The 57,671-nt window shown below is 47.4% G+C and carries 49 protein-coding genes and 1 tRNA gene (2 of these 50 only partly in view); 6 read left to right on the top strand and 44 right to left on the bottom strand.

Features of this window, described 5'->3' with window-relative positions:
• From rnr to gap, 8 genes are all read right to left on the bottom strand, one after another.
• Nucleotides 1-1,533, bottom strand: partial view of a ribonuclease R gene (rnr, locus tag C1710_RS05870; protein ID WP_102281017.1) — the 5' portion only. Its footprint begins 879 nt before the window's first position; the window shows 1,533 of its 2,412 coding nt (coding positions 1-1,533); the start codon lies at nucleotides 1,531-1,533; its stop codon lies off the left edge, out of view.
• A gap of 112 nt (nucleotides 1,534-1,645) precedes the next feature.
• Nucleotides 1,646-1,885: a preprotein translocase subunit SecG gene (gene secG / locus C1710_RS05865; RefSeq protein ID WP_180961316.1), complete on the bottom strand. Its 240-nt coding sequence runs from the start codon at nucleotides 1,883-1,885 to the stop codon at nucleotides 1,646-1,648.
• A gap of 51 nt (nucleotides 1,886-1,936) precedes the next feature.
• Nucleotides 1,937-3,502 carry a ClC family H(+)/Cl(-) exchange transporter gene (locus C1710_RS05860; RefSeq protein ID WP_102281016.1) on the bottom strand — a complete coding sequence of 522 codons (1,566 nt, stop codon included), beginning with the start codon at nucleotides 3,500-3,502 and terminating at the stop codon, nucleotides 1,937-1,939.
• A gap of 106 nt (nucleotides 3,503-3,608) precedes the next feature.
• Nucleotides 3,609-4,985 (bottom strand): NAD-dependent succinate-semialdehyde dehydrogenase, encoded by a 1,377-nt coding sequence (locus tag C1710_RS05855; RefSeq protein WP_102281014.1) that lies wholly within the window; start codon nucleotides 4,983-4,985, stop codon nucleotides 3,609-3,611.
• A 411-nt stretch (nucleotides 4,986-5,396) separates the two neighbouring features.
• Nucleotides 5,397-6,722, bottom strand: a complete 1,326-nt coding sequence (gene eno, locus C1710_RS05850; protein ID WP_102281013.1) for a phosphopyruvate hydratase — start codon at nucleotides 6,720-6,722, stop codon at nucleotides 5,397-5,399.
• Between the two features lie 83 nt (nucleotides 6,723-6,805).
• On the bottom strand, nucleotides 6,806-7,558 hold the full coding sequence (tpiA, locus tag C1710_RS05845) for a triose-phosphate isomerase (protein ID WP_268874824.1): 753 nt from the start codon (nucleotides 7,556-7,558) through the stop codon (nucleotides 6,806-6,808).
• An 81-nt stretch (nucleotides 7,559-7,639) separates the two neighbouring features.
• Nucleotides 7,640-8,845, bottom strand: a complete 1,206-nt coding sequence (locus C1710_RS05840) for a phosphoglycerate kinase (protein WP_102281010.1) — start codon at nucleotides 8,843-8,845, stop codon at nucleotides 7,640-7,642.
• A 91-nt stretch (nucleotides 8,846-8,936) separates the two neighbouring features.
• Nucleotides 8,937-9,950, bottom strand: a complete 1,014-nt coding sequence (gene gap, locus C1710_RS05835; RefSeq protein WP_102281008.1) for a type I glyceraldehyde-3-phosphate dehydrogenase — start codon at nucleotides 9,948-9,950, stop codon at nucleotides 8,937-8,939.
• Between the two features lie 262 nt (nucleotides 9,951-10,212).
• On the opposite strand from gap, the gene C1710_RS05830 reads away from it, so the two are divergent.
• Nucleotides 10,213-10,284: transfer RNA gene (locus tag C1710_RS05830), tRNA-Arg, on the top strand.
• 140 nt (nucleotides 10,285-10,424) lie between these two features.
• Here C1710_RS05830 and C1710_RS08450 read toward each other — a convergent pair.
• The gene (locus C1710_RS08450) at nucleotides 10,425-10,556 is read right to left on the bottom strand and encodes a hypothetical protein (RefSeq protein ID WP_268874823.1); all 132 of its coding nucleotides are present in this window, start codon (nucleotides 10,554-10,556) and stop codon (nucleotides 10,425-10,427) included.
• A gap of 285 nt (nucleotides 10,557-10,841) precedes the next feature.
• On the opposite strand from C1710_RS08450, the gene C1710_RS08445 reads away from it, so the two are divergent.
• The 3 genes from C1710_RS08445 to C1710_RS05820 all read left to right on the top strand — a co-directional run bounded on the left by C1710_RS08445 (nucleotide 10,842) and on the right by C1710_RS05820 (nucleotide 13,264).
• Complete coding sequence (locus tag C1710_RS08445) at nucleotides 10,842-10,973, top strand: hypothetical protein (protein ID WP_268874822.1); 132 nt, start codon at nucleotides 10,842-10,844, stop codon at nucleotides 10,971-10,973.
• A gap of 94 nt (nucleotides 10,974-11,067) precedes the next feature.
• On the top strand, nucleotides 11,068-11,658 hold the full coding sequence (gene clpP / locus C1710_RS05825; RefSeq protein ID WP_102281006.1) for an ATP-dependent Clp endopeptidase proteolytic subunit ClpP: 591 nt from the start codon (nucleotides 11,068-11,070) through the stop codon (nucleotides 11,656-11,658).
• Nucleotides 11,659-11,938: 280 nt separating this feature from the next.
• A complete protein-coding gene (locus C1710_RS05820; RefSeq protein WP_102279250.1) occupies nucleotides 11,939-13,264 on the top strand; it encodes an ISL3 family transposase in 1,326 nt (441 codons plus the stop codon).
• A gap of 91 nt (nucleotides 13,265-13,355) precedes the next feature.
• On the opposite strand, the gene C1710_RS05815 is transcribed toward C1710_RS05820, so the two are convergent.
• From C1710_RS05815 to C1710_RS05720, 20 genes are all read right to left on the bottom strand, one after another.
• Complete coding sequence (locus C1710_RS05815; protein WP_180961315.1) at nucleotides 13,356-16,253, bottom strand: LTA synthase family protein; 2,898 nt, start codon at nucleotides 16,251-16,253, stop codon at nucleotides 13,356-13,358.
• A gap of 153 nt (nucleotides 16,254-16,406) precedes the next feature.
• Nucleotides 16,407-17,345: a DNA-binding protein WhiA gene (whiA, locus tag C1710_RS05810; RefSeq protein ID WP_102281003.1), complete on the bottom strand. Its 939-nt coding sequence runs from the start codon at nucleotides 17,343-17,345 to the stop codon at nucleotides 16,407-16,409.
• A 23-nt stretch (nucleotides 17,346-17,368) separates the two neighbouring features.
• Nucleotides 17,369-18,355: a gluconeogenesis factor YvcK family protein gene (locus C1710_RS05805; protein WP_102281001.1), complete on the bottom strand. Its 987-nt coding sequence runs from the start codon at nucleotides 18,353-18,355 to the stop codon at nucleotides 17,369-17,371.
• Nucleotides 18,356-18,367: 12 nt separating this feature from the next.
• Nucleotides 18,368-19,237 carry an RNase adapter RapZ gene (gene rapZ / locus C1710_RS05800; RefSeq protein WP_102281000.1) on the bottom strand — a complete coding sequence of 290 codons (870 nt, stop codon included), beginning with the start codon at nucleotides 19,235-19,237 and terminating at the stop codon, nucleotides 18,368-18,370.
• A gap of 151 nt (nucleotides 19,238-19,388) precedes the next feature.
• Nucleotides 19,389-22,259, bottom strand: coding sequence for an excinuclease ABC subunit UvrA (gene uvrA / locus C1710_RS05795; RefSeq protein WP_102280998.1), 2,871 nt, complete (start codon nucleotides 22,257-22,259; stop codon nucleotides 19,389-19,391).
• Nucleotides 22,259-24,292, bottom strand: a complete 2,034-nt coding sequence (gene uvrB / locus C1710_RS05790; protein WP_102280997.1) for an excinuclease ABC subunit UvrB — start codon at nucleotides 24,290-24,292, stop codon at nucleotides 22,259-22,261. The genes uvrA and uvrB overlap by 1 nt, the downstream gene beginning before the upstream one ends.
• A 141-nt stretch (nucleotides 24,293-24,433) precedes the next feature.
• The gene (locus C1710_RS05785) at nucleotides 24,434-26,161 is read right to left on the bottom strand and encodes a phospho-sugar mutase (protein ID WP_102280995.1); all 1,728 of its coding nucleotides are present in this window, start codon (nucleotides 26,159-26,161) and stop codon (nucleotides 24,434-24,436) included.
• A 122-nt stretch (nucleotides 26,162-26,283) separates the two neighbouring features.
• Nucleotides 26,284-27,039 (bottom strand): HAD-IIB family hydrolase, encoded by a 756-nt coding sequence (locus C1710_RS05780; protein ID WP_180961314.1) that lies wholly within the window; start codon nucleotides 27,037-27,039, stop codon nucleotides 26,284-26,286.
• A complete protein-coding gene (trxB, locus tag C1710_RS05775; RefSeq protein ID WP_102280992.1) occupies nucleotides 27,032-27,982 on the bottom strand; it encodes a thioredoxin-disulfide reductase in 951 nt (316 codons plus the stop codon). Before trxB ends, C1710_RS05780 begins: the two co-directional genes overlap by 8 nt.
• A gap of 174 nt (nucleotides 27,983-28,156) precedes the next feature.
• On the bottom strand, nucleotides 28,157-29,068 hold the full coding sequence (galU, locus tag C1710_RS05770) for a UTP--glucose-1-phosphate uridylyltransferase GalU (RefSeq protein WP_102280990.1): 912 nt from the start codon (nucleotides 29,066-29,068) through the stop codon (nucleotides 28,157-28,159).
• A 55-nt stretch (nucleotides 29,069-29,123) separates the two neighbouring features.
• Nucleotides 29,124-30,140, bottom strand: coding sequence for an NAD(P)H-dependent glycerol-3-phosphate dehydrogenase (locus tag C1710_RS05765; protein ID WP_102280989.1), 1,017 nt, complete (start codon nucleotides 30,138-30,140; stop codon nucleotides 29,124-29,126).
• 4 nt (nucleotides 30,141-30,144) lie between these two features.
• Nucleotides 30,145-30,978 (bottom strand): prolipoprotein diacylglyceryl transferase, encoded by an 834-nt coding sequence (gene lgt, locus C1710_RS05760; protein WP_102280988.1) that lies wholly within the window; start codon nucleotides 30,976-30,978, stop codon nucleotides 30,145-30,147.
• Complete coding sequence (hprK, locus tag C1710_RS05755; protein WP_102280986.1) at nucleotides 30,968-31,924, bottom strand: HPr(Ser) kinase/phosphatase; 957 nt, start codon at nucleotides 31,922-31,924, stop codon at nucleotides 30,968-30,970. The genes lgt and hprK overlap by 11 nt, the downstream gene beginning before the upstream one ends.
• A 13-nt stretch (nucleotides 31,925-31,937) precedes the next feature.
• Nucleotides 31,938-32,285, bottom strand: coding sequence for a phage holin family protein (locus tag C1710_RS05750; protein ID WP_102280985.1), 348 nt, complete (start codon nucleotides 32,283-32,285; stop codon nucleotides 31,938-31,940).
• Nucleotides 32,282-32,626 (bottom strand): PspC domain-containing protein, encoded by a 345-nt coding sequence (locus C1710_RS05745; RefSeq protein WP_102280983.1) that lies wholly within the window; start codon nucleotides 32,624-32,626, stop codon nucleotides 32,282-32,284. Before C1710_RS05745 ends, C1710_RS05750 begins: the two co-directional genes overlap by 4 nt.
• A gap of 51 nt (nucleotides 32,627-32,677) precedes the next feature.
• Nucleotides 32,678-33,794 (bottom strand): peptide chain release factor 2 gene (gene prfB / locus C1710_RS05740; protein WP_102280982.1). Its coding sequence is split into 2 segments (ribosomal slippage): nucleotides 32,678-33,721 and nucleotides 33,723-33,794, totalling 1,116 coding nucleotides; the frame shifts between segments, so codons are not numbered across the junction.
• A gap of 71 nt (nucleotides 33,795-33,865) precedes the next feature.
• A complete protein-coding gene (gene secA / locus C1710_RS05735) occupies nucleotides 33,866-36,229 on the bottom strand; it encodes a preprotein translocase subunit SecA (RefSeq protein ID WP_102280981.1) in 2,364 nt (787 codons plus the stop codon).
• A gap of 221 nt (nucleotides 36,230-36,450) precedes the next feature.
• Nucleotides 36,451-36,993, bottom strand: a complete 543-nt coding sequence (gene hpf, locus C1710_RS05730; protein ID WP_102280979.1) for a ribosome hibernation-promoting factor, HPF/YfiA family — start codon at nucleotides 36,991-36,993, stop codon at nucleotides 36,451-36,453.
• A 134-nt stretch (nucleotides 36,994-37,127) separates the two neighbouring features.
• Nucleotides 37,128-37,775: a ComF family protein gene (locus C1710_RS05725; protein WP_235857977.1), complete on the bottom strand. Its 648-nt coding sequence runs from the start codon at nucleotides 37,773-37,775 to the stop codon at nucleotides 37,128-37,130.
• Nucleotides 37,776-37,788: 13 nt separating this feature from the next.
• On the bottom strand, nucleotides 37,789-39,123 hold the full coding sequence (locus C1710_RS05720) for a DEAD/DEAH box helicase (RefSeq protein ID WP_102280977.1): 1,335 nt from the start codon (nucleotides 39,121-39,123) through the stop codon (nucleotides 37,789-37,791).
• A 50-nt stretch (nucleotides 39,124-39,173) separates the two neighbouring features.
• On the opposite strand from C1710_RS05720, the gene C1710_RS05715 reads away from it, so the two are divergent.
• On the top strand, nucleotides 39,174-39,803 hold the full coding sequence (locus tag C1710_RS05715; RefSeq protein WP_102280975.1) for a YigZ family protein: 630 nt from the start codon (nucleotides 39,174-39,176) through the stop codon (nucleotides 39,801-39,803).
• Between the two features lie 96 nt (nucleotides 39,804-39,899).
• Here C1710_RS05715 and C1710_RS05710 read toward each other — a convergent pair whose 3' ends face one another.
• The 4 genes from C1710_RS05710 to C1710_RS05695 form a co-directional block, all read right to left on the bottom strand.
• Nucleotides 39,900-41,738: an APC family permease gene (locus tag C1710_RS05710; protein WP_102280974.1), complete on the bottom strand. Its 1,839-nt coding sequence runs from the start codon at nucleotides 41,736-41,738 to the stop codon at nucleotides 39,900-39,902.
• A 245-nt stretch (nucleotides 41,739-41,983) separates the two neighbouring features.
• Nucleotides 41,984-43,624, bottom strand: a complete 1,641-nt coding sequence (groL, locus tag C1710_RS05705) for a chaperonin GroEL (protein WP_102280973.1) — start codon at nucleotides 43,622-43,624, stop codon at nucleotides 41,984-41,986.
• A gap of 51 nt (nucleotides 43,625-43,675) precedes the next feature.
• Nucleotides 43,676-43,960, bottom strand: a complete 285-nt coding sequence (groES, locus tag C1710_RS05700; RefSeq protein WP_102280971.1) for a co-chaperone GroES — start codon at nucleotides 43,958-43,960, stop codon at nucleotides 43,676-43,678.
• 199 nt (nucleotides 43,961-44,159) lie between these two features.
• Nucleotides 44,160-44,795, bottom strand: coding sequence for a redox-sensing transcriptional repressor Rex (locus C1710_RS05695; RefSeq protein ID WP_102280970.1), 636 nt, complete (start codon nucleotides 44,793-44,795; stop codon nucleotides 44,160-44,162).
• Nucleotides 44,796-44,965: 170 nt separating this feature from the next.
• On the opposite strand from C1710_RS05695, the gene C1710_RS05690 reads away from it, so the two are divergent.
• Nucleotides 44,966-46,903 (top strand): ABC-F family ATP-binding cassette domain-containing protein, encoded by a 1,938-nt coding sequence (locus C1710_RS05690; protein ID WP_102280968.1) that lies wholly within the window; start codon nucleotides 44,966-44,968, stop codon nucleotides 46,901-46,903.
• A 29-nt stretch (nucleotides 46,904-46,932) separates the two neighbouring features.
• Here the strand turns inward: C1710_RS05690 and tsaD are convergent, their stop codons facing one another.
• The 11 genes from tsaD to holB form a co-directional block, all read right to left on the bottom strand.
• Complete coding sequence (gene tsaD / locus C1710_RS05685; RefSeq protein ID WP_102280967.1) at nucleotides 46,933-47,970, bottom strand: tRNA (adenosine(37)-N6)-threonylcarbamoyltransferase complex transferase subunit TsaD; 1,038 nt, start codon at nucleotides 47,968-47,970, stop codon at nucleotides 46,933-46,935.
• Nucleotides 47,963-48,532 carry a ribosomal protein S18-alanine N-acetyltransferase gene (gene rimI / locus C1710_RS05680; protein WP_102280966.1) on the bottom strand — a complete coding sequence of 190 codons (570 nt, stop codon included), beginning with the start codon at nucleotides 48,530-48,532 and terminating at the stop codon, nucleotides 47,963-47,965. The genes tsaD and rimI overlap by 8 nt, the downstream gene beginning before the upstream one ends.
• The gene (gene tsaB, locus C1710_RS05675) at nucleotides 48,516-49,244 is read right to left on the bottom strand and encodes a tRNA (adenosine(37)-N6)-threonylcarbamoyltransferase complex dimerization subunit type 1 TsaB (protein ID WP_102280964.1); all 729 of its coding nucleotides are present in this window, start codon (nucleotides 49,242-49,244) and stop codon (nucleotides 48,516-48,518) included. Before tsaB ends, rimI begins: the two co-directional genes overlap by 17 nt.
• 144 nt (nucleotides 49,245-49,388) lie before the next feature.
• The gene (gene galE, locus C1710_RS05670) at nucleotides 49,389-50,381 is read right to left on the bottom strand and encodes a UDP-glucose 4-epimerase GalE (RefSeq protein ID WP_102280963.1); all 993 of its coding nucleotides are present in this window, start codon (nucleotides 50,379-50,381) and stop codon (nucleotides 49,389-49,391) included.
• Nucleotides 50,382-50,431: 50 nt separating this feature from the next.
• Nucleotides 50,432-51,403, bottom strand: a complete 972-nt coding sequence (locus tag C1710_RS05665; protein WP_180961340.1) for a Ppx/GppA family phosphatase — start codon at nucleotides 51,401-51,403, stop codon at nucleotides 50,432-50,434.
• Complete coding sequence (locus C1710_RS05660; protein ID WP_102280959.1) at nucleotides 51,387-53,639, bottom strand: RNA degradosome polyphosphate kinase; 2,253 nt, start codon at nucleotides 53,637-53,639, stop codon at nucleotides 51,387-51,389. Before C1710_RS05660 ends, C1710_RS05665 begins: the two co-directional genes overlap by 17 nt.
• Nucleotides 53,640-53,642: 3 nt before the next feature.
• Nucleotides 53,643-55,139, bottom strand: a complete 1,497-nt coding sequence (locus C1710_RS05655; protein WP_408065697.1) for an exopolyphosphatase — start codon at nucleotides 55,137-55,139, stop codon at nucleotides 53,643-53,645.
• A gap of 166 nt (nucleotides 55,140-55,305) precedes the next feature.
• Nucleotides 55,306-56,070 (bottom strand): acyl-[acyl-carrier-protein] thioesterase, encoded by a 765-nt coding sequence (locus C1710_RS05650; protein ID WP_102280957.1) that lies wholly within the window; start codon nucleotides 56,068-56,070, stop codon nucleotides 55,306-55,308.
• Nucleotides 56,067-56,948: a 16S rRNA (cytidine(1402)-2'-O)-methyltransferase gene (rsmI, locus tag C1710_RS05645; protein ID WP_102280956.1), complete on the bottom strand. Its 882-nt coding sequence runs from the start codon at nucleotides 56,946-56,948 to the stop codon at nucleotides 56,067-56,069. Before rsmI ends, C1710_RS05650 begins: the two co-directional genes overlap by 4 nt.
• Before the next feature lie 20 nt (nucleotides 56,949-56,968).
• A complete protein-coding gene (locus C1710_RS05640) occupies nucleotides 56,969-57,319 on the bottom strand; it encodes a DNA replication initiation control protein YabA (RefSeq protein ID WP_102280953.1) in 351 nt (116 codons plus the stop codon).
• Between the two features lie 13 nt (nucleotides 57,320-57,332).
• Nucleotides 57,333-57,671: the final stretch of a DNA polymerase III subunit delta' gene (gene holB, locus C1710_RS05635; RefSeq protein ID WP_102280951.1), read on the bottom strand. 660 nt of this gene lie beyond the right edge of the window; the window shows 339 of its 999 coding nt (coding positions 661-999); the start codon falls outside the window, past its right edge — the gene reads right to left on this strand; its stop codon occupies nucleotides 57,333-57,335.

Raw genomic sequence — 57,671 nt, 5'->3', positions numbered from 1 at the left:
GTTGATGTCACCAGGCACTTGAATACCAAAGACACCGAGGAAGTCGAAGAAGTCACGCATCCGGTCATGGTCAGGTGTCTCGTGGACCCGGTAGAGGAACGGAACGTGGAGGTGGTAGAAGTGGTCAGCGACCGTTTCGTTTGCTGCCAGCATAAAGGACTCAATCAACTTTTCAGCTGTCCGCCGTTCACGAAGTTGGATATCGGTGGGGTGTCCCTGAGCATCGACAATAATTTTAGCTTCTGGCGCCTCAAAATCAATGGCTCCTCGCCGGTGACGAGCGTTTAACAGGATGTGATGAAGTTCATTCATCGTTTCAAACATTGGCACCAGGTCGTGGTACTGGGCCATTACCTGGGGATCGTGGTCTTCAATAATGGCATTGACGGCCTTATAAGTCATCCGTGCATGAGACTTCATCACACTAGGACCAATCCAGTGCTTGACGACCTTTCCCTGGGGGTTAATCTCCATTTCACAACTCATCGACAGCCGTTCTTCCCCGGGGTTCAAGGAGCAAATACCGTTTGACAATCGTTTAGGAAGCATCGGAATGACCCGGTCTGTTAAGTAGACGGACGTCCCCCGTTCATAAGCGTCACGATCCAGTGGCGTTCCTGGCTGGACATAGTGGCTGACGTCGGCGATATGGACACCCAGGTGGAAGTTCCCATTGGACAGCTTCCAGGCAACTACCGCGTCGTCCAGGTCCTTGGATTCAATACTGTCGATCGTCACTAGTGGCTGGTCGGTGATATCCTTGCGGCCGCGCTTTTCGTCCGCACTAATCTGCTTTTCCACTTCGTTGGCTTGGGCCATTGCCTCATCAGAAAACTGGTGCGGAACATCGTGGGCATAAACAGCCGACATAATGTCCACACCGGGTTGGTCTGCATCACCGATTACTTCCAATACTGCACCAGTCAGTACATTTGGTGACTCCTTTGTCGGGTATGTCTCAACCGTGGCGTTAACAATTTCATTGTCTGACGGATGGAGCCCCTTATCAGTCACGTAGAACTTATACTGACTGAGTTTCTGATCCTTAAGAACGATTTCCCCAATAAAGTGGTCTAATGAGACCGTCTTAAATTCACCAACCATGTGAGTAAAGTGGTGTTCGACCACCTCAGTCACCTTTCCAACCGGGCCCCGCCCACGAGTTGGGTCACCAGGTTGAAGAATCTTCACGGCCACCTGGTCACCGTTTAAAGCGTTAAGTGTGTCATCAGAATTGATGTAGATGTCAGGCATTTCAGGGTCGTAATGAACAAAGCCAAAGCCACGTTCATTTGCCCGGAAAATACCGGTCAGTGGCTTATCCTCGATCACCAATCGAAATTCACCCTGGTCAGTTACGGAAACTTTTCCATCACGTTCTAGCTGGGCCAGTGTTTGAACGATAGGCGTAAATTGGTCAGCATCTGGCATCCCCAAAAGTCGGGCGATTTTTTCTGCTGACAAGCTAATCTTCACGTTGTCAGCAAGACACTGCAAAATCTGTTCTGCTAATTGCTTCTGTTTTTCAGTCATAATACTCCTTCATCGGCAGCCTATCCTAAAAAGAACAAGGGGTGCCAAGCATTCACTTTCTCGAATACCAGGCACCACCGGAGACTGCGTTTTTTGTTAACTATTTAATCAACTAGTGTGACGAGACAAAAACCAGGGCTAGTGCCAAGATGAAAAACAGGGCACCAAAAATAACCGTAACAATTTGCATGACCGCTTCAAAGCCCCGCGGTTTCCGCCGGGAAAAGAGGTCGCCAGCACCACCTGTCAGCGCTGACATTGCATCATTATCATTCTTGGCTGGCTGCATCATCACGCACGCAATCAATACGACACAGTCAATCAGGAAGAGTGTCATTAAAATCTTCTCCACAGGGGTTCCTCCTCTTTTCTACTCACTTTAACTTATTTATATTAACACATTTCACCGTTCTTGACCATCTGCAGCGTCATGAGCAGCACTGTTGATTTGCCGCTCCTTTGTCAGCTGGTTTTTCCCTGTAAGTTCTACCACCAATGTATCGCCAGCACGCAGGATCGTGCTACCGTTTGGAGTAATGTGCTCGTCTCCACGATAAATACTAGTAACAAGACAACCCGTTGGCCACGGATAATCCTTGACCGCTACGCCATCCAACCGGGAACCAGCAAAGACTGCAACAGTAACCTTGGTGAACCCGACGAATGGCTTTACTGGCTGCTGGTGCATAAAGTTGCGAAACATCGCCATGTACACCGGTGCACCACCCAGACTATCAACAACTAAGTAAGCGATCACAGCCACAATGGCAAGCGGCATCAAAAAGGCCAGCGACCCCACCATCTCAGTAATCAAGAGAATTGCTGTAAATGGCGCCTTGCTAATACAAGCAAAGTAGCCCGCCATCGCGTAAATAATCATATTATCCATGTAACGAACCGGCATCAGTCCCAAATTAGCTGCTGCCGCCGCGTAGAGTCCGCCAATTAAAGCTCCCAACGTGAGAATCGGTAGAAAAATCCCTCCCGGAAGCTCAGATCCATAACTAATCATTGAAAAGATGAATCTTAGAAGAAACAATCCAGCGAATAGCTTTACGGAAACGGGGAGCTGATCAATCGTTACGATCAACTGGTTCCCGCCACCAAGAGTCAGTGGGAAAAACCAAGCGACTGGAACCAACAGCAGGAATGGAATTACCGGATAACATGCAGGTTTAACCCACTTTACCCGGCGTGACCATTGTGGCAAACGAAGAATAACGTACTGGTATAGTCGTCCTAAGAGGCCAAGCAAGATACCCAAAATTAGTAAATGCCAGTACTGGTTGAGCGGTAATGGCTGTTGGTAACTGATGCCAAGGTCAGGTTTTAAGCTGAAAAATTGGACAGAGACCATGTTTGAACTGAGGGCACTAACAAAAACAGAGAGCCACACTAGCGGTGAAAAATTGTGGTAAACCTCTTCAATAACAAACATGGTACTGGCAATGGGCGCGTTAAAAGCTGCTGACAATCCGGCGGCGGCACCACTTGCAATGCCAACCCGCCGTTCAATTCCTTTTTTGTGACGAAATTCGCTCCAGCCCTGACCAATGGTTGCGCCAAGCTGGATTGACGGGCCTTCCCGGCCAAGGAAAAGCCCCGAACCAATCCCGATAATCCCGCCGATAAATTTGCGCCACAACACTGGCCACCACGGTTCGTCAAATTGACCGGTCAATTGACCTTCAACTTGGGGAATCCCAGAACCCTTAATATCAGGATGCCGCTGCGACATTATCCCGAGGGCAAGAGCAATAATGACTGAGCCAGCCACCCACGGAATCAACATTACCGGCTGATGATGAAAGTACTGAAAACAACGCATCACCCAGGCAAGGACGTGCTGGATGCATAGGCGGAAGATACTGACAACTAATCCCGTCAAAATGCCGATAACAACCGCTCTGCTCAGTTGGCGAAGACTACCATAGTTTAAAGTTTCAATTTTTACTTCTCTATTTTTCACGATGTTCCTCCAGCTAGTATCCCAATTAGTCTAGCACGCCTGATCCAGCAAAAAAAGAGCGCTGGCTGCCATCACTAGGGCAGTCAACGCTTGAAAAATCAATTTTTTACTTGAGCGGTTCGTAAACCAGGTGCTCATTAATAAATTCACCAAAGCCAAGATCAGCTAACTCGCGGCCATAACCAGAGTGCTTGACCCCACCAAATGGCAGTTCGGGCAATGATGCCCAACCAGAATTAATCCAGGTCATCCCCGCTTCGATTTGTGAAGCCACCTGACGAGCTTGAGCGACGTCTTCACCAAAGACGGTACTTCCTAGCCCATAACTGGAATTGTTTGCTAAAGCGATTCCCTCAGGAAGCTCATGATAGCGATAAACTGATAAAACTGGGCCGAACATTTCCTGGTCAAAAATGGGATTATCCTGGTCAATATCAGTCAAGATGGTTGGCATAAAGAATTGCCCTTCTTGGTCATCAACCGGCTTGTTTCCATAGTAAACCTTTGCGCCATGGGCCACCGCCATATCCACTTGCTTTTGCAGCTTTTCCTTTGCCCGTTGAGAATTCATCGGCGCGAGAGTAGTTGACCGGTCTAGTGGGTCACCCATCTTAACACTGCTAAATACTTTGCGTGCTCGCTTCAAAAGTTCATCGTACAGGTTGTCTGGCACGATAAAGCGCTTGGAAGATGTGCAAACCTGTCCAGCATTGTAAAGGCGCGCAGAGAAAATCACTTGTTCTAGCTTATCAATGTCTGCATCTGGCAGAACTAGAAAGGCATCGTTGCCGCCTAGTTCCATCGTGTTCTTCTTCAGGTGAGCAGCAGCCTCAGTTGCTACCGCCTGTCCACCACGCTCAGACCCCGTTAAGCAGACTCCCTGTACCCGCGGATCAGCAATAATTTTGCCAACTTGGTCGTAGTCAATAAAGAGGTTAGTCAAGCTGCCAGCAGGCGCTCCAGCTTGTGCCACAGCGTCAGCAAAAGCCTGCGCTGACGTGGGGCAATTAGAAGCATCCTTGAGGATCATCGGATTGCCTACCAAAAAGTTAGGAATAAAGACCCGCGCAATTTGGTAAAATGGGAAGTTCCATGGCTCCACCGCCATCAATACCCCGCTAGCCTGGCGCAGAAGATAGGCACTGCCAGCTTCCGTGTATAGCGGACGTGGTGCCAAAAATTCATCAGCTTTTTTGACGTAGTAGTCACAAAAAGAGGCACACAGCTCCACTTCACCTTCTGCTTCACCAATCAGCTTCCCCATATCATGGGTCATGATCGTGGCATACTTAGTCTTATTTTGCCGCAACAGCGACCCGAGTTTAGTAATTATTTGCTTGCGTTCATCTAGCTCTGCCCCGCTTCGCCAACGAAGGTAAAGCTGGTGCGCACTGCCCAGTGCCGCTTCGACTTCTTGATCGGTTGAATTATCGTATTTCTTTTCAATTTCATTCGTATAAGGGTTAACAGTCTGATAAGCCATTTAACAATCATCCTTTCATAACTTTGTGAACATTATAATCCGCTCATAGTTATTTCACAAGCTGAAAATTCCCTTGTTCTGGCATGAACAAGGGCCAACAGCGTTGGCCATAGCATTTATTGTGAAATAAAATTTTGCTGGCCAAACATTTCACAAGCGATGAAAAAAGGAGCGTGACAAACCGTGAAACAGAAATCAGAATGATTTCGTTTTTGAACGGTTCTAACGCGGAAGTCATTTATGACTTCGTCGTCACGACGCGCAGCTAGGCTATCCGCCGCCCCCACGAGCAACAATAGGCTCCTAGCGTTCGGCTTTGCCAGAACGTTAGGAGCCATTGTTGTACCGACTGTTAACTTTTAGCATAGGACAAGGGAATTATGTCCCAGCCCCGACTAGTTAAATTGCAGACTAGTTCTTGTCCAGAATTGCCTGACGAGCCTGTTCACTCAGGTTGTAGAATGAGTGAACACCCTTGAATTCAGCTGAAGAACCTAATTGGTCTTCAATCCGCATTAACTGATTGTACTTGGCCAAACGGTCAGTCCGGTTCATTGAACCAGTCTTAATTTGGCCGGCATTTGTACCAACAACCAGGTCGGCAATCGTCGTATCTTCGGTTTCACCAGAACGGTGTGAAACAACAGCCGTATAACCAGCTTCCTTGGCCATTTCAATGGCTTCAAGAGTTTCAGTAACCGTCCCAATTTGGTTCATCTTAATCAAGATAGAGTTAGCAGCGCCCATCTTAATCCCCTTAGCCAGGTACTTCGTGTTAGTAACGAAGAAGTCGTCACCAACCAGTTGAACCTTCTTGCCAAGCTTGTTAGTAATCTTTACCCAGTCGTCCCAGTTGTTTTCGTCAATTGGGTCTTCGACAGAAATGATTGGGTACTTTTCAACCAGTCCGGAGATATAATCGATGAATTCATCAGTAGTGAATTCTTCACCAGTCGACCAACGCAGCTTGTACTTCTTAGCTTCGTCGTCCCACAATTCTGAGGCAGCGGCATCAAAGCCCAGGGCAATGTCCTTGCCTGGAACATAGCCGGCACCTTTGATGGCGTTCATCAAGAATTCGAATGGTTCTTCGTTGTTGGCAAAGTCAGGAGCAAACCCACCTTCGTCACCAAGGCCGGTGTTCTTACCAGCAGCTTCCAGCTCACGCTTCAGTTCGTGGAAAGTCTCTGAACCCATCCGGATTGACTCACGGATGTTCTTCGCACCAATTGGGAAGATCATGAATTCCTGGAAGTCAACCTTGTTATCAGAGTGAGCACCACCATTGATAACGTTCATCATTGGTGTTGGCAAAACGTGACCATTAGTCCCGCCAATGTAGTTGTACAGTGGAACTTGCAGTTCGTCAGCAGCAGCACGAGCAGTCGCAATGGAAACAGCCAGGATAGCGTTAGCACCCAGCTTACCCTTGTTTGGCGTGCCATCCAGGTCGATCATCGCCTGGTCAATTGAACGCTGGTCAGTAACATCGTAGCCAACAATTTCCTTGGCAATAACGTTATTAACGTTGGCAACGGCCTTTAAAACACCCTTGCCATCGTAACGGTTCTTGTCACCGTCACGAAGTTCAACAGCTTCGTGTTCACCCGTTGAAGCGCCTGACGGAACAATTCCGCGGCCAAAGCCGCCAGCTTCAGTATAAACTTCAGCTTCTACGGTCGGGTTACCACGTGAGTCCAGAACTTCGCGTGCGTAAATATCTGTAATAAGTGACATTGATGAATCTCTCCTCTTTTTCTTATTTGGAAAGCAGTTCCAAGTTAATTGTATTATTTTACGGGACCTAAAACAAGCTTTTCTTAGCTGTTAACAAGCTGCATAAACGTTTCTGGTTTAAGACTGTTACCACCGATCAGACAACCGTCAATATCTTCTGACGCCATTAATTTGCTGGCGTTTTCGGCGTTAACACTACCTCCGTAAAGGACACTCATCTGCTGAGCAGCCTCATCATCATACATATCGGCAATGGTCTGACGAATGAGATAGCAGCCTTCTTCCGCTTGAACCGGATCGGCGCTTTGCCCAGAGCCAATTGCCCAGCTGGGTTCATAGGCAATCGTAATCTTTGACAAGTCTTCACGTGGCACGTCTCGCAAGTCAGTTAAGATCCGGGAAACCACCCAGTGAACTTCATTGCCAGCAACTTTTCTGCCCATTGTTTCATCACAGCAGAGCAAAGGCGACAAATTGTTGCGTAATGCTGCTAGCACTTTCTTGTTAATCAGCTCATCGCTTTCGTGGAAGATTTTACGCCGCTCCGAATGGCCCAGGATCGTCCCGTCAACACCCATGTCTGCGAGGGACAAAGGAGAAACTTCGCCGGTAAACGCTCCAAAGTCATGGTAGTAGCAGTTTTCAGCAAAGATCTGCAGCGGGCTGTTAGCCGCCGCCCGGATCATATCCGCCAAGAAAAGCGGTTGTGCCGCAATCATCACCCGGCACTGGTCTGGGGACGGTAACTGGTCCTTAATGACGTTAACAAACTCGACCGCCTTATCCAGTGTCTTGTTCATCTTCCAATTTCCAGCAATAATCGGTACCCTCTTCACTTTTGGGTCCTCCTTTAAAAGCTTGTTGCGTAAACAGAGAAAAGCGGATGACGGGGTCCCCATCACCACGCTTTTGAATAGTTACTTTTCTGAGATTGCAGCGATTCCCGGAAGAGTTTTTCCTTCGAGGTAGGTCAACGATGCCCCACCACCAGTGGAAATATGAGTCAGTTGGTCGGCAACACCCAGTTGCTTAACAGCAGCGGTTGAATCACCACCACCAACGATAGTCGTTGCATTACTCAATGTTCCCAAGAAACGGCCAATTGCCAGGGTTCCCTTGGCAAAGTTTGGCATTTCAAAGACCCCCATCGGTCCATTCCAAACAACTGTCTTAGCATCCTTCAGGACACTCTCAAACAATTTGATTGACTTAGGACCAATGTCGAGCCCTTCCCAGCCATCTTCTATATTGCCTTCAGCAATCTTGGTGTTGGCATCGTTATCGAACTTGTCAGCCACAACGTTGTCAACCGGCAAAACCAGCTTATCGCCGGCCTTATCCATAATCTGTTTGGCAACATCGATCTTATCCTTTTCTAGCAGTGAGTTACCAACCTTCTTGCCTTGGGCAGCAAAGAAAGTGTAAGCCATCCCACCGCCGATAATAATCTTGTCGGCCTTTTCCAGAAGGTGGTCAATAACCCCGATCTTATCAGAAACCTTGGCACCACCAAGAATAGCAACAAATGGACGTTGCGGGTTGTCAACAGCATCCCCCAGGAACTTAATTTCTTTTTCCATCAGGAAACCAGCAGCGGCCTTGCCCGGCATGTTGGTAGCAATACCGACATTTGATGCGTGCTTACGGTGAGCCGTCCCAAACGCATCGTTAATAAAGACGTCACCAAGGGATGCCCAGTACTTGCCTAATTCAGGATCATTGCCTGATTCGCGCTTGACATATTCGCCATCCTTAACGTCTTCGTAACGGGTGTTTTGAACCAGCAGCACTTCGCCATCCTTCATGTTGGCAATGGCGTCTTCTAACTGCTTGCCTTCCGTAACGGGCACAAAGGTAACGGGCTTTTGCAGCAAATTGGACAGGCGCTCAGCAACAGGCCGTAGTGACAGACCTGGCTTGTCTTCTTCCTTCTTTACCCGGCCAAGGTGTGAGAAGAGGATTGCCTTGCCGTCATGTTCAATCACATACTTGATTGTTGGCAATGCTGCCACGATCCGGTTATCATCGCCAACCTTACCGTCCTTAACAGGAACGTTAAAGTCGACACGCATCAAAACCTTTTTGCCTTTCAAGTCTAAGTCTTCTACTGTTAACTTTGCCATTTCTCATTCCTCCTAAAAAAGGGCTGTGACAAAACATAGTTTCGCCCACAGTCCTTATTGCTTAGAGCTTTGCTCCTTCTAATCCACTTGATTAGAGCGTTGCAAAGTGGAGCAGCGTCCGAATCATGTTGCAAGTGAAGCCGTATTCGTTGTCGTACCAAGCAACGGTCTTAACCAGTTGAGTACCGTCATCGGCTTCCATGATGTCAGTTTGTGACGGGTCAAAAACAGAACCGTAAGTTGAACCGATAATGTCAGTCGAAACGATTGGGTCTTCAGTGTAACCAAAGGCTGGGTTGTTTTCAGTAGCCTTCTTCATAGCTGCATTAACTTCGTCAGCAGTAACCTTCTTGTTGAAGACAGAAACCAGTTCAGTCAGGGAACCGTCAACAACCCCAACACGTTGTGCGTGGCCAGAAAGCTTGCCGTTCAGTTCAGGAATTACCAGGCCAATTGCCTTAGCAGCACCTGATGAGTGCGGAATAGTGTTAACACTTGCAGTACGGTTGTTACGCATCTTCTTTCCACGAGGACCATCCAGGATAGCCTGAGTAGAAGTGAATGCGTGAATAGTAGTCATGGTACCAACCTTCATCCCGAAGTTCTTGTTCAGGAAATAAGCCATTGGTGCCAGGCAGCTAGTCGTGCATGAACCAGCTGAAACGATCTTGTCATCAGCCTTCAGAGTGTCCAAGTTAACACCAGGAACAACAGTTGGAATGTTACCAGCTGGTGCAGAAATCAGAACACGCTTTGCGCCAGCATCCAGGTGTGCCTGGGACTTTTCAGCAGAAGTGTAGAAACCAGTACATTCAAGAACGAAGTCAACACCATCGTTCTTAACCCACGGAATATTCCGTGCATCCCGTTCTGCGTATACTGGGTACTTCTTACCGTCCACAATAATACCCTTGTCGTATGATTCAACAGTGCCAGGGAAAGCACCATGAGTTGAGTCATACTTCAGCAGGTAAGCCAGCATTTCAGGAGTGGTCAAGTCGTTGATAGCAACAACTTCAATATCCTTTGAGCCTAACTGGTGAATCCGACGAAATGCAAGACGACCAATCCGGCCGAAACCATTAATACCAATCTTGACAGTCATACTGCAAGTTCCTCCTTTAGGAAAATAATCAATGTACGTTCTTAGTTTAGCACTCTCACCCGTTTTGTGTTAATAAAATCACGCAAATAAAACGTAATAATTTGTGCTTCACTAACAGACATCCCTGTCCGTCTCTATAATACTCAAAAATCATCGGTAAGTCCAACTTAAAATAATGGAGCGGTCCAATTATAAAGTTTTGTTCCTTTGTTAAAATGTCCTTGCTTTTATCACCAAGTTAAGATAATATAATGATTGTTGCGCGCCCTTAGTGTAATGGATCGCACGTGAGATTCCGGTTCTCGAGATCAGGGTTCGACTCCCTGGGGGCGCATAATCTTAAACAAACAGATAGATAAATTTACAAAAACAGCTCAAGCCTCAGTTCTTAAGTGCTTGAGCTATTTTTTATTGTTCTGAAAAAGCCAAAGAACAAAAAGAAAAGGAACCGGCAAAACGGTTCCTGATCATCAATTACTTTTCGTCGGCAGGCTTTTCCTTAGCCCACTTGCGAATTTCTTCAATCTTCTTTTCCTTAAGCGCCCGCTTGTAACGTGGAGCAACTGGACGCCGGCCTTGTACGCCATGTGGATGTGCTTTACGCATTGGGATATGCCTCCTTTACTTTGTACGTAAAATTCAACGTTCTCAATTATACCGGGGTCACCAACAAAAAGCAACCTCTTTCGCTGCTTCCACCACTTTCAATAGGGATCCCGCCATGAGAGGTTCGAAATCGGTTGCAGCACGGTGACTAGACCAATATTTATAACGCGCTTCCTTAAGCTTTTCATAAGCTCACTTGCCAATTAGACCAATTTGGGGTAGCATGAGAATTGTTAAATTATATGAAAGCTGACTAGGTCATTAGTCAGTCACTGGAGGATTAAAATGAGTAAAGAAAGTCAAACCATGATGAAGTTGGCAGTAGCCGTCAAACACAATCAGGTTACCGATCAGTTAGCTCAGCAGTGTGCTGCGACTGAAATTGAACTTCTTTCAAACGACCTTAATAAAAAATAGTTTTAATTTGACCTTTTTTGACCTATCGAGTATAGTATTAGTATCAAGTTAGCAGTAACTGCTAACGAGTGCTAATTTAAAGGGGGTTCATATTTTGAACTTAGTGCCAACTGTGATTGAACAGTCCTCACGTGGTGAACGTGCCTACGACATTTACTCACGTCTGTTGAAGGACCGCATCATCATGCTGTCAGGGCCGATCAACGATGACGTCGCTAATTCCATCGTTGCTCAGCTGCTGTTCCTTGATGCTCAAGATTCAAGCAAAGATATTTACATGTATATCAACTCTCCTGGTGGTGTTGTTACTGCCGGAATGGCCATCTACGACACGATGAACTACATCAAGTCAGATGTTCAAACAATTGTCATCGGGATGGCCGCTTCAATGGCCAGTGTCCTTGCATCATCTGGTGCCAAGGGTAAGCGGTTTGGTTTGCCACACTCTGAGGTATTGATTCACCAACCTTCTGGCGGTGCTCAGGGTCAGCAAACTGAGATTGAAATCGCCGCAACTGAAATTCTGAAGACTCGTAAGATGCTCAATGGCATCCTGGCAAAGAATTCTGGTCAAGATTTGGAAACCATTCAACGTGACACTGAACGCGACCACTATTTCACAGCTCAAGAAGCAGTGGATTATGGTCTGCTCGATGCCGTGATGGACAAAAACGAAACTAAGTAACATTTAAAGGTTCTACACTATTCGGTACTGATGGAATTTTCCATCGGTACCGTTTTTCGTTTATGATGACAATAAAAAAAACGGACAATCACCCCAAAGCCTAAATCGTGGTGATTGTCCTCCAGAAAGGAAATTAATCCTCATGACTAATGATATCAACTTTTTAACCGGAATCCAAGACCCAGGGCTTCAGCTGGATAAANATGACAAAAAAAAAAACGGACAATCACCCCAAAGCCTAAATCGTGGTGATTGTCCTCCAGAAAGGAAATTAATCCTCATGACTAATGATATCAACTTTTTAACCGGAATCCAAGACCCAGGGCTTCAGCTGGATAAAGAAGGGGCTGAGACTATTGATGACCAAACCAAAATCATTCATTTGGTCAAGACTGGTGAATGTCGTTGTCCTGTTTGTGGACGCCCGATGTTGAAGAATGGTTTTCGTCATCGCCCAGTAGTCATTACCGCCCTGTCGGTCGCTGGTGTAAAGACCATTCTCATGATTAAAAAACAGCAGTATATCTGTAAGCCGTCCACTAAATGTCCGCAAACCGTGACGAAAATCGCCACGATTAAAGGCATTAGCCGCGGCTGTCGGATTGCTAATAACGTGAAGCAATTCATTATCAAAGACCTTCACCGTAATATTTCACAGAAAGAGTTAGCCCATAACTATTACGTGTCTGCTAGTACCGTTGCCAGAACCATCGATACGCTAGAAAACACCTTTGTTCCTGAGAAAGATTGGCTGCCGGCAACGATTGCTTTTGATGACTTCAAGTCAGGCCAATTCGCTGATAGTGGGATGAGCATGCTCTTAATGAATCCGACTAATCATCGCACCATCGATATTATTAAATCCCGGAACTCGCGTTATTTAAAGCAATACTTTTATCGTCACTTTACCCGGCGGGCCCGATGTGCTGTCCGTTTGATTGTCGTCGACCTTTATCAACCTTACCGGAGCTTAATCAAGGAACTCTTTCCTCATGCCCGAATTATTGCCGATCATTTTCATATCGTTGCCCAGGCGTATCGGGCACTTCAAGCGGTGCGGATTAAAGTAATGAATCGTTATGGTCATGGCACCCACGAGTATCGCGTTTTAAAGCGTTTCTGGAAGTTACTTTTACAAAAAATCGCTCATTTAGATAATATTCACCACTATCCACGGCGCAACTTTCGTGGCGCCTGGTTGTCTGATAGTGAGGTCATTGATCGGCTTTTGTCCATGTCACCCGAATTGCAAATAGCTTATGACTACTACCAAACTTTGATAGAGGCAGTGGATCAAGGTCAAGCAGCAGAGTTAACGGCACTCTTACAACGCAAACTCACTAATCTGCCTAAACAATTACAAAAAGTCCAGCGGACTTTACGGCAACACCAGGAAGAAATCATCAGGAGCTTTCAATACCAGTTAACTAATGGTCCCATTGAGGGTACTAATAACAAAATCAAAGTAATCAAACGGACGGCTTATGGTTTTCGCAACTTTTTCCGGTTCCGGATTCGCATACTAATAGCATTAAAAAATTCGCACATCATGGTTCAGGCACCCATAATCACAAGAAAAACCAGCCCAAGCAAACTAGTTGCTTGAACTGGTCAAAATTAGCTATCAGTACCGATTGACAAAGAGCCCATTTAAACAATTGAAAGAGCCGGTGCTGAGGTGCGCCGGCTCTTTTGTTTTACTTAGCAGGATTCTTCAAGAAAGGCTTCTTGAAGAGGTACTGGTGACCAGCAGTCAAATCATACTGAACCAGTTGGTAATCATGCAACAATCGCTGTTGTCGCTTGTTCAAACTAACTTGCTTCCCCTTCGAATTAACAAACGATGTACCACCAGTATGTACCGTGTTGTTATGATCAGTTCCGTTTAGCGACAGACTCATGGCTGGCATCTGGGTATAAACACGCGTTAACAAGGCATAATACGGCGATACCTTCACCCCCATCTGGGCTAGTGCCATAGCTGGAAAATCGTTTGGACTCACTAGTTCACTATGGGTCAGTCGCTTGCCATGCCCAGCCGCAGCCTTATTGCTATAAATCCAGTAGTCGGTCTCGTGTAGTTTCACCCCGTAACGGTTCATCGAAACATGACCATAGATACCAGGCAAGTGATCACCATACCAAACAACCGTCACTGGTTTATCTACCTTATCCAGTGATTCCAGGAAATTTTTCGTTGCCTCATCAGTATAAGAAGCCCCCTGGGTGTAAGTTTCAATCTTCTGTTTACTACTGCCGGTCGCTGCTTCACCGCTAACTTGGAACCGATTATGACGGTAGTAATTCTCCAAATATGGCATGTGATTCTGCATTGTTGCTACCTGAATAAATTGGCCATCCTGGTGATTGGCCAAAACTTTCAGCGTCTGCCGATAAGTAGAACTATCAGCAACCCGGGGGTTATTTTCGATAGTTCGGGTATACGTTAGCCCCGGGTGACTACCAAAGCAGTAAAAACGGTTAAACTTAAACTTCGGATAAACCCGGTTACGGCTGTAAAGTTGTCCAGAAAACGGGTGGACCGCCTGGGAATAATTAAACAGCTGGTTAATTGACCACGCTCGCCGTTGGTAGGGGACCAGTTGTGAGTACGGCGTTGGTAACGTTGCTGAAAAATTAGCTTCTGACAGACCCGTGAGTGCCATGTATTCCATATTGGCGGTTCCCCCACCATAACCAGAACTCAGCATTAACCCGCCTGTTGTCTGTTTTTTCAACTGACTAATGAACGGAAGCGGATTTCCACCCTGAACGGTTAAAGTCGGAACGCGCCGCGGGTCCGCGAAGCTCTCGCTGAGGATAAAAATTAACGACTGCTGATTAGCAGTTCCCCGACGATCACGATTTATTTGCGCACCAACCCGCTGATACTTTTGCGCCAGTTTATTCATCGTCGCCGCAGAATATCCCTTCGGCTTATCCATCACAGTGACGTCGACATTGTTGGCAAATTGTAAGAGGGTCCCGTTAATTTTTGCTCCCCGAATTTGTTTATAAAAATACGGGACATCCTGCGCGCTTTCCAGGTATGACTTGACCGGGCTGTGCGGGTGGTTGGCAACTTTAAAACAACCGAGAAAAGCCAGTGAGACAATCAATAATCCTACTCGTCCTCGCCAGGTCATCCCCTGATGATGGTCACGCCACTGGAGAAAGACGGCAGCAACGATTAATCCTGCCAACGTTGCCACAGCAACCAGCAAAATGTTGCGGTTCACCATTCCTAATATTTCACGCGGGGCTGTTATCATTGAAAGGTCGGAAGGCAAGATTGGCTCATCACGGCTAGCGATTTTCAACTGAGATGCCGTTGTCCATCCGAGTGAGAAAACAATCATCAAGAGTAGCGATGGCCAGTACCAGTTAGTGATCGCCATTGCTATGCCAAAAATAGCGAGAAGGATGGCAATATTTAACCACACAAGGGCGGTTCGTTCCTTCATAATCCAGGACAGCATATTAAAGCTGCCATCCCACAGGAGAAGGTAAGAAAAAAGTACTAGCAACCAGGCGGAAAAAATTGCCAACCAGGAACGCCAATGATCAATAGCCCAATGTCCAATTTTCTGTAAAACCGCAAGCAACGCGACAGGTTTGTTATGGCGTTGCCACCAGGAGAGTGTCAGTCGGCCACCGATGGCCACTAAGGGCGTGACGATTACAATCTCCACCAGGTCAAGTGACCAGGCTGGCCACCCTGTCCGGAAAAATGGCGCCGCGAGTGTCTGGGCTGCGATCATCATTCCCAAAACCCAGGTATAGTAAATAATTTTCCCATCTGACACGGTCGCGTGCTGGTGATTTTTGATGTACCAAGCCGCCAGCACCACCACCAGTACTAACATAAACGACTGAGTACTGCTGAGACCTACCAGATAGTGGGTAGAAGCTGTGAGTCCGTCATGAGGACTATACTGAACAATATTGGTACGGTGCCACATTTCTAGTCCCGCTAGAAGCCAGGATCCAAGTGCTACCCAGGCAAATTGCCAATTAGAAAAGTGACGCCATGACTGGTCACTGTCCAGGACATCACCCACCAGAAACAAAAAGAGCAGCCAGGTAATGGTATTACCAGTCCGGAAACCAAAGAAATCCCGGTGCCACACTAAGTTGGTAACAAAGAAAACCAGTCCCACCGCAATGACGACTCGCCGGCGAAAACGTAATGGCAGCCTGCTCAAAACGGCCTTTAGGCGGGGTGCCATGATAACTAACGCCGCCATCATTAACCAGAAAGCAAAAACATTCGCCATCAGGTAAAGTTCTCGTGGGTCGCTAGGTGGCTGGGGGAAAAAACGGTCAACCACGGAAAAGACTGCCCCAATGACGACCATCACCCCACCTAACATGGTTGTGTGGTCACTACTTTTACTTTGTGCTCCTAAGAGAACGGGTGCAGTTACGGTTAACGCAACCGCTAACGTCTTGAGAAGCCACATCACCACAAAAATGAGGGTTCCTCCATTATTGGTTAAAGTCTGTCCCGCCGTCAGAACAATCCCCAGTAGTATTAATAAAAGGGCCACCATGCTTGACCAATCGAGCCTGTTTCTTCCCTTCTCGTCTCTCATGAAATCCTTCCTTTTTCCGATTATGAACATTCTGTCTCATTATCAGTGTTTCGCTTTACTTTGACAATGGTCAATCTTAAACAATTGTCGCCCACCTGTGCAAGTCAAAAAATAATAATAAAACCCGGTATTCCTGTGAGATACCGGGCATATTTACTTAGTGACAGTTGATCGCAGTTTTTCAGCATATTGGTTAATCTTTCGCAACCGGTGGTTAACCCCTGACTTAGAAATCGGGCCATCAGGTACCAGTTCACCTAACTCTTTGAGGCTGACTTCCTGATGAGCTAGTCGCGTTTTTGCAATCATCTGCAATTTGGGTGGCAGCTGATTGAGGCCAACTCGCTCATCAATAAACCGAATGTTTTCAATCTGGCGGTTAGAGGCGTTAGCCACCTTATCCATATTTGCGTTTTCACAATTTACCAGGCGGTTAACAGAATTACGCATATCTCGGACAATCCGGATGTTTTCGAACTTCAGCATCGCAGACGTGGCCCCGATTAACTGCAGAAAATTGGCAATTTTTTCTGCTTCTTTGAGGTAGACAATGTAGCCGCTCCGCCGACTAGTGGTACGGGCATTAAGGTGGTAACGGTTAATCAACTTGGCGATTGTTTCATTATGCTCCTCGTATAGCGAATAAATTTCAAGGTGGTAACGAGAAGTTTCAGGATTATTGACTGAGCCCCCCGCCAAAAATGCGCCACGGAGATATGAACGAATCATCAAGTCGTTTTTCAGCAACTCTAGCGGGACGTCTTCGCGAATCGATAGCCCATCAATAATTCCCAAATCAGTCAGCAATTCCCGCGCATGGTAGCGAAGGCGGACGACATAGGTATTGTTCTTCTTTAACCTCATTTTTCGCCGTACCAGAATGTCACTTTCGATCTGATAAAAATCCTTAATCAGTTTATAAATACGGCGAGCAATGGCCGGACTTTCGGTGGCTACGTTCAGCACCAACTGGTGGTTAGACAAACCAACTGAGCCATTCATCCGGATCAGTGCCATCAGCTCCGCCTTCGCATTTCCACGGTGGACTTCAAGTCCCGTCAATTCTTTCTTTACTTCACTAGCGTAAGACATCACCCAGCCTCCTTTCTATCACGTCAATCGTGGACGTCGTGTAGTCGGTTCATTAATTCATTGACCACTGATCCTTGGTCGTGGAATGCACCATTATTCCGAAGACGAACAAAGTTAGCCGAAATCACACGGCATCCTTGTTCCCGCAAACCAGCAAAGTCGTGGCTGACCGGCTGAGAAATCTCGTTCCACTGTTGGAAATTGATGTAATCTTCTGGTACTGGCTGAATGTTAACCAGGACTGTATCGATAAAGTGACAGCCCAAGTGGTCGTTCAGAACGCGAACGTGGTCAGCATCGGTAAAGTGGTCCGTTTCGCCCTTCTGGGTCATAATGTTGCAAATGTAAATCACTTCAGCCTTGGTTTTTGTGACTGCTTTTCCAACGTTTTTAATCATCAGGTTGGGCAAGATACTGGTAAAGAGACTGCCGGGACCGAGAACGATTTGGTCGGCCTCCATAATGGCATCAATTACCTGGTGCATGGCAGCCACTTGGTGTCCATCATCATCGTGGGTTGCGCTCACCCAAACCCGCTTAATCTGGTTATGGGCAGCCGTGATCTCTGATTCCCCGCTTAGCATTTGGCCGTTCATAAACTCTGCATTGAGCGTTAGCGGCTCGTTAGCCACCGGAAAAATATGACCATGGATTTTCATCATGGCTGATAGCTCTTGAACCGCCGAAAAGATATCACCCTTCATTTCATTAAGTGCCGAAATAATTAGGTTACCGATCGCGTGCCCCGCCAGAAAACTATCTTTGGATTCGAAACGGTACTGAAAGATTTGTTGTTCCAACGGTGGCAAATCGCAGAGTGCCACTAAGGCGTTACGAATATCACCAGGCGGGACGACGTTCACGTAGTTCCGCAAAATTCCCGAAGATCCTCCGTCGTCGGCTACCGTCACAATCGCCGTAATATCAACGTCCTTGTCCCGTAATCCCCGCAAGATAATCGGAAGTCCGGTTCCCCCGCCAATCACCACAATTTTTGGCTTGTGATACATTTTACAGTCCTCCTATTGTGCTTTGCCAATGTCACGATGATGAACGTTAACGGTATAGTGATTCTTTTTCAAGGCTGTCGCTACCCGGTTAGCAATAGTCACTGAGCGGTGTTGACCACCCGTACAGCCAATGGCAATTGTCAGACTACTCTTCCCCTCGTGAATGTATCCGGGCAAAGTCGATTTCAACAGTTGGAGGAAATGCCGGTAAAAGTTTTGCGCAGTAGGGTTGTTCATCACATATTCCTGGACAGCGGTATCATTACCGGTCAAGTGTTTTAATGCTGGCACATAGAACGGATTGGGCAAGAAACGTACATCCATTACGACGTCTGCGTCTAGCGGCAAGCCATACTTAAAGCCAAACGACATTACTTCAATGTAGAAGTTACTACCCGCACCTTCGCCAAAATAATCAGCAATCCGTACTTTCAGGTTGTGCGGCGTGAGGGTGGTCGTGTCAATAACGACGTCTGACCTACTCTTCAACCCGTTCATCAGCTGACGTTCCTTCCTGATTCCTTGAAGGACTGTACCATGCAGTGACAGGGGGTGGCTGCGCCTTGTTTCCTTGTAACGTGACACAAGGCGTTCATCAGTTGCATCCAGGAAAATAACGTTAACGTGTAAATCATGACGTTCTCGCAAGTCAGCAATGGTCCCGCCTAGCTGGTCATAAAACCCACGTGCCCGCGAATCGATGACCATCGCCACCTTGTTGTACTGGTGAGATTCTTCCATCACGTTGATGAATTTACTGACAAGAGACGGGATCATATTATCAATCACAAAATAGCCAAGATCCTCCACACTATGGACGGCTACCGTCTTACCAGCACCGCTCATCCCGGTAATAATCAAGACTTCCATTTTGGCAGACATTACATTTCCTCCTTTAAACACATTCAACAGTATAACATACCGGGCGTGTCATCACATTTCAGACCTACTGGAGGCACCCTGACTAATCAAAAAGCCGCGGCGTAGGTTCAACCTTACTGTCGCGACTTTTCTACTGCTTATTCCACTCTACTTATTCCTGCTTTTTCATCAGCTCGGGATGGGCTTGTGCCCAGTCAGGATCGCGTTGAAGCATCGGTAATAAGTAGTGGCCAGTGTAGCTTGCTTTAACCTGAGAAACTTTTTCTGGTGTTCCAGTGGCAACCACCCGGCCGCCGGCTTCCCCACCTTCTGGGCCAAGATCGATCAACCAGTCAGCAGCCTTCACCACGTCTAATTCGTGTTCAATCACCAACACGGTGTTGCCCGCATCGACCAGTCGTTGGATGACTCCCAGCAGACGCTTAATATCATCCATGTGCAACCCCGTTGTTGGTTCATCAAGAACGTAAAAACTCTTCCCGTGGCTCTGCTTATGCAGTTCAGCAGCCAGTTTCATTCGCTGTGCCTCACCACCCGAGAGCGTTGTAGCGGGCTGCCCCAGGTGAACGTAACCAAGTCCAACATCTTCAATTGTCTGCAACTTTCGCTTGATCTTCGGAATGGCGCTGAAGAACTTCAAAGCTTCACTCACAGTCATGTTGAGCACGTCAGCAATATTTTTACCCTTATATTCAACTTCCAGCGTTTCGGAATTATAACGGGTCCCATGGCACACCTCGCAGGGAACGTAAACATCCGGCAAAAAGTTCATTTCAATCTTTAAAATTCCGTCACCATGGCAGGCTTCACAACGCCCACCCTTAATGTTGAAGCTAAAGCGTCCCTTGCTATAACCACGAATTTTCGCGTCGTTGGTCTGAGCAAACAGTTCACGAATATCATCAAAGACTCCCGTATAGGTGGCCGGGTTACTCCGCGGCGTCCGCCCAATCGGTGACTGGTCAATATCAATGATCTTTTCAACCTGGTCCAACCCGCTAACTGATTGATATTTTCCTGGTTTGGCAGAATTGTGATTCAGCTTCTGAGCCAAAAGCCGCTTTAAAATCAAGTTAACCAGGGTGGACTTGCCGGAACCGGAGACGCCTGTGACACAGATAAATTTGCCCAGTGGGAACTTCACCGTAATGTTCTTCAGGTTGTTCGCCGCTGCTCCCTTCAGGACAATCTGGTGTCCGTTACCAGCCCGCCTGGTCAGCGGTACTGAAATTCGCTTTTTCCCTGACAAGTATTGACCCGTTAACGACTTCCGGCTACGCATAATCTGCTTTGGTGTTCCCGCAGCCATTACTTGACCACCATGCTCACCAGCGCCAGGGCCGATATCGATAATGTAGTCAGCTGCCCGCATCGTATCCTCATCGTGCTCGACGACAATTAAGGTGTTCCCTAGATCACGCATTTTTTTTAGCGAAGAGATCAAACGGTTATTGTCTCGCTGATGAAGACCAATCGATGGTTCGTCAAGAACATAAATAACCCCGGAAAGATTTGAGCCAATCTGGGTGGCAAGCCTAATCCGCTGGGCTTCCCCACCAGAAAGGGTATTAGCTGACCGGCTTAGTGTGAGGTAATCCACGCCCACATTCTTCATAAATGTTAGTCGATCAAGAATTTCCTTCAAAATTGGCCGCGCAATTTTTTCATCCTGGTCAGACAGGGTCACCGCTTTAAAGAACTCAATTGCTTTACTAATCGGCAGTTCTGAGACTTGCCCGATATTTTCTCCATTGATCTGCACACACAGGGCGCGTTGGTTTAGACGGTAGCCATGGCAAACTGGACATGGTAATTCTGTCATGTACTTACGCATCTGTTCTCGAGTAAAGTCCGAATTAGTTTCGTGGTAACGACGCTTAACGTTATTTACTACCCCTTCAAACTTCACATCAACATCCCGGATGCCCCCGTAGTCATTCTCGTAGTGGAAGTGAAATTCCTTCTCACCGTTGCCATATAAAATTTGCCGTTGTTGCTTTTTCGTCAGCTGATTAAAAGGCACATTCATCGGAATACCAGCGGACTGACAAAATTGCTCCAAAAGCGACGGGTAATACTTTGACGAGATCGGGTTCCATGGCACCATTGCTCCTTCGCGCAGGGTTTTACTCCGGTCAGGAACCACCAGGTCCACGTCAACTGCCAATTTCATGCCCAATCCCTCACATTCCGGGCAAGCTCCCATCGGGGCATTAAAGGAAAACAGTCGTGGCTCTAATTCGCCAACCGTAAACCCACAAATCGGGCAGGCATAGTGTTCAGAAAAAGGAATGGGGTCCCCGCCAATGACGTCAGCAATTGCGTAACCGTCGCTCAACCGCAATGCCGCTTCAAACGAGTCAAATAAGCGCGAACGGATCCCGTTCTTGACGATAATCCGGTCCACGACCACGTTGACATCGTGATTCTTGTTCTTATTTAACTCTGGAACCTCGTCTAAATCGTAAGTTTCGCCATCAACCTGTACCCGAACAAAACCATCACGTTTGATTTTGGCCAGGACCTTCTTCTGCGTCCCCTTCTTGTGACGAACAACTGGTGAAAGAATCTGCAGCCGGGTCTTTACCGGCAATTGCAAAATACGGTCCACCATCTGTTCAGGCGACTGGCTAGTAATTGGAATGTGGTCGTTCGGGCAGATTGGCGTTCCGACCCGCGCCCACAGCAAACGCAAAAAATCGTTAATTTCCGTGACCGTCCCGACCGTCGAGCGCGGGTTATGGCTGGTCGTTTTCTGATCGATTGAAATTGCTGGTGACAACCCTTCGATGCTGTCAACGTCGGGTTTATCCATCTGCCCCAAGAATTGCCGCGCATAGGCGGACAAGCTTTCAACATACCGCCGCTGTCCTTCGGCGTAAAGAGTATCAAAAGCCAGCGAGCTCTTACCAGATCCAGATAACCCGGTAATAACTACCAGTTTATCTTTGGGAATAGTCACGTTAATGTTTTTGAGGTTGTGGGCCCGCGCTCCACGAATAATAATCTTGTTATTGGCCACTACTTCTTACCTCGCTTTCCTGATGATTTCTTTACTGACCCCTTTAATTCAAGGACCGTATCACGCAGTGTTGCAGCCTGTTCAAAGTCAAGCCGTTTAGCAGCATCTCGCATTTGCTCTGTCAAATCATCAATCATCTGCCGTTGGGCATTACCGTCCAACTTGGCGAAATCTTTGTTGGTGAACTCAGTATCTGTCTTTTCATCATCCTCCACTGGCGTTCCTGCAGTAATTGCAGCCGCAATGGGCTTGATAATGGTTTTCGGCGTAATGCCATGATCATGGTTATATTTTTCTTGAATTTGCCGGCGGCGGTGAGTTTCATCAATCGCCTTTTGCATGGATTCGGTCACACTATCAGCATACATGATAACTGCACCGTGTTCGTTACGGGCGGCACGACCGATAGTTTGGATCAACGACCGCTCATTACGCAAAAAGCCTTCCTTATCGGCATCCAAAATGGCTACGAGAGAAACTTCTGGAACGTCAAGACCTTCACGCAACAGGTTAATTCCTACCAGAACGTCAAATTTACCCAGTCTCAAATCCCTAATAATCTGCGTCCGCTCCAGCGTCTTGATGTCGCTGTGAAGGTATTTACACTTGATGCCCAAATCCTTCAGGTAGTCACTCAAGTCTTCAGCCATCTTTTTGGTCAAGGTTGTCACAAAGACCCGTTCATGGTGGTCAATCCGCTGGTGAATCTCACCAACTAAATTATCAATCTGCCCCATTACTGGACGGACCTCAATCGTCGGGTCCAATAACCCAGTTGGCCGGATCACTTGTTGAATAACGTGGTCCGTTTGGTTTAGTTCGTATGGTCCCGGGGTAGCAGACATGTAAACGACCTGATTAACCCGTTGCTCAAATTCCTTTAGCTTGAGCGGACGGTTATCCAGCGCACTTGGCAAACGGAAGCCGTAATTGATCAACATCTGTTTACGTGCCCGGTCACCGTTATACATTCCGCGAACCTGCGGCATTGTTTGGTGGGATTCATCGACCACCAGTAAAAAATCTTTCGGAAAGAAATCCAAGAGGGTGAACGGCGGCTCTCCTGCCTGTCGGCCATCCATGTAACGTGAATAATTTTCAATCCCGTTAGTGTAACCCATTTCACGCATCATCTCGATGTCAAAGGTGGTACGCTGCTGAATCCGCTCGGCTTCAAGCAGCTTTCCTTCCTTGGTAAACTTAGCAACCTGTTCTTCCATTTCCTGCTTGATCTGTGGCAGTGCCCGGTTCATAACGTCCTCGTTGGTCATAAAGTGGGTTGCCGGGAAGATCGACACGTGCTGATAGTCGTCTAATACTTCACCTGTCAGAGCATCAACTTCGCGGATGCGGTCAATCTCGTCACCAAAAAATTCAATCCGCAACGCCTTTTCATCCCGTGACGCCGGGAAAACTTCGACGACATCACCATGAACACGGAATCGGCCACGTTCAAAGTCAATATCGTTACGGTCAAACTGGATTTCGACTAGGTCTTTGAGGAGGGTGTTACGTTCAATTTCTTGCCCAACGTGGAGTGATAACACCGCCTTTTGGTATTCACGCGGGTCACCTAGACCAAAAATACTGGAAACGGATGCCACAACAATGACGTCATTGCGCTCCAGGAGGGAACTTGTGGCCCCGTGACGGAGTTTATCGATCTCGTCATTGATGGAAGCATCCTTTTCAATATAGGTATCAGAGCTGGGAACATATGCTTCCGGTTGGTAGTAATCGTAGTAGGAAACAAAATACTCTACCGCATTGTGGGGAAAAAACTTCTTCATTTCACTGTAAAGCTGTCCGGCTAGAGTTTTATTATGGCTGAGGATTAAGGTCGGCTTATTAACGTTGGCAATTACGTTAGAAATGGTAAAGGTCTTGCCCGTCCCGGTCGCCCCTTCCAGGATTTGTGCTTTCTCGCCCTTTTTCAAACCCGTTGTAAGCTGCTGGATTGCCTCAGGCTGGTCACCAGTTGGCTGGTAGTCGGACACTAATTCAAACTTACGGTCTGGTTGCCGGTAAATCATGATATCCTCCCTTTTTTCCGTGTTAAAAAGGGGAAAGCAACTGCCATCCCCTTCAAAATCTTCCATTATTTTACCACACGAACATATATTCGTCGAAAAATATGCAAAACAAAAAGGACGCAAGTGCCGCGTCCCTCAAGCTTATTCCTTTGTTAATTCTTCAATGGCAGCTTCAAACTGATCAAGCTTCTGGTTAGCTTCCTCCAGTGTCGTTGCAGCCGTCCCAACGTAAAATTTCAGCTTTGGTTCGGTTCCAGACGGCCGGATAGCAATCCAGGTCTCGTCATCTAAAATGTACTTCAAGACATTTGACGTTGGCATTCCCATCTTGGTCGTCTTACCATCCGTCGTGGTTGTGTCGTTGCTGAAGTCTTCAGTCGTCACTACTGAATGACCAGCGAAGTCAGTAATTCCTTCGTCACGGAACTTCTTCATCATTCCGCTCATCTTTTGTGGGCCATCAACACCAGGATACATCTTCGCAATGGTCTTCTCACGGAAGTAACCATATTTCTGGAACAGTTCCTGAACACCATCATACATCGTCATATGCCGACTGCGGTAGTAGGCTGCAATTTCTGCTAAGAGAGTTAGTGACTGGATGGCATCCTTGTCGCGCACAAACGGCTTAATCAGGTAACCATAACTTTCTTCGAATCCAAACATGAAGGTGTGGTCGGCCTTGCCAGTTTCGTACTGGTGGATCTGATCAGCAATCCACTTGAACCCTGTCAAAACATTGATCATCCCAACGCCATATGATTCAGCAATCTTGCTTGGCAGAGTTGATGAAACGATAGACTTGACTGCCACCGCGTTGTTAGGCAAAGTTCCCGCCTGCTTGTGTGCTTCCAATAAATAATGCAGCATGATAGCAGCAATTTGATTACCAGTCAGGAGTTGGTAGTCGCCATCTGGTTGACGGACCGCACAGCCAAGCCGGTCAGCGTCCGGGTCAGTTGCGATCAGAACGTCAGCATCGACTTTCTTACCCAGGGCAATCGACCGTACGAATGCTTCTGGAAATTCTGGGTTCGGATGTACCAATCCCGGAAAGTCGCCATTCGGTTGAGCTTCTGTTGGCTCAATGACGAAGTTGGTAAAGCCAGCTTGACGTAAAGCCCGTTCGCCAAGCATCCGCCCAGTCCCACATAGTGGTGAGAAGACAAACTTCATATCTTTGCCAAATTGATGGGCCAAGTCTTTGTTAACCGTGACGTCCTTAGCGTGTTGCAGGTAAGCGTGATCAACATCCTCACCCATTTCAATTTCTAGGCCACGGTTTTTCATTTCTTGTTCATCGGCCAATGGAATGTGGAACAGGTCATCAATTTGGCGAATATAGCCGGTCATCATGTCCGACTCTTTTGGCGGCATTTGACCACCATCTTCACCGTAAATCTTGTATCCGTTGTACTCCTTTGGGTTATGACTCGCTGTAATCATAATTCCGGCATAGCAGTGGTTGTAACGAACGGCGAACGATAACTCTGGTGTTGGGCGGACATTATCATAAATGTAGACTTTAATGTCATGAGCACCGAGCACCCGGGCGGCATCATGAGCAAACTCACGGGAATGGTGACGAGAATCAAAACTGATTGCAACCCCGCGTTGCTTAGTTTCTTCACCCAATGAATCCATTAAAGAAGCCAACCCAGCCGTTGCCTGCCGAACGGTGTAGATATTCATCCGGTTAATCCCCGGACCCATAATTCCCCGCATTCCGGCAGTCCCAAAAGACATCGGGGCATAAAAGGCATCCTTGATCTCCTCATCGTTTCCCTTAATTGCAGACAATTCGGCTTTCAAATCAGCCGCCAGATCAGGTTGGTCAACCCAACTCTGGTAAGTTTCTTTCCAGCTCAAAACGCCATCTCCTTCGTTTATTGAATCATCTCGTTAATTATACCGCAAACGACCGGTCCAAGCGACCACCCTAGACAAGTTGACCGTCAGCAAGCCACTGACGGATCTGGCAGGCAACACCATCATTTTCCGCGGAAGGAACAATTTTTTTTGGCAATCATTTTGACATCCTGCGCAGCGTTATCAACAGCTACTGGCCAGCCAACAGCGCTTAACATGGCTAAGTCATTGCCGCCATCCCCAAAAGCCGCTAATTCTTCTTTAGACAACGAAAAGTGCTGCCGCACGAAGTCAATGATCGTGGACTTTCCAGCAGAATCACTCGTGATCTCTAAATATCCATCTCCAGTCGAATAAATGCGGATATCAGGCAATGCTAGTTGTCGAATGGCCGTTGCCACCTGGTCAAACTGTTCATCGCTTGAAACGATCACCAGCATTGCCAAGACCTTGTCATCAATAGCCGGTCTTTGCTGGAGGCGTGGTTGAATGCCGGTATATTCCGCCTCCTCTTCAACATCGGGATCCAGACCGTTAGCATACCACTGGTTTAACCCGTACCAGCAATAGTGCAATTTTGGAAAACAAACTGACAACTTAGCCATCACTTTTTGCACCGTCACTGTTTTTATCGGAAAAGTTTTCAAAATCGTCGTTTTGCCCCTGACCACTTCAAAAATAACCGCGCCATTATTTGCGCAGTGAATACCGGTCAACCCCAATTGCTCGATCATCGGCCGCATTTGAATTGGCATTCTTCCAGATACTAAGGATAGTGGAACCGGACAATTGGATAACGTCGCAACAGTCCGCGCGGAAAACGGCCGGTAATAGGGTAATATTGTGCCGTCGATGTCAGAGAAAATCCACTTAATCATTGACAGCTGCTTTCTCCTGAAGGTAGTGATATACCTGCTGACCAGCAATGGCACCATCGCCCACTGCCGTTGCCACCTGACGTAATGGTGTTTCACGAACATCACCGATGGCAAAAATACCAGGCTGCGTCGTCTGCATCAGTGTGTCTGCCTTAACCCAGCCATGCTCGTCCAAAATCCCTAACTTCGTAAATGGCTTGGTCATCGGAACGCTGCCAACATAAATAAAGACACCATCAGCTTGGAGCTGGCCCTTCTCCTGGGTCTGGTTATTTACGGTAGTGACAGCCTGCACTTTTTTATCATCACCAGTGATAGCAGTCACACTGGTATTGAAGACAAATTCGATATTATCATGCTGTTTTGCCTGTTCTTGGAGAAGCGGTTGAGCCCGCAGGTGATCTTTGCGAACCAGGATGCTTACCTTGCTAGCCAGGCCAGCAAGGTAAGTCCCTTCTTCCACCGCCGAGTCACCACCGCCGACAACAACCACGTGCTGGTCACGGAAAAAAGCTCCGTCGCAAACTGCACAGTAGGAAACACCCCGGCCACCATATTCTTCTTCCCCAGGAACACCGAGGTGACGCTGGCTAGAACCAGTGGCAATGACGACTGCCTGGGCCCGGAAAGTATCCCCCATGTCAGTCTTCAATACTTTCCAATCGCCCTCAACATTCAATTCCTGCACCGTTCCGTAAGCGTACTGGGCACCAAACTGTGTAGCTCCCTGGTACATTTTTTCAGCCAACTCTGGACCTTTAACCGACTTAAAACCAGTGTAATTTTCAATTGTAGCGGTGTTATTGAGGTTACCACCATAAATCCCCCGGTCGAGCATCAGTACTGACAGGTTTGCACGCGACGCGTAGAGTGCCGCCGTCATGCCACCAGGTCCGGCACCAATCACAATTACATCGTAGTCTGTCTTTTTTTCTGCAGCCATCATAACCCCTCCTCATGGTCTTGTGATATTAACTTCATCATACCGGGACGCTGATGAAAAGTCTAGCAGAGAGCTTACATTTAGTAAGAGAACTTGCTAAAACTCTCCCGTCTCGACAGGTAATAAAAAAACGCTGGGAAATCCCAGCGTTTTTATTCGTAATTAGCAACAAGGTTACTTGTTACCTTTCTTTTTGTCTTCAGCGGTTAGCTTAGCACCCATGTCTTTCAAGTACTGACGAAGATCATCCTTAACCTGCGGGTGGTTCAAACCGTATTCGATGTTCGTCTGGATCCAGCCAAACTTGTTACCAACATCGTAACGCTTACCCTTAAATTCGTGGGCAAAGACGCGCTGTGTCTTGTTCAGCGTATCAATCGCGTCAGTCAGCTGAACTTCATTGCCCTTGCCCGGCTTCGTGTGGGCGAGAACATCAAAAATTTCAGGCGTAAAGATGTAGCGGCCGATAATTGCCAGGTCGCTTGGTGCATCAGCCGGATCAGGCTTTTCAACAAAGCTCGTTACATTGAACAATCCCGGCTTTACCTCTGCACTTGGGTTAATTACCCCGTACTTTGCAGTGTCTTCATGTGGCACCCGCATAACAGCTAAAGTAGAAGCACCAGTCTCATGATAACTATCAATCAGTTCCTTCGTCAGTGGAGAACCAGTCCCATCGATGTTGTTCAAGTCGTCACCGAGCATCACAACAAACGGTTCGTCCCCGATAAAGTCACGTGCAGTCAAAACAGCATCACCCAGGCCACGCGGGTGTGACTGACGAATGAAGTAAATGTTGATGTCAGTGGTTTCTTGAACCAGCTTCAGCATTTCATCCTTGTGCTTAGCCTTCAGGTTATCTTCCAGTTCCGGGTTGGAATCAAAGTGGTCTTCAATGGAACGCTTATTTTTTCCGTCGACCACAACGATATCCTCAATACCAGACTTCCGGGCTTCTTCGACAATAAACTGAATCGTTGGCTTGTCAACAATTGGCAGCATTTCCTTGGCCAGCGCCTTCGTAGCTGGCAGGAAACGAGTCCCTAACCCAGCGGCCGGAATAATGGCCTTTCGTACTTTCTTCATTACTCAAAATCCCTTTCAATATAAAGATACAAACAGACACGCAAATTATACCACATTACTCTAATTCTGTCGTGACTTGCCGGCCCATCAGTTCATCGATAGCCCTTTCAATGTCCTCATCTTCGTATAAAACGCGATATAAGGCGTCAGTAATCGGCATTTTAACCTGTCGTTTTGCTGCCAGTTCATGCGCAGCTTTAGTGGTATACACGCCTTCAATTACCATACCCATATGTGAAATGACGTCCCCGAGTTTTTGGCCCTGACCAAGTTGGTAACCAGCTCGCCAATTTCGGGAGTTCTTACTAGTTGTTGTGACAACCAGGTCACCGACTCCAGAAAGGCCGATAAATGTGAACGGATTGGCACCGAAAGCAACTCCCAACCGCCGGATTTCTGCGAGGCCACGAGTAATTAAGGCTGCCCGGGCATTGTCTTTGTAGCCCAATCCAGCCAGCGCTCCGGCGCCAATGGCAATGATATTTTTCAATGCCGCACCAAATTCTGCCCCGATAACATCATCGTTGGTGTAAACACGGAAGTAGGAATTACTAAACAACTTTTGTACCTTGGATGCACTTGCCAGGTTGACAGAAGCAGCAGTCACTGCCGTCATATCCTGAATTGCCACATCTTCAGCATGACTCGGTCCAGATAAAACAACCACGTCTTCACGGTGGGCTGCCGGGATGCATTCTTCAATGATCTGCGACGGACGCTTGTAGGTACTCTGTTCTAGTCCCTTCGTGGCGTGGATAATCAACGGTTTCATATCCAATTCGGCTAACAACTTACTTAACCTCGTCGAAACTTCACGAATCCCCTTTGTTGGGATAACAATCAAAACGTAATCCGCATCGCGCACTGCTTCCTTCATGTCAATCGTGACGTGAAGGTCCTTTGAATACTTGAAGTCTTCCATGTAACGTGGGTTAACGTGCCAACGATTGAATGTCTCAACCTGTTCATCGTCACGTGACCAGAGCCAAACGTTCTTTCCATTACCAACAAGCAAGTTCGCTAAAATACTTCCCCAGGACCCCGCCCCGAGTACTGCAACTTTTTCTGTCATCTTATTATTTCTCCTTTCGCACCGTTGGCGGATTGTACCACACCAGTCCACCACGACGCCGGCGAGCCACCCATAAAATGACGGCTGCCATAACAAAAACCAGTGATAGTAGTTGAGAGACACGAATAGTTGACCCGATCATCAAACTATCTGTTCGCAGCCCCTCAATCACAAACCGGCCACACCCATACCAGATTACGTAAGTTAACGCGATTTCTCCCCGTTTAAAAAGGTGAAATCGGTGACGCAACAACATGATCAGAGCAAAACCAGTCAAATCCCATAGTGATTCATATAAAAACGTCGGTGTTCGGTAGACACCACCAACATCCATCTGTTGGATCAGCCATTGTGGAAGGTGCGCTGCTTGAAGCGCCACCTTGGTTGTCGCTTTTCCAAAGGCCTCCTGATTAATAAAGTTGCCCCAGCGACCTAGCCCCTGACCTAACAAAACGGTGGGTGCCACAATGTCTAACATCGTCCAGACACTGAGATGGTGATACCTGCAATAAAAGTATAGCACGACCGCACCACCAATGATGCCCCCGTAAATGGCAATTCCGCCGTCCCAAACGGCAATAATTTCTGCCGGATGGGAAGCATAGTAAGACCACTGGAAAATAACGTAATAAAGACGCGCGCAGATAATTGCTACTGGGAGTGCCCAAAGCAACAAACCGTAGAAATAATCTTCGTCAATTCCTTGTCGTCGACCTTCACGGACAGACAACCAGAGGGCAAGCAAGACTGCCGTACCAATAATTACCCCATACCAGTGAACAGCGAATGGCCCCCACTTGATTGCCAGTGGATCGATTGCCGCCAAATTATTGTTCATGTTTCTTTTTCGTGTCCCTTTCTGAATTCTTCCTAATCAGCGAATTAAGGTTGCGGTCAAAAGTTTCGGTAGCGTCGTACCCCATCGTCTCCGCACGGAAGTTCATCGCTGCCGATTCAATAATGATTGCCAGGTTACGCCCAGTCTTTACCGGAATCGACACTTGGGGAACAACAACTCCCTGAATTTCCCGGTGGTCGCCACGGTCACCAAGACGGTCAAACTGTGCGTCAGGCGTCCAGGTTTCCAGGTGCACAATAAAATCGATACTATCGGATGGCATTATTGCCGCTGTGCCATAAAGCGTCATCACGTCAATAATCCCAATCCCGCGAATTTCCATCAGGTGATTAAGGATCGCTGGCGCCTGACCAACTAAGGTCTGTTCATCCAGGGCGTAAACTTCCACCCGGTCATCAGCGACTAGCCGGTGCCCACGTCTAACAAGTTCCAGCGCGGTTTCACTCTTTCCCACACCTGAATCACCAGTAATTAGGACCCCGATCCCGTTGATGTCAATTAGTTCACCATGAATCGATTGACGGTCAGCTAAACGCCGCGTCAGGTAGTTCGTCATGTTACTGATTGCCCGCGATGAAGTCTGGTGGGTCCCTAAGATTGGGATGTGGGCATCTGCCGCCGCCTTTTTCAGTTCAACAGGTATTGGCAAGTCCGTACTGATCACAAAACACGGCGTACGAGGGGTACACATTTTAGTCATGTACTCCCGCCGATGTTCTGCCGTCAGATCCTTCGCAAAGGAGGTTTCCGTAATCCCCAATAGCTGGATTCGTTCGGCTGGGTACTTCGTAAAATAGCCCGCAAATTCTAGTGCTGGCCGGGAAATATCCGCAGTGACAATGGGCCGCTGTAAATATTTTTCTCCCTGCAGCACCTTCATCCGGACCTTTTTAACCATTTGCTCAACAGTTACACTTTCGACCACGTTAAATTCCCCCTCAGTCGACAAACAGACCACTAATCACCGCGTTACAGATCGACATTAAAATCGCAATCAGCAACGATGCGCCAAATGACGAGAAGTAAAAGCGTTGATTGCTAACCGCTGCTGACGTTAGCTGCAACATCACCGCGTTTAAAATGATTGAAAATAGCCCCAGCGTCAGAATGTTGATAGGCAGTGAGAGAAGCCACAAAACTGGCCGCACCAAAACGTTAAGGATGGCCAATACAATACTAGCTAACAGGGCGACCCCAAAACTGGACACATAGAATAAACCTGTACTGGAAAAAATGTATGTCAGGATAACAAACAAGATGGTGTTGATTACAATTCCACGAATCATTTATGGTCCACCCTCTTTTCGTCAACGTCCTCTTCATGAACATCGTGTAACTGTTTACGCTGTGGTCGACGGTTAAACGGATTATTCCACTGATTAAATAGCCGTGTCAGAATACCAAAAACTCCGTTGTCATGCGGATCTGGCGGGATAATCAAGGCCATCATGAAGTAAATAAGCACTCCCGGAAAAATCCCAGAAATCGCGGTCAAACTAACATAAATTACCCGTAAGACCGAACTTTTAATGTGGAAATACTGGCCGAAACCACCTAAAACACCAGCAATGTAGCGGTCGGTGGAGCTACGGAATAGGCGGCATCGCTGTTCCTCCCGTTTTGCCATTTATACCAACTCCCTTCTCAAATCATCACTTATTTTATTTCATTTCACCATTTATTGCGGGTTCTTTTGACTAAGTTGCCATTGCAGGTACGCATCAATAAACGGATCCAGGTCACCGTCCATAACCCCTTGCACATCGTGGGTTTCATGCCCACTCCGGTTATCTTTAACCAGGGTGTAGGGATGAAAAACGTAGGAACGAATCTGTGAGCCCCAGCCGATATCCAGTTGCTTCCCTTCAATCTTGGCGCGCTGTTCAGCCTTCTTTTGTTCTTCTAATTCATAGAGTTTGGACTTTAGCATATTCATTGCTGTTTTTCGGTTCTGTAACTGCGATCGTTCTGCTTGTGAAGAAACGACAATGCCGGTTGGTAAGTGAGTAATCCGAACAGCAGAGCTAGTCTTGTTAACGTGCTGCCCACCAGCACCACTAGACCGAAAGACATCAACCCGTAAGTCGTCTGGATTAATATCAACGTGAATCGACTCGTCTAATTCTGGCATAACATCTACCGAGGCAAACGAGGTGTGGCGCCGTGAAGCGGCATCAAAAGGTGAAATTCGGACCAACCGGTGCACCCCTTTTTCGGAACGTAAGAGGCCATAAGCGTTATGTCCCTCAATTAGCAAGGTCACCGACTTAATCCCGGCTTCTTCACCGGCTTCGTAGTATGCCAGCTCCACTTTAAAGCCGCGCCGGTCTGCCCAACGCATGTACATCCGCATCAGCATCTCACCCCAGTCCTGAGCCTCTGTCCCACCAGCACCAGGATGAATTTCCAAGATGGCATTCTTAGCATCGTATTTCTCGTTAAGCAACTGGGTCAACCGGTAATCTGCCAACCGTTGCTTAGTCTTTTGAAAGTCATCTTCAAACTCTGCCCATAAATCGTCGTCTGGTTCCTCTTTCAGCAATTCTACTGATGTCTCCAGATCCGCAACCGCATCACGCAAATCAACAAAATTATCCCGCTTTTCTTTCATTAAGTTACTCTCTTCGATGACTTGCTGGGCTTTTTCGTTGTTATCCCAAAAATCCGGTTGAGCCATTTGCTGTTCGCGCTCGGCAATCTCTTCGTCTAGCGCATCTAGGTCAAAGAGACCTCCCGAAGCGCGCAATTTCTCTTTGCATGGCTTCTATTTCTCGACTTGCGTCACTTAGTTCCACTCAAAAAACCTCTCTTCCAAAAGCGGGGCAGAAATGCACATCACTGCTCATCCCCGTCCCGCTAACTTTGCTTAACGTGTTACATTTTGCCGAATTTCCGACTTCATAAAGAGTCGGGTTGTTTCGTATTCAATGTCGGCAATCATTCCCTCAAACATGTGGTACCCGGCAGTCTGATATTCAACCAGCGGGTTGAGTTGCCCATATCCCCGTAGTCCCACAGATTGACGGAACTGGTCCATCACGTCAATGTGGTCTGTCCAGTGAGAATCGACAACCCGTAAAATAACTACCTTTTGGAATTCAAGCATTTGTGAGTCGTCGTAAAGTTGTTCTTTTTTCTCGTCATAAACCTTTTCGGCGAGACTCATTAAGTAGTCCACCAGCTCTTCTTTTGACTTCCCTTTCAGGTCATCAACACTGATCTGATCCGGCTTAACAATCACTTCGACGGCAAAATCAACTAATTCGTTGAGCTTCCAGTCCTTTTGCTCGCCTAGTGTATGTTGGTCTACTTCCCGTTCAATGGTCCGCTTCACCATCGGCATCAGAACCCACCTCAGCGACTTTTTCTCGGTAATCACCTGCTGACGTTCCTTGTAGATGATTTCACGCTGTTCCCGCATTACGTCGTCGTACTGCAGGACGTTTTTCCGTGAGTCATAGTTGTTACCTTCAACCCGCTTTTGTGCAGATTCAACCTGGTGGGTCAGGAAGCGGCTCTTGATGACTGCGTCTTCTTCAGCCACGTTCATCCGCGACAAGAAGTTCTTGATCCGGTCGCCACCAAAACGCCGCATTAAGTCATCTTCGAGTGACAGGTAGAACTGAGACAGACCAGGATCACCCTGACGACCTGAACGTCCCCGCAACTGGTTATCAATCCGTCGTGATTCGTGCCGTTCAGTCCCGATCACTGCCAAACCGCCCAGTTCCTTCACACCGGGGCCCAACTTAATATCGGTGCCCCGCCCGGCCATGTTAGTCGCAATAGTTACCGCACCAACCTGACCGGCATTCTTAATGATGTCGGCTTCCTTTGCATGATTCTTAGCGTTCAAAACAACGTGCGGGATATGTTCTTTATCTAACAGCTGTGACAGGTATTCTGAGGTTTCAACGGCCACTGTCCCCACCAGCACAGGTTGCCCCTTTTCGTGAAGCTTTTTGATTCGGGCCACTACAGCTCTGAATTTGCTTTGCAGAGTTGGATAAAGCAGGTCTGGCTCGTCTTTTCTGGCCACAGGACGGTTAGTCGGGACGGTGATCGTCTGCATGTTGTAAATCTCACGAAACTCTTCTTGTTCTGTTTTTGCCGTCCCCGTCATCCCCGCCAGCTTGTGGTACATCCGGAAAAGGTTCTGGTAGGTGATGTTAGCCATCGTCTTGTTTTCTTCCTGGATTTGCACGTGTTCCTTGGCTTCAATTGCCTGATGCAGACCATCTGAGAAGCGACGGCCCTGCATAATTCGGCCGGTAAAGGAGTCAACAATCATAACTTCACCGTCCTGAACCACGTAGTCCTTATCCTTGAGCATGATGTAATTAGCCCGCAAGGCTTGATCCAAGTGGTGAGTCAGCGCCGTGTTTTCTGGATCATAAAGGTTCTTCAAGTTAAAGTACTGTTCAGCCTTCTTAATCCCAGAGTCAGTCAGCGAAACGGTCTTTGACTCCAAGTCAACCTTGTAGTCAAGATCCTTTTTGAGTTTTTTGACGAACCGGTCAGTCTGCTGGTAAAGCTTAGAAGTCCCTGAGCCAGGACCGGAAATAATCAGCGGAGTTCGTGCTTCGTCGATGAGGATCGAATCCACTTCGTCGACAATCGCGTAATTAAGCCCCCGTTGAACCTGGTCTTCTTTATAAACCGCCATGTTGTCACGAAGGTAGTCAAACCCAATTTCACTGTTCGTCGAGTACATGATGTCTTGCTGGTAAGCCTGTCGCTTCTCGTCCGGCGACTTTTCAGCGCTGTTAAAACCAACGGTACAACCGAGCCAATTGTAGAGCTGTCCCATTTGGGTAGCGTCACGTTTTGATAGGTATTCGTTAACCGTAATAACGTGAACACCCTTGCCAGTCAGTGCGTTTAAATAAACTGGCATCGTCGCCGTTAAGGTCTTCCCTTCACCAGTTTTCATTTCAGCAATATTGCCTTCGTGAAGGACAATTCCCCCCATAATCTGGACGTGGAACGGGTAAAGGCCTAACACCCGCTTAGCACCTTCCCGGGCCACCGCAAAGGCCTCAGGTAATAACTCATCGAGTGTTTCACCATTTTTGAGCCGTTTTTTAAACTCAGGAGTCTTGGCCTGCAGTTGTTCGTCGGTCAGCTCGTCCATCTGTTTGGCGTAGCCTTCGACCTTATTAGCGATTTTGTCTAAGCGCCGCAATTCGCGACGGTCGCTTTCAATCCATTTTCTCAGTATGTTTGCCATGTAAGCGTCCTTCCCCATTAGCAAATTTGCCGCCAAAATGGTTTTGTGCCCACTTCGGCATTATCAATTAAATACATTTTATTTTACCATGCACAGCCATTATTGAGAACCAATTTACTTGCCAGAGACTAAAAAGATTAGCTAATACAAAAAGCCGGTGCAACAACTGCACCAGCCTTGTCCAAGTCACAATTAAATTACTAACGAGTTAATCATGCGTCCTAGTCGATTTCGATTAAGCCGTAGCGGCCATCCTTACGGCGGTATACAACACTCGTACCGTCAGTGTCGGCGTCTTGGAAAATAAAGAAGTCATGACCAAGCATATCCATCTGCAGAACCGCTTCTTCTGAGTCCATCGGCTTCAGGGAAATCTGCTTAGTCCGAACAATCTTCAAATCATCTTCTGGTTCGTTAGAGTTGTCATCCTCGACGAATTCTGGCCGACGAAGACCAGTTTCCCGTGACTTGCGGTTAACCTTAGTCTTGTACTTACGGATTTGGCGCTCAAGCTTATCCGTTACCAGGTCAATGCTGCCATACATGTCGTTTGAAGTTTCTTCAGCCCGCAGCGTCAAGAACGGTAGCGGAATCGTTACTTCAACCTTGTATGAACGGTTCGTGTAAACCTTCAAGTTCACATGAGCAATCGCCTGCACGCTGTCATCAAAAAACTTTTGCAGCTTGCTGATCCGCTTAATAACGTAGTTCCGGATTGCCTCAGTAACCTCGACGTTTTCACCACGAATATTAAATGTTAGCATTGCAATTCTCTCCTTTCAGTCCAAGCGCAATCGCTTGTTCTGATATCAGAAGGACCACTCTTCTCATATCCTGTCTTTATTATAGTGTAGTTTTAAGGGATTAACAACGGAAAAGGAACCGTTTTCGCAAAAGCTTAACCGGCTAGACTTAAACTTTTCACACTTTTCGCACCCGCTTGTCGTAATAAAGCGGCCCCATAATACATTGTTCGTCCAGTTGTATAAACGTCATCAATAAGCAATACTCGTTTACCAATAAGTATCTGGCGAAAATGCTCATCTTCCCAGCAAAATGGTTGTGGAATTGCCAACCGCTCTTCTCGACTTCGGCTCGACTGGGGACGCTTTTCTTGTTCGACTACTGCAAGTGGGGTGGCCAGTGGAACTTCCACTAAACCTGTCACCTGGTTGAATCCACGGCTTAGCAGGGTGGATTGCGAAACGGGAATAGGTACGACTACGTCAGCCTCTTCCTGCTTAACCTTAGCCGTCATTATTCCGCTAAAGACCTTTCGTAATAAATAGTCGCCCTGAAACTTATAACGGTGTATATATTCCTTCATGGCCTGATTATACTGGAAAATACATTGGTGTCTTAAATGCCAACCAAGTTTCTGGTCCCACCGTTGACATTCCAAACAGAACGGTTCTTCTTCAGTCGTCCGCCCACACCCACGGCAATGCGGCGGTGAGTATGTTAAAAATTGACTCCGGCATTCCCGGCACACCGCTTCATCCTTTCCAAGACCGCATCCCAGCAATTGGTGCCAGGATAATTTCATTGTTAACCGCCGGTTACATAAGAGACAGTTCATTTCTCAACCGCTTTCCCCGCCGGTTGAGGGCAGCAATTTGACGGCGAGCTTCGTTAACATTGCGACAGCAGCTGCTAACCCAAAAACAGACTTTCCCCGTTGGCCGTTCTTTAGCCCTGCCCGCTCGACCGGCAATTTGCACCAGCGCTGACGAAGAAAAAACCGGGGCATCAGCCCCCAGGACCCCCAAGTCAATCCCCGGAAAAGTCACCCCGCGCTCGAGAATAGTTGTCGTGACTAACGCTTGTACTTGGTGTTGACGCATCGCTGCCACCTTTGCCAGTCGCTGCGGGTCAGCCGCATAAACCGTCGTCAGTTTCAAACTGGGACAAGTCTTTTTTAGGGCAGCAGCAATTGGCTCTAAGTCAGCGACGTGGGGCACAAATAGTAAAAAGCGCTGCTTTGTTGTCGTCCATTGTTCAATTTGTCGGTAAACAACTAGGGGCAGGCGCCCCCGATGAAGTTGTTTTCGCCAATTGCCAACTAGTCTTTCATCAATTTGTGGTAAAGGATAGCCATGATAACGAAGTGGAAGATAGGATACTGCCATTTCTTGCTGACGAGCTTCCCGCAATAAAACTGGTCCCGGGGTGGCTGTCATCATCAGAATCCCGCCGTCTTCCTTCACTGCCTGCTTGGTCGCAAACAGCAGCGCCTCGTTAGCCGCATAGGGAAAAGCATCTACCTCGTCGACCACCAAATTATCAAAGGCATGGTAGAAGCGCAACAGCTGGTGAGTTGTGCAAATCGTTAGTTGCCGGTAATGATATTTTTCTTCCTGACGACCATGCAACAGAGCAATAGGTACCCCGGCAAAGGCCTTTTGTAAGCGGGGAAATAACTCTAAACAGACATCAACACGTGGTGACGCAACAGCCACCCGTTCACCGCGTGCAATCGCGTCTGCTAAACCTGAAAAGATCATTTCTGTTTTGCCGGCTCCAGTTACCGCCCACAATAGTTGACGCTGGTGGTCGTTCATTCCTTGGCAAATAGTCGCAGAAACCCGCGACTGCAGTGGCGACAGTCGACCGCGCCAGCTTAACGGATGCTTTTGTACTGGAAATTGATTTGGTTCTTCTGCATGGTAAAATTGATCTAACGTACTTACCCGCCCCAGCTGAAGGCAGTGGCGGCAGTAATACTGCTGGTGTGGCAAGGCGGCGGATTTTTTGCTGCTAACTGCATTGCAGCGCAAACAGCGAACGGTAGTCGCCGTTACCTTCATCGTTGGCATCACCGTTATGTCTGGTCTAGACGGGGTTAATAACCGGGAAACTAGCACCCGGCGGCCATAATAATCACTTAATACCATATTCTCCCTCCTCGTTAGTTAAATACGAGAAAAGAAAGGAAACTTGACTAATGTTTTTAACAATTGCTCGCGATGCGGAATACGAACAAGTAATCAAAAAATCCCGCTTTATTTGCAATGTTTACCGGGTAACCAGTGAAAAAGACGCGCTCTCCTTTATCGACCAGGTCAAGCAACGACACCGCAAGGCTACTCACCACTGCTTTGCTTACCTAGTCGGTGACCACGACGAAATTCAGCGAGAAAGCGATAACGGCGAACCTAGTGGCACTGCAGGGGTGCCAATTCTTGAAGCACTGCAAATGAAGCACCTCCACAACGTTGTCGCCGTCGTTACCCGTTATTTTGGTGGGATCAAACTCGGTGCTGGCGGCCTCATTCGCGCATACAGCAATACCACAACAGGCGGGGTCGAGGCAGCCGGGATCGTCAACCGTATTCAGCAACAAGTCTTGTTAGTTAACTGCCCTTATCCGCTTCACGACCAGCTGACATACTATTGCCAGCAACACCAGCTAGTGGTCGACCATGAAGAATTTGCCGCTTCCATTACAATGACGATCTTCGTTGATCAATCGGCGGTCAAAAAGCAAACTCAGGCACTAACTACCCGTTTTAATAACCAGTTAACAATCAAAAAAGGGCCTAGCCGTTTTCGCGAGATTCCTTTCAACGACTAACCGTCAGTGTCGCCCTCAGGCTTTTTTTCTTACACTTCTCTATTTAACCAAAAAGGGTGAGGATGCTTTGCTGGCACCCTTACCCTTTAATCTTGCCTATTCGTGTAAGTGGTAGTTATAGTTTGAAACGATAATATTTTCACGAGAATTTAATAACGCTCGCAGGCGTAAACTCGTCTGGTTATGAAGAGCCAACTGCCATGGCTTTTTCGGCACAAACTGTGGAACCATGACCGTGACCGAATAGTTTCGTTCAGCAGCCTTCTTGGCAATTTCATCGACAAAACGCAAGGTCGGCTTAGCAATCGACCGGTAAGAAGTATGAAGGTCGACAAAACGAACATCAGGATACTCAGCCTTAAACTCGTTCGCCGTCTTATGTTCCTTTTCCCGGTTTTCGTCGAAGGACACGTGCATTGCAATAACATAATCACCAATCGAGCGTGCGTAATTTACCGCTCCCCTGGTTACTCGAGTGACATTGCCGACCAGGACGATAACTGTTGATCCGTCATAGTCATGCAGCTGAACCTTCGTTTTTTCTGCCACCCGTAGCTGTTTTGCCACGCTGATGTAGTGGTGATGAATCTTATGAAACATGAATAACAAGATCGGCATAATGATTAGATATGGCCAAACATTGTTAAAGTGTTGCCAAAAGAGAGCGGCAACCAGGAACAAAGAAATTAGTGCACCGACCAAGTTAATGAAGGACTTACCCAGCCATAATCCGGACCGCTCACGGAACCAGTGAATAATCATGGCAGATTGGGAAAGAGTAAACGGCACGAAAACCCCGACCGCATAAAGTGGAATCAACATATTAGTTTGACCATGGAACAATAGAATTAGGACAATGGCTCCCACAGCCAGCGAAATAATCCCGTTAGAATAGCCTAGCCGGTCACCACGATCCATGAAGGCGTGCGGCAAAAACTTATCCTTGGCCATGTTATATGCCAGGATCGGAAAGGCAGAAAATCCAGTATTAGCTGCCACCGCTAAAATCATGGCTGTTGATAATTGTAAAAGGTAAAAACCTAAGCCGTGGCCGCCAAAAATCTCCGTCCCAATTTGTGAGAGGACCGTCACTTTTTGGTTAGGAACAACGCCTAAGTAAAAGCCGAAGAAAATGATGGCAATGAAGAAGAAAGCCAAAATCGCACTCATAATTGCCAAAGTCGTTGCGGCGTTCTTCTCCTTAGGTTCATTAAAGTTTGGCACAGCGTTGCTGACCGCTTCAACCCCTGTTAAAGATGATGAACCTGCTGAGAAGGCACGGACAAATAGCACAAAGGTCATCCCGGTAATCGGCGTCCCATAGTCAGCTGGTGCCTGATAAGTGATCTTGCCGGTAGCAACGTTGAACGCACCAACTACAACCATCACGAACATCATCACGACAAAGAAATAAACGGGGACCGTTAAGAAGTTAGCACTGTCGCTCATCCCCCGTAAGTTCATGAACATAATCATGAGCACGATCAAGATTGAAAGCGGTACCGAATACTTATACAAGGCGGGAATAGCAGACGTAATCGCTTCCGTCCCGGAAGTCGTCGAAACCGCCACCGTCAACATATAGTCAACAAGTAACGATCCACCAGCAATTAATCCACCCGTCTTCCCCCAGTTAGTAGTGGCCACCACGTAGGCACCACCACCGCTAGGATAAGCGTGAATGATCTGCTGGTACGACAACGTAATAGCCAGCAACAGTACCAAAACAATTGAGGCAATGGGGATGGAGTACCAAATTGCCATTGCAGACAAAGTGACCAGCACCGTCACGATTTGTTCTGGTCCATAAGCCACGGACGAAATCGCATCCGAGGACAGCATGGCCAGCGCCTTAAACTTCGTCAAGCTGCTTTGCCCAGTATCAAGACTCTTTAGCGGCTTACCGATTAATACGCGTTTTAAATAACGCCACATATTTTTATCCTCCCATAAAAAGTCACTGTGCTATTTTACAACAGGTAACCGGAGAAAAGCTACTCTGCCAGCAAAAAAGGCAACGACTGTGATCCTAAGTGTCGCTTGGTGAACCACTAAACTTAATTTGTCCGAACAAAAAAGCCAGGTCAAAACAGTAAATAAATACTGATATGACTTGACTTTGAGTAGAAAAAAGGCCCCGTTAATTAACGAGACCTCCATTTTTAACTGACTGCAGTTGACTACATTGCACCGCCCATGCCAGCAGGAGCACCGGCAGCACCAGCAGCATTGTTGTTATCCTTTGGTTCCGGCTTATCAGCAACAACGGCTTCAGTTGTCAACAGTAATGATGAAACTGAGGCTGCGTTTTGAAGAGCTGAACGGGTAACCTTAGTTGGGTCAACAATCCCGGCGTCAACCATGTCTTCGAAGTCGCCGTCAGCAGCGTTGTAACCAACACCCGGCTTTTCGTTCTTCAGATGGTCAACGATGACAGATCCCTCAACACCTGCGTTTTCAGCAATCTGACGAACAGGTGCTTCCAGAGCAGCCTTGACAATCCGAACACCGGTCTTTTCGTCACCTTCAGTTTCGTCTTCAAGCTTTGCCAGTTCAGGGATAACGTTGATCAATGCGGTACCACCACCCGGAACAAAGCCTTCGTCAACAGCCGCACGGGTAGCGTTAAGAGCGTCTTCGATGTGGTACTTGCGTTCCTTCAATTCAGTTTCAGTAGCAGCACCAACCTTAACAACAGCGACACCACCAGCCAGCTTTGCTAACCGTTCTTGCAGCTTTTCCTTGTCGAAACTGGAAGTTGATTCAGCAATAGCCTTCTTAATCTGTTCAACACGTTCAGCAATGGCATCCTTGCTGCCCTTGCCATCCACGATCGTTGTAGCATCCTTCGTCACAGTAACCTTGTTAGCTTGCCCAAGTTGGTCCACAGTGACGTCCTTCAGGTTCATCCCGAAGTCATCAGAGATAACTGTCCCGCCAGTCAGGATAGCAATATCAGCTAATTGAGCCTTCCGACGGTCGCCGAAGCCAGGAGCCTTAACGGCACAAACGTTAAAGGTTCCCCGGATCTTGTTCAAAACAAGTGTTGGCAATGCTTCACCAGTAATGTCGTCAGCAATGATCAGCAATGCCCGCCCCTGTTGAACAACTTCTTGAAGTAGTGGCAGGATGTCTTGAATGTTACTGATCTTCTTGTCAGTAATGAGAATGTATGGGTTGTCCAGGTCAGCTTCCATCTTATCGTTGTCGGTTACCATGTACTGTGACATGTAACCACGGTCGAAGCTCATCCCTTCAACGACGTCAACACTAGTTTGAACCCCACGGGAGTCTTCAATAGTGATCACACCATCGTGACCAACCTTTTCCATGGCGTCAGCAATTAGCTTACCAACATTTTCGTCAGCAGCAGAAATCGAAGCAATCTGTGCAATGTCATCCTTCGTCTTAACATCGTGGGACATCTTCTTTAAGCCGGCAACTGCAGCTTGGGTTGCCTTATCAATCCCCCGACGGACACCAATCGGGTTAGCACCAGCAGTAACGTTCTTCATTCCTTCGTTAACGATGGCCTGTGTCAGGACAGTGGCAGTCGTCGTCCCGTCACCAGCAACGTCATTGGTCTTAGAAGCAACTTCGGAAACCAGCTTAGCACCCATATTTTCAAAGTGGTCTTCCAGTTCGATACTCTTGGCGATGGTTACACCGTCATTAGTAATCGTTGGTGCACCATAGTGCTGTTCCAGCACAACGTTGCGACCCTTTGGCCCAATGGTAGTCTTAACAGTGTTGGCCAGCTTGTCAACACCCTTCAGCATCCGTGAGCGTGCATCTTCAGAAAAACGAATTTCTTTTGCCATTATTTTGTCACCTCAAAATCAAACCTAAATTTCAGTAAACTCAAACGCCAGTTAGTCAATTACCGCAACGAGATCCTTCTCGTGAACAACAAGGTACTTTTCACCGTTGTATTCTACTTCATTGCCGGCGTACTTATCGAAGAGAACCTTGTCCCCTTCCTTGACGCTTGGCGCTACTTTTTGTCCATTATCAAGGAGACGACCTTCACCAACAGCAACTACCGTGCCAGTTGTTGGCTTGCCCTTAGCATTTGATGCCAGCACAATGCCGCCAACAGTCTTTTCTTCTTCCTCTTCAGCCTTCAGAACAACACGATCACCTAATGGCTTTAACACGTGAATCCCTCCATCTCAATACTTAATTTCAATCATTTAGCAGAATTAGCACTCATCTGCGTTAAGTGCTAACCACATCTTCTACTATAACATGCTTAGCCCAAATTGCAACAATTATTTGACCAATTTTGACTTTTCCTTGCTGAAAAGAAAAAGCGCGGGCAGCATCTTGCTGTTCCGCACTTAATAGAGCAAATACTTAATCGTCCTTATTATTTTCAATAAAGTAAATCAACGTTTGTAATTCGTTTGTCAGGTCAATATTTTGAACCCAGACATTCTTGGGAACATGGAGGCGAACCGGGGTGAAGTTCAAAATCCCGTGCACTCCCGCCTCAACCAGTTCGTCAGTAACATGCTGTGACTCTGAACCTGGAACCGTCAGGATGACCACGTCAATTTGTTGTTCCCGCAACTGCCGCTGCATTTCGCTAACCGGGTAAACCGGGATTCCACTCTTGACCCGGTTGTCCAATTCTGGTTTCGGGTCAAAAGCAGCACTGATCCGCAGGTTAGTACTCTGATGGAAGTTATAGTTCATCAACGCACTGCCGAGGCTACCAACGCCGACCAAGGCAACACTGGTTAACTTATCCTGGTTGAGAATGCCCTTGAAAAATTCTAATAACTTATCAACATCGTACCCGTAACCACGACGGCCGAGTTCACCAAAATAGGAAAAATCGCGACGGATAGTGGCTGGGTCAACCTGAACGGCCTTTGACAGGTCATTTGATGATACCCGATGCTGTTGTGTATTATGTAAAACGTTTAAATAACGATAATAAACCGGCAACCGTTTGGCCGTTGCTCGTGGAATTTTACGAGTTGCCATTTTATTTCCTCCGTTCAATTAGTTTGTGAAAATAACCTGCCTATTATTTTAGCAATTTATCTAAATATTGTGAATACTTAATCAAGGGTTTTTATTGATGTTGTCCTGGTCCTGAAAATGGCCGTTTTATGGTAGACTTGATTGTTAGTAAAAACTAAGTTGGGGTTATTATGTTAATTTTACAAACCAAAAATGTCATGCGGCGTTTTGGCGCCGACGTCTTATTTCAAAACGTTAATATTCAGATTGATGAGCACGCCCGTCTGGCCCTTGTCGGGCGGAATGGTGCCGGTAAAACCACTTTGCTAAAAATGATTGCCGGGATTACCGAGCCCGATGAAGGAACGATCAGCAAAACTAAGGGATTATCTATCGGCTACCTGGCACAGGACCAGGGGCTGGACAGTCAAAAAACCATTTGGGCAGAGTTGGACACTGTTTTTGCGCCCGTTCATCAGCTTGAAGCTGAGATGAATGATGCAGAACAAGAAGTGGCTGCAGCAACAGCATCAAACAGTGCCTCTGTCAATGAATTGTTAAAAAAATACGACCAGCTCCAGGAGCGGTACAAAAAAGCGGGCGGCTTTGAGTACCAGTCGCGAATGCGGGGAATTCTGACAGGGTTCGGTTTCACTCCTGAAATGGATTCACTCGCCATCAATTCCCTATCTGGTGGCCAAAAAACTAAATTAGCTTTGGCCAAGATTTTGCTACGTCAACCACAGCTGCTCATCCTCGATGAACCAACTAACCACCTTGACATGAATGTTTTGAGCTGGTTGGAAGACTATTTGAAGTCTTACCAAGGCGCGCTGCTGATTGTCTCTCACGACCGTTACTTTCTCGACCGGGTAGTCAACGAAGTCGATGATCTTGACAACGGGACTACCCGCCACTACCGCGGTAATTATAGCGCTTATACTAAACAAAAACGGCAGTGGCTGATGACAGCAATGAAGCACTACCAGCAGCAACAAGAAAAAATTGCTAAGCTAGAAGACTATGTAAACCGTAACCTGGTTCGCGCTAGTACCACCAAGCAGGCTCAGGCTCGCCGCAAACAACTGGCTAAAATGGACCGCCTGGAAAAACCAACGGAAGATACTTCTTCTATTCATTTTCATTTCCATGCTGATCATCCTAGTGGCAACGAGGTCCTCGACGTCCAGGACTTAAAGATTGGCTATAACGGTCAAGTGCTAGCGGGCCCCCTCTCATTTAGCGAGCGGAATGGTCAAAGAATCGGGATCTTTGGACCAAATGGTATTGGTAAGTCAACCCTGCTTAAGACGATTCTCCACCAACTACCGCCGATTGCTGGTGATATTAAGCTTGGGGCAAGCCTACAGATTGGTTACTACGACCAAGAACAGCAGCGGCTCCATCCTCAGAAAACGGTTCTTAACGAAATCTGGGATGACCACCCCGATGTTTCTGAAGCAGATATTCGCTCACTACTCGGCAGTTTTCTCTTTGTCGGTGACGATGTCTTCAAACCGGTTCACACCCTCTCTGGCGGGGAAAAGGCTCGCTTGGAATTGACAAAGTTATCCTTTGAGCCAATCAACTTTCTCCTGCTTGATGAGCCAACGAACCACCTCGACATTGACAGCCGCGAAGTTCTAGAGTCTGCTATCAATGAATTTGAGGGAACCGTCCTCTTTATTTCTCACGACCGTTACTTTATTAACCAGGTAGCCACTGATGTTTTGGACATGTCTGCTGACGGGATGACCCATTATGAAGGTAATTATGATGATTTTCTCGCGCAACAGCAGCAAAAACAGCCGACCGAGGCTCTTAGTTCAACTTCCGTGTCCACCACGAACAGTAAAAAGAAGCAAGCCTACCAGCAAAGTAAGCAACAACAACGTGAGCACCGTAAACTCAAACGAGCAGCTGACCAACTAGAGCAGCAGCTAACTGACTTGGAACAGCAGCAGGATAAAGTTAAAGAACAGATGGCCCAACCAGAAGTTGCTACAGATATTGGCAAACTGACTGACTTGCAGAAACAATTAGACCGGTTAACTAGTCAGGCCGCAGACATTGAAGAACAATGGACAACAGCTGCGCTCGCCCTCGAAGAATTTGAAGAAGATAATTAAAAAAGCTGGCGAATATTTCGCCAGCTTTTTTATTCTGTCACCGGATTCATTCGGGGGAAGGATAACCCTGGGACCGCGTTCAAGTCCCAACCAGCACGGTCACCGTAAAGGTAGTTAACCGTTCCAGCAGCACCAATCATCGCTGCATTATCCCCACAATACTTGAGCGGTGCCTGCAGGATTGTCATATCGGGGAACTCCTTACTCAAGTCATGCTGGAGTCGTTGCCGTAGTCCGTGATTAGCAGCTACCCCACCGGCCAAAATAAACTGTTCAGCCGGGTAACGGTGAAGAGCTTTCACCGTTTTTTCTGCCAACACGTCCACAACGCTTTGCTGAAAACTGGCGGCTAAATCATACTTGTTCAATGTTTCTCCACGCTGGTGAGCATTATGGACCGTGTTGATAAAAGCACTCTTCAGGCCACTAAAACTAAAGTCGAAGTTTGCTTCCTTCTCCATTGCCCGGGGAAAGTGAAAAGTATCGTTGCCCTTAGCTGCCCATTCGTCAACAGTCTTCCCGGCTGGATAATTAACACCCATTACCCGACCAATCTTGTCATATGCTTCTCCTGCTGCATCGTCGCGGGTCTCGCCAATAATCTGGTACTGGTGCTCTTCAACCATATAGACCAGTTCTGTGTGACCACCCGACACAAGTAGCGCAAGTTGCGGGTACTTAAACTCACCCACAAACCGTGCGGCGTAAAGGTGCCCCGTCATGTGGTTTACTGGTACCAGTGGCAGGTGGTGTGCCCAGGCAACCGTTTTGGCCGCCGTCACTCCCACCAACAGCGACCCCACCAATCCAGGACCGTACGTCACAGCCACCGCTGACAGCTGGTCATAAGAAACGCCTGCTTCAGCCAGCGCCTCATCGGTGCACTTCGTAATCTGTTCAATGTGGTGACGGCTGGCCACTTCCGGAACCACTCCGCCAAAACGCTGGTGACTAGCTATCTGGGTAGCGACGATGTTTGATAATACTTCAACACCATCCTTGATGACCGCCACACTCGTTTCGTCACAGCTTGATTCGAATGCCAGTATCAGTGTCGGTTCAGTCATTTTTCTCTTCCTTTCCTAAGGGAAGCAGCATTTCAAGTGCATCCCCGTGATTATCTTCATAATAACCCTTTTTAATTTTCGACTCTTCAAACCCCAGTTGCCGGTATAATCGCTGAGCACGATTATTGTCGACACGCACCTCTAAACTCATCGTCAACATGCCATTAGCAATGGCAACATCTTCAAGCGTTTGAATCATTGCGGTGCCGATGCCATGTTGCTGATAACCGGGAGTAACCGCGATGTTAGTAATATGAACCTCGTTTTTGACCCAGTTAAAGGAACAACCAGCAAAGCCAATAATGAAATTATCATCAGTTGCAACCATGTACAACCGGTGCTGACGGGATAATTCACTGATAAAGGCTAGCGAACCCCACGGAGCATAGCCTTGGTAAACCCGTCGTTCAATTTCCACCATCGCCTCAGTATCCCCCAGTCGGGCAGGCTGTAAAACGATGGAACGGTTGCCGACGAGCAATGTTTGGGGTGTAAATTTTACCGGGTGGCCAGCTAGCTCAGTCGCTGCTTTGGCTAACCAGTGGTTAAACTTCCTGAACATAATTACGGTGTGGTGCGTGGGGGTGTTGTTTCTTCCATTCCACTTCCGCCTCGGTCAATAGCAAGTAGTGCGGAACAAAACTGTCAATGTTTTCAATTGGTTGCTGGTCTTGCCCCAAAAGCGCCAACTGGTAAGCGGCCGGCACTGCGTATCCAGGTGATAGTAGCTGAACGTTGCCGGGAAAGTTGCTATCAAAATGCTGTTTAATCTTCCGGGTCAGTTGGCCCACCATTACCACTGATTTTTCTTGGTCAGCAAGTTGGGTTACCAATTGACTCATCGCCACGTGTGTATCAGCAAACTGCTCGACTAATTTACCGCCTTGCCACTGATAGCCACCGGCGTAAACGTTGCCCCGACGAGCATCAAAAAACGGTACCACTAACTGGTCACTGATCGGTGGAACATTAGCCGCCAAAACTGCCAAGCTCGAGACACCGACCAGTTCACAATCGATGGTATCTGCTAAGACCTTCGCTGTTGTCACCGCAATTCGCACACCAGTATAAGAGCCTGGACCTTGTGCGACAACGACCCGGTCCAAGTCTGCCGGCTGCCAGTGGACCTGTTTCATCAACTGATCGATTGTCGGCATAACATAGATACTGTGGTTTTTCACCATATTATAGGTAGTTGTCGCCAATAAGCGGCCGCCCTCCACTAACGCAATTGTCAGCGGATGGTTAGACGTGTCAATTGCCAAAATTTTCACCGTAAACGCCCCTTTCGTTTTGCCTTCATCATCATACCCCAAATTATCGTCCGAGTAAAAAGTCACCGCCCGAACAACAAGAAACCTCCAACGCCCAGAAAAGAATCGTTGGAGGTATTATTTAATTACTTTGGTGAAAAATAATCACTTGTCGTTGTAGCCCTGCGGATGAGTGGAATGCCACTTCCAAGCGGAGGCGATGATGTCATGAACATCATCATACTGCGGTTTCCAACCCAGCACAGAACGAGCCTTATCGCTAGCAGCAACCAGCGCATCGGGATCCCCTGGTCGACGTGGTGCCATCTTTGCTGGAATTGGCTTACCAGTTACTTCACGGGCAGCTTCCAGCATCTGCTTGTTAGAGAACCCCGTAGAAGAACCAAGGTTAAAGGCATCGCTAGGGTTACCCGCTTGCAGATACTTAATTGCCAAAATATGTGCATCGGCTAAGTCCATCGGGTGAACATAGTCACGAACATTGGTCCCGTCTGGTGTGTTGTAGTCGTCACCAAAGATGCTTAGTTCATCGCGCTTCCCAGCAGCTACTTGCAAGATGATAGGAACCAAGTGGGTTTCTGGGTGGTGATCTTCACCAATGGAACCATCTGGCTTAGCACCAGCCACATTAAAGTAACGTAGTGCCACAAACTTGATACCGTATGCCTGATCACACCACTTCATGATCTTTTCCATGGCCAACTTACTCTCCCCGTAAGGATTAATTGGCACTTGAGGGTCGCTTTCCTTAATTGGCATGTGTTCAGGGATGCCATACGTAGCGGCAGTCGAGCTAAAGACAATGTACTTAATCCCGTGATCATGCATTGCCTCAAGGAGGGTAATCATCCCACCAGTGTTGTTATCGAAATATTTCAGCGGCTTCTTCATAGATTCAGCAACCAGTGAGAAGGCAGCAAAATGTACTACCGCATCAATCTTTTCCTTGGTAAACAGTTCGTCAAGGAATTCCCGGTTTCTAATGTCACCTTCGTAAAAACGCGCTTGGCTATTAATTGCAGCGCGGTGACCAGTTGACAGGTTGTCGGCTACCACGACGTCATAACCCTTTTCCACTAAGTCTGCAACCATGTGAGAACCGATATAACCAGCCCCACCAGCAACAAGAATTGCCATCTTTGACCCTCCAATAATGTAAACATTTTCTTTCCAATTCTACCACAAGGCTAAGCGAAGTCCAGCCGCTGAATCATCTCGGGGTTAACCTCGCCCGCCTGGTACTGAAAAAGCAGCCCTTCACGTAACCCGTTACTACTAAACATCAGCTGTTTCATATGCAACTGCCGGAGAAGTGCCATCACTGGCAATAAACCACCAACAATCACGTCCGCACGAGCGGTTGAAATACCACGAATTGCTGCTCGACCTTCCTTGTCAGTTGCAATTAACTGGTGCATTAAAGCAAAAGCATCAGTGGTACTCATTGTCAGTCCGTGAACCGGTGGAACATTGCCACCATCGGCCAATTGCTGCCAGCGATACATTTTGGCCAGTGCACGGTTTGAACCGCCTAAAGCCACTACGCGCATGTGGCGTGCCCGGTTGAGCCAGCGCTGACCGGCAAGGACCTCGTCTACGTGGATAATTGCGTCGTAAAGGTTTTCCGGAGCAATGTGGCCACCCAGGTGATAACGCTGAGACAAGAGAACCGACCCCATCGGTAGACTAATCGCTTCTTCGGCATAACCATCGTCCACCAGGATGAGTTCCATGCTGGCGCCACCAGTATCAAGAATGAGACCATTTTTTAATGGCAGAGTCCGTGAGACACCCAGGTAGTCTAAGTATGCCTCGTGTTCGCCAGAAATAACGTGAATATCAAGACCGACTTCCCGTTTCACCCGGTCGATAAATTCAGCGCGGTTAACAGCCTGACGAACTGCCGCCGTCGCTGTCGTTATTAGTTGGACATTGGGGATCGTTTGACAGATGTCCATGAAACGCGCTAACTGTGCCACCGTTCTTTCAATGGGGGCCGTTTTTAGTAGTTTTTCGGGCCCCATATCCTCAGATAAGCGAACGTACTCTTTTTCGTAACGAAGTAGTTTTACTTGTCCGCTGTCAGCCAGCTGGTTAATCTTCAACCGGACAGAGTTGGAGCCTAAGTCAATGATTGCTAAGTTAGTCATGTTGGTTATTCTTCACCCGTTTCAAGTGTAGTCGTGGTACGTGTCGGGTCAGCGTTTCAAACACTGTCGAAAGGTGACGTTTGTTTTCTTGTTCACGGTGTTCATCAGCCTGGTGCTTTTCGGCTTCATCCACAAAATACTGTTGCGAATTAAACCGTGCTTGACCTGCTGAATCTAAGAGCTCGTACTCACTGCCGTGTAAAACCCAGGTATTAACGTTATCGTTCCACATTTTGTCAAAGATGTTGATCGCTTTTTGCTTTGTCCGCGCCCCCTCAACCGGAAAGAGCTCTTCCACCCGGCGGTTAAGGTTGCGAGTCATCATATCAGCACTGGAGAGGTAAATATCAGAGTGACCGTTGCTTTCAAAATAGTAAATCCGTGAGTGTTCCAGAAAACGACCAACGATGCTGTGGACCTCAATATTGCCATTTAATACTGGTAAGTCATTGCGCAAACAGGTAATTCCCCGAACCAGCAGCTGGACCTTCACCCCGGCAGCAGCTGCATCATAAAGACGGGCAATAATCTGCTTATCAGACAAAGAATTCATCTTCATCCGAATCAGAGCCGGGTTACCGCTCTTGGCCACTTCAATCTGCTCATCAATTTTATCATCAATAAATTGGCGAATCCCGTGTGGCGAAACATGCAGCTTGTGGAAGTACCGCGGCCGGGCAAATCCTGATAGCATGTTGAACAAGTTGGTCATATCGACACCGATTTCATAATCGCAAGTAAATAGTCCCATATCAGTGTAAAAGTTTGCAGTTACGTCGTTATAATTACCAGTCCCGAGATGAACGTAGCGGCGAATCCCATCGTGGTCTCGCCGAATAACTAGTGCCAGTTTGCAGTGCGTCTTGAGTCCCACTAAACCATAGATAACGTGGCAGCCCATCTGTTCTAGTCGTCGTGCCCAGCGAACATTATTCTTTTCATCAAAGCGAGCTTTCACTTCTACTAAAACGGTGACTTGCTTTCCCGCCTGGGCAGCCTGCCCCAGGTACTTGATGATCGGGGAATTTCCGGAAACACGATAAAGCGTCATTTTAATAGCTAGCACGTTCTTATCAACGGCTGCCTTGTGGATAAAGTTAACAACCGACTGGAAATTGTCATACGGGTGCTGAACCAGGTGATCCTTCTCCCGCATCGCCGCAAACAGGTCACTGTCCATATCAAACTGCGGGTCCAGGTAAGGTTTAAATGGCCGGTAGCGGAGATCATCTCGCCCGTGAACCATCCCTGATAACTTCTTTAAAAACGTCAGGTCCACTGGGCCATCAACTCGGTAAAGCGCTATGGTATTGACTTTTAAGTTCTTAACTAAGTGGTTTTCTAACCACGGATCAATATCTCCCTGAACTTCCAAACGCATTACTGAACCGTGTTCCCGTTCACGAAGCTGGTGTTGAACGGCACGCAACAAGTCTGAAGTATCGGCTTCCGCCACATCAAGGTCCATATCCCGGCTTACCCGGTAAGTTCCCGTTGACTGAATCACGTAACCAGGGAACAGCAGGTCAAGAAACTGCTTAACTACTTCGTCCAGAAGAACAAAGGTATTTTCGTGCGGTAGTTTAACCAAACGCCGGTAGATGTCGGGTACCCGAACAGTTGCAAACTTTTCCTCCGCTTCATTGCGGTCATCATGTGGCTCTTGAGGACGCCCAGTAACTTCCTGGTCGCCTTCGAGAACGGTCTGTGGTGCCTGTACTTGCGAATCCTTCGGTGCCCGCTTCAGCTTAATCGCGATGTTCAGTGAATTATTACTAATAAACGGGAACGGGCGTGAACTATCATCAGCCATCGGTGTCAGGACCGGTAATAACTCTTCGTTAAAGTAACGACGTAAAAATTCCTGCTGCTGGTTATCAAGCTCCGTAAAGTGACGGAAAAAGATCCCTTCTTTTGCCAGTGCCGGTAGCAATTCATTGTTGTACACCCGGTAGCGTTTTGCCACCATCCGGTGTTCTTTCTCGTTAACCGCCTTTAATTGCTCTTCAGGGGTCATTCCCGACGCATCAGTGGTTGTTACGTTTGCCGCGACTAACTTGTGGAGTGAAGCCACCCGGACCATAAAGAATTCATCAACATTACTCTGGGTAATTCCCAAAAAGTTAGCGCGTTCGAGCAACGGATTGTCTTTTTGCTGTGCCTCTTCCAGAACCCGGCCGTTAAAGTCAATCCAGCTTAATTCCCGGTTAACGTAGTTTTGTGATTGGTAAAAGTCTTTATACATGCACTAAGCTCCTTCCACGATTAAGACAGGCTGCAAGCCAAAGACGTTTTTAAAGACCTTGTTTTTCCGGCCGAACGCCCATTGTTCGACAACTAGGTTATCCGTTGCCTGAACGGTAATCAAAAGTCGGCCATTTTGCAGTCGCAATTTTACCCGACTAATCTTTTGCAAACGCGAATCGTCCAGTGAATCCGCAACCCGCAAAATCGCCGCTAGCTTACCGACGATGACTTGACTTTCCCCGTCTAGCCTTTGAAACATTGGTTGGTGAACATCTGGGCTCTCGGAACTATGAAAGCGCGCCACTTCCGCCACAATCAAGTTATCCTTAGCAGACAGCCCAATCAGGGGGTTGGCTTCCAAGATGTAAGCAGAGTGACGGTAGTGTCCCTGAGGATTAATGAAGTTGCCAATATCATCAATTTTTCCGGCAATTTCCAGGAGAAGGCGCTCGTGGCGTCCTAAACGATGAATCGGTTGCAAGGCGTCAAATAGTTTCAACGAAACGTCAACCACGAAGTCATTATGAGCCGAATCAGCCCCGTAGCGGCGTGCCATGTTATCGGCTGACGTTCGAATCATGTCGTTAATCTGTTGCTGATCGCCAAAGGCCACCTTGGTAACCCCATCAATTTCTGTAATATTAGTCGTGTAAATTGACTTTGCATCCAGTAAGCGGATCACTCGCGATATTACCAGAAAGTTTGGCAGAACCCAGTTAACACTCTGCTCATTAACATCGTAGTTACTGATAATGTATTGGTCCGGCGCATCAACCACTTGGTTATAACGTTCCTCCAACTTCTCTCGTGGTATTTCTGCCACCTGCTGGTTGCCATTTACAAAGGTGTCAGCAATGGTTCTAATATTTTGAATTAAGAGTTTCGACTTTTTGACGTGGCGAAGCTCTGGTACCAAGTATTCTAGTTTACTACTGATGTAGTCCAGGATAATTTCACTCGGGTTAGTCGTTGTCTGTCGAAGGGTATCAACGAGGTGGCTCACCCTGGCACCACCAAGGTCAATGTTCCATGACATTTGGAACTTGTTGTGCCGAAAATAACCCAGTGTTGCCGTGTCCAACCCCATCGTCAAAACATAGAGATTTTTGCTTGCTAAGTCGCTAAATTCTGGAAGACTACTCATTAATGTGCTGAAAGTGTCCGCGACCAATTGGTTATTGTTCAACCACTTAATAGCAAAACCGGTACGGACATCAATTTGGTCGGCAATATAACGCGCTTGCGACATTTGCATGTCCTCAAGCTTGCCGTAGAAAGAAACCTCCTTGACCGCATAATCTGCTAGGATTCGTCTGAACCCTTCCAGGTTATTGACAATTGCTTCTAAATTACTAGCATAGTCAGCAATCCGCCGGCGTCCCACCGGCAATGGTCCTGACTTTACTTCGGTGATCACCTTATCACCAGGCTGCTGGACTACTCGCAGTGTCATTTCGTCCGGGCTGAGAAAAATCAGCCCCTGTTGTTTTTGTTTCACGAAAAGGCTCCCTTCCGAATATTTTATTCCGAATTTCAAATCTCCCTAGTTCCAGAATACCACCATTTGCTCCCTTTTTACCGTCCATTTTAGTCGGATATTAACGATCAAGTAAATCATTGGCCAATAAAAAAACAGCAAGGATGAACCCTGCTGTCTCAGTCAATTATCGTTTAGCTTGCCAGGTTAAACTAGCGTTAACATTCACCGTCTCCCCCACCTTAATCTGGTGAACAGTTGTCAACTGCTCACCAGTAGCTGGCCCGGGAGCCCACTCACTAGTAATGGTATTGGGATAACGAACTTCCCGTCGGTAACGAATTGCCACCGTCAATACTTGGTGATGCAAGAGAAAGTCGGCTCCCAACGGATCCAGAAGCCAGTCAAAATAGCGGGCATTATTAACGTGACGGTTACTATCTAAATCAAAATAACGCACTTGATATTCATTAGCTGTCTTCTGCTGATGTGCAGTGAATGCCAGTGGTTGTTGCAGTTTAGCCATCTTGGTAGTAGGGGTTAGCTGATACGCGCGAAAATTAGCTGCACTAATTGGCACCATTTTGCGACGAGTCAGACTAATCATCACAAAAAGGGCATCAATCATCGCGTAAACTCGGCCATCTAACCCTTTAATCCAATAACGACGGCGAGCAAAGAAACGGTTTGCCGCCGTGTATTCGGTCTCCAAGAGGATCTGCTCTTCATTACGTGGCTGTTGCGATGCAAACTTAGCCTGGTAGTTAGTCACCACCCATGATTGGTCAGTCTCCAACTCTTCACCACTCTGTTGGCGAACAGCTTCGTCATGTTTTTCGGAAACGAGGACCGCAAGGGCAAAGGCCATACTGAGTTTCAATTGCCCCGTCTCGTCACATTCGAAATACGTGACCTGGTGTTTCATTTGATAATGACGCAAATCAATTGTCATTTGCTTCCTCCGTCTAGGTGGTGATAATGGCGGTACAGCTCCTGCCGGTTAAGTCCGTTAGACTTTGCAACTTTTTTAATGGCCGCGTTCGGTTTGAGACCATCCTTGATCGCCAAAGCAATCTGCTCGTCGACTGAGAGAACAGCTTCCTCATCATTAGCGGCTGCCGGGTGATTATTACCACCAACTAAAACGACAAACTCGCCACGAATTTGGTCATGTTCGGCCCATTCAACCAGCTCGGCTAATGTTCCCCGCAGAAACTCTTCATACCGCTTCGTTAACTCCCGCGCAAGAACCGCCCGCCGCTGGTCACCAAAAACCTTGCTCATGACCTTGAGAGTCTTCTTCAAACGGTGGGGTGCTTCATAGAAAATCATCGTCTCTGGCCGATCGACCAACGCCGTCAACTCTTTTTCCTGCTGCTGCAGTTTCCGGTCCAAAAAGCCATAAAAGTAAAATGGCTGCGGAGCCAAACCAGAGGCAATCAACGCAGTAATACCAGCGTTGGCCCCCGGTAGTGGCACTACCGGAATCTGGTGAGCAATCGCCGCGGCTACTAATTCTTTACCCGGGTCCGAAATGGAAGGCATCCCCGCATCAGAACACTGGGCAATTGTCATTCCGCTTTCCAGTTTGGTAATTAACTCAGGAATGCGCTGTTCGGTATTGTGCTCGTGAAAACTAATTTCACGGGTGTCAATAGAAAAGTGGTTTAACAGCATCTTAGTATGCCTAGTATCTTCAGCCGCAATCAAGTCCGCCTCGTTAAGAACGTGAACCGCCCTCATTGTCATGTCGTCAAGATTACCAATTGGCGTTGGCACCAGGTAAAGAGTCCCCACCTGGTGTTTTGAAAAATCCGACTGTTCTTCCATTCCCATCACTTCCCTGCTGACTAGTCTTGTGCTTGATCACGAAAAATAGTTTCCAGGCAAAACGTACAAGACTCGTGGTCTTCCAACCGCTTGCCGTAATACTCATTGCAAACGTGAAAACCCTGCTTGTAAAGCTTTTGAAGGTTTTGCCGGGAAGGTGTTAAGTGAGTCCCGTCTCCCGCCTGCTTGTTACGTTGTTCCTCAAGAACCTGGTGCAGGTGTTCGTTTTCAATTGACAGCTCCGCATTCTCTTCCAAGACCGCGTTGATTTGGTTTTGCAACACACCCATGCTGTCAACTAAGGCTTGAGTTTGTTTTTCCAACTCAGCAAAGTGATCATAAATGTCTCTTTTGCTAATTCGTTGATCCATCTTAAATCCCCCGTTATTGCAAAGCATCAATAATTCGGATCGTCAGTTGTTCAGCCACATTTTGAAAACTGACGTTAGCTGCCATTAGCTGGTGCGTCTCTAATGTCAGCTGACTAGCTGCCAGAATTTTAACCGTTGGGTAATGAGTAACAACCTGCTTAATCCGTTGCTCTAGGCCTTTAAAATGCAACTGATCAACCCCGCTTGACACCATCAATGTATCTCGCCAAACGAGCATCATTAAATCCAGCAGGAGTGTTTGGTGTTCCCGGCTATCTGCTAACTTCATCATTTCGGTTTGAACCAGCACATAGGCCATCATTTTGCCAGCCGCCACTTGCTGATACCAATC

Origin of the sequence: [Lactobacillus] timonensis, assembly GCF_900240275.1 — a bacterium.
Classification (GTDB): Bacteria; Bacillota; Bacilli; order Lactobacillales; family Lactobacillaceae; genus Limosilactobacillus; species Limosilactobacillus timonensis.
Note: the sequence above shows the minus strand (reverse complement) of the source record. Positions and strands in the feature narration are given on the sequence as shown.

Coding starts and splice junctions, on each gene's coding strand:
- C1710_RS05765 (WP_102280989.1), bottom strand. CDS start 30,140: ATGACAGAAAAAGTTGCAGTACTCGGGGCGGGGTCCTGGGGAAGTATT.
- C1710_RS05805 (WP_102281001.1), bottom strand. CDS start 18,355: ATGTATCACAAGCCAAAAATTGTGGTGATTGGCGGGGGAACCGGACTT.
- C1710_RS05815 (WP_180961315.1), bottom strand. CDS start 16,253: ATGAGAGACGAGAAGGGAAGAAACAGGCTCGATTGGTCAAGCATGGTG.
- trxB (WP_102280992.1), bottom strand. CDS start 27,982: ATGGCTGCAGAAAAAAAGACAGACTACGATGTAATTGTGATTGGTGCC.
- whiA (WP_102281003.1), bottom strand. CDS start 17,345: ATGTCTTACGCTAGTGAAGTAAAGAAAGAATTGACGGGACTTGAAGTC.
- galE (WP_102280963.1), bottom strand. CDS start 50,381: ATGGCAATTCTTGTTGCTGGTGGGGCTGGTTATATCGGTTCTCACATG.
- C1710_RS08445 (WP_268874822.1), top strand. CDS start 10,842: ATGAGTAAAGAAAGTCAAACCATGATGAAGTTGGCAGTAGCCGTCAAA.
- C1710_RS05690 (WP_102280968.1), top strand. CDS start 44,966: ATGTTAATTTTACAAACCAAAAATGTCATGCGGCGTTTTGGCGCCGAC.
- C1710_RS05820 (WP_102279250.1), top strand. CDS start 11,939: ATGACTAATGATATCAACTTTTTAACCGGAATCCAAGACCCAGGGCTT.
- C1710_RS05715 (WP_102280975.1), top strand. CDS start 39,174: ATGTTTTTAACAATTGCTCGCGATGCGGAATACGAACAAGTAATCAAA.
- C1710_RS05780 (WP_180961314.1), bottom strand. CDS start 27,039: ATGATTAAGTGGATTTTCTCTGACATCGACGGCACAATATTACCCTAT.
- groL (WP_102280973.1), bottom strand. CDS start 43,624: ATGGCAAAAGAAATTCGTTTTTCTGAAGATGCACGCTCACGGATGCTG.
- C1710_RS05640 (WP_102280953.1), bottom strand. CDS start 57,319: ATGGATCAACGAATTAGCAAAAGAGACATTTATGATCACTTTGCTGAG.
- C1710_RS05855 (WP_102281014.1), bottom strand. CDS start 4,985: ATGGCTTATCAGACTGTTAACCCTTATACGAATGAAATTGAAAAGAAA.
- C1710_RS05840 (WP_102281010.1), bottom strand. CDS start 8,845: ATGGCAAAGTTAACAGTAGAAGACTTAGACTTGAAAGGCAAAAAGGTT.
- uvrB (WP_102280997.1), bottom strand. CDS start 24,292: ATGATTTACCGGCAACCAGACCGTAAGTTTGAATTAGTGTCCGACTAC.
- gap (WP_102281008.1), bottom strand. CDS start 9,950: ATGACTGTCAAGATTGGTATTAATGGTTTCGGCCGGATTGGTCGTCTT.
- rapZ (WP_102281000.1), bottom strand. CDS start 19,237: ATGTCTGCCAAAATGGAAGTCTTGATTATTACCGGGATGAGCGGTGCT.
- C1710_RS05660 (WP_102280959.1), bottom strand. CDS start 53,639: ATGTATAAAGACTTTTACCAATCACAAAACTACGTTAACCGGGAATTA.
- secA (WP_102280981.1), bottom strand. CDS start 36,229: ATGGCAAACATACTGAGAAAATGGATTGAAAGCGACCGTCGCGAATTG.
- C1710_RS05720 (WP_102280977.1), bottom strand. CDS start 39,123: ATGGTATTAAGTGATTATTATGGCCGCCGGGTGCTAGTTTCCCGGTTA.
- eno (WP_102281013.1), bottom strand. CDS start 6,722: ATGTCACTTATTACAGATATTTACGCACGCGAAGTTCTGGACTCACGT.
- galU (WP_102280990.1), bottom strand. CDS start 29,068: ATGAAGAAAGTACGAAAGGCCATTATTCCGGCCGCTGGGTTAGGGACT.
- hpf (WP_102280979.1), bottom strand. CDS start 36,993: ATGCTAACATTTAATATTCGTGGTGAAAACGTCGAGGTTACTGAGGCA.
- rimI (WP_102280966.1), bottom strand. CDS start 48,532: ATGTTCAGGAAGTTTAACCACTGGTTAGCCAAAGCAGCGACTGAGCTA.
- lgt (WP_102280988.1), bottom strand. CDS start 30,978: ATGAACAATAATTTGGCGGCAATCGATCCACTGGCAATCAAGTGGGGG.
- C1710_RS05745 (WP_102280983.1), bottom strand. CDS start 32,626: ATGGCAAAACGGGAGGAACAGCGATGCCGCCTATTCCGTAGCTCCACC.
- C1710_RS05750 (WP_102280985.1), bottom strand. CDS start 32,285: ATGATTCGTGGAATTGTAATCAACACCATCTTGTTTGTTATCCTGACA.
- C1710_RS05725 (WP_235857977.1), bottom strand. CDS start 37,775: ATGAAATTATCCTGGCACCAATTGCTGGGATGCGGTCTTGGAAAGGAT.
- tsaD (WP_102280967.1), bottom strand. CDS start 47,970: ATGACTGAACCGACACTGATACTGGCATTCGAATCAAGCTGTGACGAA.
- C1710_RS05710 (WP_102280974.1), bottom strand. CDS start 41,738: ATGTGGCGTTATTTAAAACGCGTATTAATCGGTAAGCCGCTAAAGAGT.
- C1710_RS05695 (WP_102280970.1), bottom strand. CDS start 44,795: ATGGCAACTCGTAAAATTCCACGAGCAACGGCCAAACGGTTGCCGGTT.
- C1710_RS08450 (WP_268874823.1), bottom strand. CDS start 10,556: ATGCGTAAAGCACATCCACATGGCGTACAAGGCCGGCGTCCAGTTGCT.
- C1710_RS05650 (WP_102280957.1), bottom strand. CDS start 56,070: ATGACAATTGATTTGCGTCATTATCAAATGAAACACCAGGTCACGTAT.
- rsmI (WP_102280956.1), bottom strand. CDS start 56,948: ATGGAAGAACAGTCGGATTTTTCAAAACACCAGGTGGGGACTCTTTAC.